The sequence below is a fragment of the Paraburkholderia dilworthii genome (genome assembly GCF_000472525.1).
Lineage (GTDB): Bacteria > Pseudomonadota > Gammaproteobacteria > Burkholderiales > Burkholderiaceae > Paraburkholderia > Paraburkholderia dilworthii.
This window is the reverse complement of sequence record NZ_AWZT01000003.1, coordinates 115344-172797: the sequence shown is the minus strand read 5'-3', so window position 1 is coordinate 172797 and position 57454 is coordinate 115344. Positions and strand designations below refer to the sequence as shown.

The 57454-nt window shown below is 62.9% G+C and carries 53 protein-coding genes (2 of these 53 only partly in view); 26 read left to right on the top strand and 27 right to left on the bottom strand.

The window, feature by feature from the left end:
• On the top strand, positions 1-391 hold the 3' portion of the coding sequence (locus F759_RS0106725) for a response regulator (protein WP_013590077.1). The gene continues 296 nt to the left of window position 1, outside the view; 391 of the gene's 687 nt are visible here — the last part of the coding sequence; the start codon falls outside the window, past its left edge; the stop codon is at positions 389-391.
• A 132-nt stretch (positions 392-523) separates the two neighbouring features.
• Positions 524-2026 carry a sensor histidine kinase gene (locus F759_RS0106715; protein ID WP_027799177.1) on the top strand — a complete coding sequence of 501 codons (1503 nt, stop codon included), beginning with the start codon at positions 524-526 and terminating at the stop codon, positions 2024-2026.
• A 63-nt stretch (positions 2027-2089) separates the two neighbouring features.
• On the opposite strand, the gene F759_RS0106710 is transcribed toward F759_RS0106715, so the two are convergent.
• The 7 genes from F759_RS0106710 to mnmC all read right to left on the bottom strand — a co-directional run bounded on the left by F759_RS0106710 (position 2090) and on the right by mnmC (position 11468).
• On the bottom strand, positions 2090-2629 hold the full coding sequence (locus tag F759_RS0106710; RefSeq protein WP_027799176.1) for an SET domain-containing protein: 540 nt from the start codon (positions 2627-2629) through the stop codon (positions 2090-2092).
• 220 nt (positions 2630-2849) lie between these two features.
• Positions 2850-3962 carry an NADH:flavin oxidoreductase/NADH oxidase gene (locus tag F759_RS0106705; protein ID WP_027799175.1) on the bottom strand — a complete coding sequence of 371 codons (1113 nt, stop codon included), beginning with the start codon at positions 3960-3962 and terminating at the stop codon, positions 2850-2852.
• A 242-nt stretch (positions 3963-4204) separates the two neighbouring features.
• A complete protein-coding gene (locus F759_RS0106700; RefSeq protein WP_027799174.1) occupies positions 4205-4918 on the bottom strand; it encodes a glutamine amidotransferase in 714 nt (237 codons plus the stop codon).
• Positions 4919-5044: 126 nt separating this feature from the next.
• On the bottom strand, positions 5045-5683 hold the full coding sequence (locus F759_RS0106695; protein ID WP_027799173.1) for a MarR family winged helix-turn-helix transcriptional regulator: 639 nt from the start codon (positions 5681-5683) through the stop codon (positions 5045-5047).
• Between the two features lie 537 nt (positions 5684-6220).
• Entirely contained in the window at positions 6221-7336 is a 1116-nt protein-coding gene (locus F759_RS0106690; RefSeq protein WP_027799172.1) for a YbdK family carboxylate-amine ligase, read from the bottom strand.
• A 96-nt stretch (positions 7337-7432) separates the two neighbouring features.
• Positions 7433-8638, bottom strand: a complete 1206-nt coding sequence (locus tag F759_RS0106685) for a cation:proton antiporter (protein ID WP_027799171.1) — start codon at positions 8636-8638, stop codon at positions 7433-7435.
• Positions 8639-9488: 850 nt separating this feature from the next.
• Positions 9489-11468, bottom strand: a complete 1980-nt coding sequence (mnmC, locus tag F759_RS0106675) for a bifunctional tRNA (5-methylaminomethyl-2-thiouridine)(34)-methyltransferase MnmD/FAD-dependent 5-carboxymethylaminomethyl-2-thiouridine(34) oxidoreductase MnmC (RefSeq protein ID WP_027799170.1) — start codon at positions 11466-11468, stop codon at positions 9489-9491.
• 414 nt (positions 11469-11882) lie between these two features.
• Between mnmC and F759_RS0106670 the strand changes: the two genes are divergently transcribed.
• The gene (locus tag F759_RS0106670) at positions 11883-12161 is read left to right on the top strand and encodes an HU family DNA-binding protein (protein WP_006050811.1); all 279 of its coding nucleotides are present in this window, start codon (positions 11883-11885) and stop codon (positions 12159-12161) included.
• A gap of 132 nt (positions 12162-12293) precedes the next feature.
• On the opposite strand, the gene F759_RS0106665 is transcribed toward F759_RS0106670, so the two are convergent.
• Positions 12294-13616, bottom strand: coding sequence for a GTP-binding protein (locus F759_RS0106665; RefSeq protein ID WP_027799169.1), 1323 nt, complete (start codon positions 13614-13616; stop codon positions 12294-12296).
• Between the two features lie 206 nt (positions 13617-13822).
• Complete coding sequence (locus F759_RS0106660; protein ID WP_027799168.1) at positions 13823-14269, bottom strand: lytic transglycosylase domain-containing protein; 447 nt, start codon at positions 14267-14269, stop codon at positions 13823-13825.
• 515 nt (positions 14270-14784) lie between these two features.
• On the opposite strand from F759_RS0106660, the gene gspD reads away from it, so the two are divergent.
• Genes gspD through gspF form a run of 3 tightly spaced genes read left to right on the top strand, consistent with a single transcriptional unit; the run spans position 14785 to position 19917 of the window.
• Positions 14785-17139, top strand: a complete 2355-nt coding sequence (gene gspD / locus F759_RS0106655; protein ID WP_027799167.1) for a type II secretion system secretin GspD — start codon at positions 14785-14787, stop codon at positions 17137-17139.
• Positions 17136-18695, top strand: coding sequence for a type II secretion system ATPase GspE (gene gspE, locus F759_RS0106650; RefSeq protein WP_027799166.1), 1560 nt, complete (start codon positions 17136-17138; stop codon positions 18693-18695). The genes gspD and gspE overlap by 4 nt, the downstream gene beginning before the upstream one ends.
• A gap of 4 nt (positions 18696-18699) precedes the next feature.
• Entirely contained in the window at positions 18700-19917 is a 1218-nt protein-coding gene (gene gspF, locus F759_RS0106645) for a type II secretion system inner membrane protein GspF (RefSeq protein WP_027799165.1), read from the top strand.
• Between the two features lie 147 nt (positions 19918-20064).
• Here the strand turns inward: gspF and F759_RS0106640 are convergent, their stop codons facing one another.
• On the bottom strand, positions 20065-20478 hold the full coding sequence (locus F759_RS0106640; protein WP_027799164.1) for a type II secretion system protein N: 414 nt from the start codon (positions 20476-20478) through the stop codon (positions 20065-20067).
• Between the two features lie 157 nt (positions 20479-20635).
• On the opposite strand from F759_RS0106640, the gene gspG reads away from it, so the two are divergent.
• From gspG to F759_RS0106600, 8 genes are all read left to right on the top strand, one after another.
• Positions 20636-21100 carry a type II secretion system major pseudopilin GspG gene (gene gspG / locus F759_RS0106635; RefSeq protein ID WP_020067385.1) on the top strand — a complete coding sequence of 155 codons (465 nt, stop codon included), beginning with the start codon at positions 20636-20638 and terminating at the stop codon, positions 21098-21100.
• Positions 21091-21684 (top strand): GspH/FimT family pseudopilin, encoded by a 594-nt coding sequence (locus F759_RS0106630; RefSeq protein WP_084534211.1) that lies wholly within the window; start codon positions 21091-21093, stop codon positions 21682-21684. The genes gspG and F759_RS0106630 overlap by 10 nt, the downstream gene beginning before the upstream one ends.
• Before the next feature lies 1 nt (position 21685).
• The gene (gspI, locus tag F759_RS0106625; RefSeq protein WP_027799162.1) at positions 21686-22099 is read left to right on the top strand and encodes a type II secretion system minor pseudopilin GspI; all 414 of its coding nucleotides are present in this window, start codon (positions 21686-21688) and stop codon (positions 22097-22099) included.
• Positions 22077-22754 carry a PulJ/GspJ family protein gene (locus tag F759_RS0106620; RefSeq protein WP_027799161.1) on the top strand — a complete coding sequence of 226 codons (678 nt, stop codon included), beginning with the start codon at positions 22077-22079 and terminating at the stop codon, positions 22752-22754. The genes gspI and F759_RS0106620 overlap by 23 nt, the downstream gene beginning before the upstream one ends.
• 70 nt (positions 22755-22824) lie before the next feature.
• On the top strand, positions 22825-23949 hold the full coding sequence (gene gspK, locus F759_RS0106615) for a type II secretion system minor pseudopilin GspK (protein WP_407668523.1): 1125 nt from the start codon (positions 22825-22827) through the stop codon (positions 23947-23949).
• 28 nt (positions 23950-23977) lie between these two features.
• Positions 23978-25396: a type II secretion system protein GspL gene (gene gspL, locus F759_RS0106610; RefSeq protein WP_027799159.1), complete on the top strand. Its 1419-nt coding sequence runs from the start codon at positions 23978-23980 to the stop codon at positions 25394-25396.
• Positions 25393-25896, top strand: coding sequence for a type II secretion system protein M (locus F759_RS0106605; RefSeq protein ID WP_027799158.1), 504 nt, complete (start codon positions 25393-25395; stop codon positions 25894-25896). The genes gspL and F759_RS0106605 overlap by 4 nt, the downstream gene beginning before the upstream one ends.
• Before the next feature lie 22 nt (positions 25897-25918).
• Positions 25919-26698, top strand: coding sequence for a type II secretion system protein N (locus tag F759_RS0106600; RefSeq protein ID WP_027799157.1), 780 nt, complete (start codon positions 25919-25921; stop codon positions 26696-26698).
• A gap of 129 nt (positions 26699-26827) precedes the next feature.
• Here F759_RS0106600 and F759_RS0106595 read toward each other — a convergent pair whose 3' ends face one another.
• Together F759_RS0106595 and F759_RS0106590 are read right to left on the bottom strand one after the other, a co-directional pair.
• On the bottom strand, positions 26828-28420 hold the full coding sequence (locus F759_RS0106595) for an efflux transporter outer membrane subunit (protein ID WP_027799156.1): 1593 nt from the start codon (positions 28418-28420) through the stop codon (positions 26828-26830).
• 178 nt (positions 28421-28598) lie between these two features.
• Complete coding sequence (locus F759_RS0106590) at positions 28599-28967, bottom strand: hypothetical protein (RefSeq protein WP_027799155.1); 369 nt, start codon at positions 28965-28967, stop codon at positions 28599-28601.
• Between the two features lie 263 nt (positions 28968-29230).
• Here F759_RS0106590 and F759_RS0106585 point away from each other — a divergent pair, with 263 nt between their 5' ends.
• Positions 29231-29773 carry a MarR family winged helix-turn-helix transcriptional regulator gene (locus tag F759_RS0106585; protein WP_027799154.1) on the top strand — a complete coding sequence of 181 codons (543 nt, stop codon included), beginning with the start codon at positions 29231-29233 and terminating at the stop codon, positions 29771-29773.
• Between the two features lie 138 nt (positions 29774-29911).
• Positions 29912-31498, top strand: a complete 1587-nt coding sequence (locus F759_RS0106580; protein ID WP_027799153.1) for a DHA2 family efflux MFS transporter permease subunit — start codon at positions 29912-29914, stop codon at positions 31496-31498.
• Between the two features lie 19 nt (positions 31499-31517).
• On the opposite strand, the gene F759_RS0106575 is transcribed toward F759_RS0106580, so the two are convergent.
• From F759_RS0106575 to ada, 4 genes are all read right to left on the bottom strand, one after another.
• Complete coding sequence (locus tag F759_RS0106575; protein WP_027799152.1) at positions 31518-32033, bottom strand: hypothetical protein; 516 nt, start codon at positions 32031-32033, stop codon at positions 31518-31520.
• A 228-nt stretch (positions 32034-32261) separates the two neighbouring features.
• Positions 32262-33878 carry a glutamate--cysteine ligase gene (gene gshA / locus F759_RS0106570; protein ID WP_027799151.1) on the bottom strand — a complete coding sequence of 539 codons (1617 nt, stop codon included), beginning with the start codon at positions 33876-33878 and terminating at the stop codon, positions 32262-32264.
• A 514-nt stretch (positions 33879-34392) separates the two neighbouring features.
• Positions 34393-35310 (bottom strand): DNA-3-methyladenine glycosylase family protein, encoded by a 918-nt coding sequence (locus F759_RS0106565; RefSeq protein ID WP_027799150.1) that lies wholly within the window; start codon positions 35308-35310, stop codon positions 34393-34395.
• A complete protein-coding gene (gene ada, locus F759_RS0106560) occupies positions 35307-36479 on the bottom strand; it encodes a bifunctional DNA-binding transcriptional regulator/O6-methylguanine-DNA methyltransferase Ada (RefSeq protein ID WP_027799149.1) in 1173 nt (390 codons plus the stop codon). The genes F759_RS0106565 and ada overlap by 4 nt, the downstream gene beginning before the upstream one ends.
• Positions 36480-36873: 394 nt before the next feature.
• Between ada and F759_RS0106555 the strand changes: the two genes are divergently transcribed.
• On the top strand, positions 36874-37299 hold the full coding sequence (locus tag F759_RS0106555; RefSeq protein WP_027799148.1) for a VOC family protein: 426 nt from the start codon (positions 36874-36876) through the stop codon (positions 37297-37299).
• A gap of 53 nt (positions 37300-37352) precedes the next feature.
• Here the strand turns inward: F759_RS0106555 and F759_RS0106550 are convergent, their stop codons facing one another.
• Complete coding sequence (locus F759_RS0106550; RefSeq protein ID WP_027799147.1) at positions 37353-37907, bottom strand: YaeQ family protein; 555 nt, start codon at positions 37905-37907, stop codon at positions 37353-37355.
• A gap of 143 nt (positions 37908-38050) precedes the next feature.
• Complete coding sequence (locus tag F759_RS0106545) at positions 38051-39028, bottom strand: LysR family transcriptional regulator (RefSeq protein ID WP_027799146.1); 978 nt, start codon at positions 39026-39028, stop codon at positions 38051-38053.
• Positions 39029-39175: 147 nt separating this feature from the next.
• Between F759_RS0106545 and F759_RS0106540 the strand changes: the two genes are divergently transcribed.
• The 5 genes from F759_RS0106540 to F759_RS0106520 all read left to right on the top strand — a co-directional run bounded on the left by F759_RS0106540 (position 39176) and on the right by F759_RS0106520 (position 46370).
• On the top strand, positions 39176-40624 hold the full coding sequence (locus F759_RS0106540) for an aldehyde dehydrogenase family protein (protein ID WP_027799145.1): 1449 nt from the start codon (positions 39176-39178) through the stop codon (positions 40622-40624).
• Between the two features lie 180 nt (positions 40625-40804).
• A complete protein-coding gene (locus tag F759_RS0106535) occupies positions 40805-41809 on the top strand; it encodes an arabinose ABC transporter substrate-binding protein (protein WP_027799144.1) in 1005 nt (334 codons plus the stop codon).
• Between the two features lie 102 nt (positions 41810-41911).
• On the top strand, positions 41912-43474 hold the full coding sequence (gene araG / locus F759_RS0106530) for an L-arabinose ABC transporter ATP-binding protein AraG (RefSeq protein ID WP_027799143.1): 1563 nt from the start codon (positions 41912-41914) through the stop codon (positions 43472-43474).
• A gap of 107 nt (positions 43475-43581) precedes the next feature.
• Positions 43582-44586: an L-arabinose ABC transporter permease AraH gene (araH, locus tag F759_RS0106525; RefSeq protein WP_027799142.1), complete on the top strand. Its 1005-nt coding sequence runs from the start codon at positions 43582-43584 to the stop codon at positions 44584-44586.
• 50 nt (positions 44587-44636) lie between these two features.
• A complete protein-coding gene (locus tag F759_RS0106520) occupies positions 44637-46370 on the top strand; it encodes an IlvD/Edd family dehydratase (RefSeq protein WP_027799141.1) in 1734 nt (577 codons plus the stop codon).
• A 279-nt stretch (positions 46371-46649) separates the two neighbouring features.
• Here the strand turns inward: F759_RS0106520 and sap1 are convergent, their stop codons facing one another.
• Positions 46650-46988, bottom strand: coding sequence for a surface attachment protein Sap1 (gene sap1 / locus F759_RS0106515; RefSeq protein ID WP_027799140.1), 339 nt, complete (start codon positions 46986-46988; stop codon positions 46650-46652).
• A 499-nt stretch (positions 46989-47487) separates the two neighbouring features.
• Here sap1 and F759_RS0106510 point away from each other — a divergent pair, with 499 nt between their 5' ends.
• The gene (locus F759_RS0106510) at positions 47488-47667 is read left to right on the top strand and encodes a hypothetical protein (RefSeq protein ID WP_027799139.1); all 180 of its coding nucleotides are present in this window, start codon (positions 47488-47490) and stop codon (positions 47665-47667) included.
• A gap of 60 nt (positions 47668-47727) precedes the next feature.
• Here the strand turns inward: F759_RS0106510 and F759_RS0106505 are convergent, their stop codons facing one another.
• A complete protein-coding gene (locus F759_RS0106505; RefSeq protein ID WP_027799138.1) occupies positions 47728-48153 on the bottom strand; it encodes an HIT family protein in 426 nt (141 codons plus the stop codon).
• Between the two features lie 193 nt (positions 48154-48346).
• On the opposite strand from F759_RS0106505, the gene F759_RS0106500 reads away from it, so the two are divergent.
• Entirely contained in the window at positions 48347-48667 is a 321-nt protein-coding gene (locus tag F759_RS0106500; protein WP_027799137.1) for a hypothetical protein, read from the top strand.
• 97 nt (positions 48668-48764) lie between these two features.
• On the opposite strand, the gene F759_RS43225 is transcribed toward F759_RS0106500, so the two are convergent.
• From F759_RS43225 to mnmE, 3 genes are all read right to left on the bottom strand, one after another.
• Positions 48765-48926 carry a hypothetical protein gene (locus tag F759_RS43225; protein WP_167334009.1) on the bottom strand — a complete coding sequence of 54 codons (162 nt, stop codon included), beginning with the start codon at positions 48924-48926 and terminating at the stop codon, positions 48765-48767.
• A 242-nt stretch (positions 48927-49168) separates the two neighbouring features.
• Positions 49169-50380 (bottom strand): tyrosine-type recombinase/integrase, encoded by a 1212-nt coding sequence (locus tag F759_RS0106490; RefSeq protein ID WP_027799136.1) that lies wholly within the window; start codon positions 50378-50380, stop codon positions 49169-49171.
• Between the two features lie 169 nt (positions 50381-50549).
• Positions 50550-51944: a tRNA uridine-5-carboxymethylaminomethyl(34) synthesis GTPase MnmE gene (gene mnmE / locus F759_RS0106485; RefSeq protein ID WP_027799135.1), complete on the bottom strand. Its 1395-nt coding sequence runs from the start codon at positions 51942-51944 to the stop codon at positions 50550-50552.
• A gap of 371 nt (positions 51945-52315) precedes the next feature.
• On the opposite strand from mnmE, the gene F759_RS0106480 reads away from it, so the two are divergent.
• Positions 52316-52723: a transcriptional regulator gene (locus F759_RS0106480; protein ID WP_027799134.1), complete on the top strand. Its 408-nt coding sequence runs from the start codon at positions 52316-52318 to the stop codon at positions 52721-52723.
• Between the two features lie 151 nt (positions 52724-52874).
• Here the strand turns inward: F759_RS0106480 and yidC are convergent, their stop codons facing one another.
• The 4 genes from yidC to rpmH all read right to left on the bottom strand — a co-directional run bounded on the left by yidC (position 52875) and on the right by rpmH (position 55568).
• Positions 52875-54533: a membrane protein insertase YidC gene (yidC, locus tag F759_RS0106475; RefSeq protein WP_027799133.1), complete on the bottom strand. Its 1659-nt coding sequence runs from the start codon at positions 54531-54533 to the stop codon at positions 52875-52877.
• 30 nt (positions 54534-54563) lie between these two features.
• The gene (gene yidD, locus F759_RS40665; RefSeq protein ID WP_006050604.1) at positions 54564-54794 is read right to left on the bottom strand and encodes a membrane protein insertion efficiency factor YidD; all 231 of its coding nucleotides are present in this window, start codon (positions 54792-54794) and stop codon (positions 54564-54566) included.
• A gap of 112 nt (positions 54795-54906) precedes the next feature.
• Positions 54907-55389, bottom strand: coding sequence for a ribonuclease P protein component (locus F759_RS0106465; RefSeq protein ID WP_027799132.1), 483 nt, complete (start codon positions 55387-55389; stop codon positions 54907-54909).
• Between the two features lie 44 nt (positions 55390-55433).
• Positions 55434-55568 carry a 50S ribosomal protein L34 gene (rpmH, locus tag F759_RS0106460; protein WP_004198824.1) on the bottom strand — a complete coding sequence of 45 codons (135 nt, stop codon included), beginning with the start codon at positions 55566-55568 and terminating at the stop codon, positions 55434-55436.
• Positions 55569-55953: 385 nt separating this feature from the next.
• On the opposite strand from rpmH, the gene dnaA reads away from it, so the two are divergent.
• Positions 55954-57454 carry the 5' portion of a chromosomal replication initiator protein DnaA gene (gene dnaA, locus F759_RS0106455; RefSeq protein ID WP_027799131.1) on the top strand. 119 nt of this gene lie beyond the right edge of the window, so only the first 1501 of its 1620 coding nucleotides appear in the window; the start codon lies at positions 55954-55956; its stop codon lies beyond the right edge, outside the window.

Below are 57454 nucleotides of genomic sequence, written 5' to 3'. Positions count from 1 at the left end.
GCTGAAGCCGTTCGAGCCGACCGAGCTCGAAGCACGTATTCGCGCGGTCATGCGCCGCAGCGGTCCGCACGGCGACATGCCACGCCCGGAAGTGTCGCTGGGCGGTGTGCGTCTGTCGGGCGTCGATCGCCGCATTTTCAACGACGACAAGCCGCTCGAACTGTCGCCGCGCGAATTCGCCGTGCTCGAAATGCTGCTGCTGCGCCACGGCCGCGTGGTCAGCAAGGCGCAACTGCAAGACCATCTGACGCATTTCGGCGGCGATCTCGGCGACACCGCTATCGAGGTCTATGTGCACCGAGTGCGGAAAAAGCTCGAAAACTGCCGTGTCGAAATCGTCACGGTGCGCGGCTTCGGTTATCTGTTGCAGGAAATCCGCCAGGCCGCATAATCGTCGTGAAGGCCGCAGTTCGCTTGCGGCCTGACGGCGCCGGGCCGGCGCCGCGCACCGCGTGCGCGATTCGCCGGCATCCGGCGAAACTTCACGGCGCCTTGCGCCTGCCATTTTCCCGCGCGTTCGATCATGCCCCAGCCGGCCGCCAATAGTCTGCGCCGCACGCTGCTGCGGCGCCTAGCTGCTCCTCTTTCGCTGCTCGCGCTAATGAGCGGCCTCATCGCCTACTGGCTCGCGTGGCAGTACACGCAGCATGTGGTCGATCGCTCGCTCGCCGACCTCGCGACCGCCATCTCCAAGCAGATCCAGATCGCCGGCCCCGAAGCGCCGATTACCGTGCCGCCGCTCGCGCAAGCCATGTTCTCAGATCCGATCGAGCATCTCGTCTATCGGATCAGTAATGGCGAAACAGAAATCGCCGGCGATAAAAGCCTTCCGCTGCAAGGCACGAGCGTTCGGCGTATGCATTACGCGTACGTGTTCGAAACGCAGCACCAGGGCGTGACCGTGCGCGTCGCGCAAGTGCGGGTCGATCAGCCGGTCGGCAACCCGATCGTCGTCGAAGTCGGGCAGCCGGTGCATCACCGTTTTCGTATCGCCGCCGAATTCCTCGTCGCAATCATGATGCCGCTGCTGTTGCTGCTGCTCGCCGGCTGGGTGATCGTGTGGCGAGTGGTGAATCAGCAGCTCAATCCGCTGACCGATCTCGCGGACTCGCTGAACCGGCAAACTCATACGTCGCTCGAACCGGTTGACGAAACCTATGTGCCCGTCGAAATCCGGCCGCTGACCGGTGCCGTGAACGCGCTGCTCGGCCGCCTGAAAACCGCGCTCGACGGTCAACGCAAGTTCATCGCCGATGCCGCGCATCAGTTGCGCACGCCGCTCACCGCCGTCAAGCTGCATGCAGAGCAGGCGGCTACTGCGCGCGATCCGCAGCAGACGCTTGCCGCGGTGCGCGAACTGCGTGCAGCGGCTGATCGCGCGGTGCGTCTGTCGAATCAGTTGCTGTCTCTCGCGCGCGCGGAACCGGCCGAGCAGGCTGCGCGCTTCGTGAATGTGGATATGGCCGCGCTCGCGTTCGATACCGGCGCGGAATGGGTGCCGCGCGCATTGACCTCGCACATCGACCTGGGTTTTCAACGGCTCGACGATCCCGCCAACGACCATCCGTTAATTGCGCGCGGCAATCCGATTCTGCTTCACGAAGTGATCGCGAACCTGCTGGATAACGCGTTGAAGTATGTGCCGCCGTCGCGCTTCGATGGCGGGCGCATCACGGTCACCGTGTCGCAAACCGTGATCGACGACGTACGCATGGCCGAAATCGTGGTGGAAGATAATGGAGCCGGCGTGCCTCACACGCAGCAAGCCGATCTGTTCAAGCGGTTTTTCCGCGGCGACGGCCAGAGCGATAACGGCGTGGATGGCGGCGCCGGACTGGGCCTCGCAATCGTTCACGACATCATGGCGTTGCATCATGGCAGCGTGCACTACGAAGACGCGGCGGAAGGCGGAGCGCGTTTTATCGTGCGTATTCCGCTCGTGCATTCCGCGGTTCAAGCTGAGCCGAATGACGACATGCAGCACCATGAAAAAAAACCGGCGCATTCGGCGCCGGTCGATCTGTAGCAGTGTCTGCATCCAACGGGCTGTCTCGCCGTCATTCGCATGACGAACCCGGCAACTCGCGCGTTACTTCTTTTTGGCTTTCTTCGCGGCCTTCGTCGCCTTGGCCGATTTAGCGGACTTTGCCGGCTTCGCGCTTTTAGCCGCGCTCTTCTCTTTCTCGGGCGGCGCCAGCATCGTGCCGCGGCACTTGCGCGAGCCGCAGCGGCATTCGTATTCCTTCTTGAGCTTCTTGGTCTGACGCGCGTCGATCACGAGGCCGTAATCGTAGAAAATTTCCTCGCCCTCGGCGATGTCGCGCAGCGCGTGGACATACACGTGACCGTCGATCTCTTCGGCTTCACAGTTCGGCGCGCACGAGTGGTTGATCCAGCGCGCGCTGTTGCCGTCCACCTTGCCGTCGATCACCTTGCCGCTGTCGAGCGCGAAGTAGAACGTGTGGTTCGGTTCGTCGGGATTATGCGGATGACGGCGCAACGCTTCTTTCCACGAGATCCGCTCGCCCTTGTATTCGATTAGCCGCTCGCCGGCCGCAATCGGTTCGAGCGCAAACACGCCTTTGCCGTGCACACCTGAACGACGCACGGCGATCCTGCGTGAACTCATTGAATGAATCCTTGTGAAGAACTGGGATGAAGTCCGGCAGCCGTCGGAAAACGCCCGCGTCTGACGCGCTGATTTTTTCTGGCGCTGATAGCAAACGCGGCGCCCTTCGAGCGCCGCGTCGACCTGCGACGCTCATGCGCCACAACCGGCATCCTACACGCTGAAGACGGCTTCGTTCAACCGTCAAAAACGTGCGCTTGCATCGTGCGCATGGGCTGCTTCATCTTTGTCCAAACGAAATCTCGCCGAACAGCGCCTTTTGCTCGCGCGGTTGCGAACGCCAGTACTGCGGAGGCGCCTCAACCGTCGCGCCGAGTTGCGCGGCGGCGTGCCATGGCCAGCGCGGGTTGTAGAGCAGCGCACGAGCCAATGCGATGAGATCGGCATCGCCCTGTTCGATCAGTTGCTCCGCATGAAGCGGATCGGTGATGAGCCCGACGCCGATCGTTGTAAGCCCCGTCGCTTTTTTGACAGCCTTGGCGAACGGAATCTGATAGCCCGGCTCGAGCGGAATTTTCTGCAACGGCGACACGCCCCCAGACGAAACGTCAATCCAGTCGCAACCACGCTTTTTCAACTCGTGCGCGAACGCGATCGTGTCTTCCAGCGACCAGCCGCCTTCGACCCAATCCGTCGCGGACACACGCACGCCAACCGGTTTGTCGGCGGGAAACGACGCGCGTACGACGTCGAAGATTTCGAGCGGAAAGCGCATGCGGTTTTTGAGCGAACCGCCGTAGTCGTCGTCGCGCTGATTGGCCAGCGGAGAAAGAAACTGATGCAACAGGTAGCCATGCGCGGCATGCACTTCCAATGCATCGATACCGAGGCGCGCCGCGCGACGCGCGGACGCCGCGAATGCTTCGCGAATGCGGTTCAGCCCTGGCGTGTCGAGCGCCAACGGCGGCTCTTCGCCCGCCTTGTGCGGCAATGCCGAAGGCGCGTGCGGCAACCAGCCGCCTTGCGATACAGGAATCAGCTGGCCGCCTTCCCACGGCGCCTGGCTCGATGCCTTGCGCCCGGCATGCGAGAGCTGCATCGTCACGTTGATATGCGAATGCTTGCGGATTGCGGCGAGCACCGGCGTGAGCGCGGCCTCTGTGACGTCGTCCCACAAACCGAGATCGGCCGGCGTGATGCGGCCGTCAGGCTCGACGGCCGTCGCTTCGATGCACAACATGCCGGCACCCGATAACGCAAGACTGCCCAGGTGGATCATGTGCCACGCGGTTGCCTCGCCGCGTTCGGCGGAGTACTGGCACATCGGCGACACGACGATCCGATTCGGAAGCGTCACGCTGCGCAGCGTGAGTGGAGAAAATAGCGCGCTCATGGATCAACGCCCAGTAAGAACCCGAGAGCGAACGAGCATAGCACCGTGGGTAGTTTGCTGCAGGCGGGGAGATGTCGATAAGAAGTCGGTGTGCTGGCTGTCGATCGCGCCGCATTCAAGGCGGTCAGACGGACTCGACGCTTAAGGTACCTGTTCGAATTCGCAATGCGATCCTAACGCCAATCCCGCCAACATGCTCGCGCTCAGGGCTTCGCTTCAGGGCTGTACTTCAGGGCTTCACTTCAGAGCTTCGCTTCCACCTGATCCAGCCATTCGCCGAACATGCGGCGGGCGGCAGCCTCAAGAGCCGGACCGAATTGCGCGGTTTCGGCGCGCAACTGGCGTGCGTCGATTCCGCGGCCCACAAGCTCGCCGGCATTGCCGATCAGCCAGGGCTCGAAGCGGTCCGCGCGGATCTCGGGATGGCATTGCAATGCAAGCACATGGCTGCCCCAAGCAAAAGCCTGGTTCTCGCAAGCGCTCGTGGAGGCAAGACGCGTTGCGTTTGCGGGAAGATCGAACGTATCGCCATGCCAATGCAGCATAGATGTATGCCCGCCATCGAGATGACGCACCGGCGACGCACGGCCGGCATCGGTAAGCGTGAGCGGTTCCCAGCCGAGTTCTGTATGACCCGCGGGATAGACTCGTGCACCGAGCGCACGCGCAATCAGTTGCGCGCCGAGACAGATGCCGAGTGTAGGCAGCCCCGCCTCGATGCGTTTTTCGATCATCGAGAGCAGCGGTACGAGGCTGGGATAAAGCGCGTCGTCGGTGGCGCTGATCGGGCCGCCGAGCACCACCATCAACGACGGCGTGACGGGGTTCGGTGCCTCGATGCGCGCAAAGCCGACGTCGAGATAACGGACCGGACGTCCGCGTTCACCGAGCACCAGTTCGAGATTGCCTAAGTCCTCGAAGTGCACATGGCGAATGGCCAGAACTTCCTGATTCATCAGCCTGTCACCTTCAGGTTGACTGCGGACCAGCCGCTACGCGGCGCCCAACGGCTGGCAAGCGGCGAAGGCCGCCTGTCGGGGGTCGGTTTTGCAGTGTAGCGGATTGTCAGGAGAGCGGCGGCCTTATTGGGCGAAGATCTTCCAGGTCTTCTTTTGGGTAGCGACGTCAGCGGTTTCATACACCGCGCAATCCAGACGCAGGTCCGTATCCGCCATGTTCAGGTCGAGCAGCGCGCAATGATGCGGCGTCTTCTTCGGATTCTTGCTCGGCTCGAAATGCGTACAGCTCAGGCACATGCGGTGCGGCGGAATATGACCCTGCGCTTCGAGTTGATGAACCGTCTTAAGCAGCGTGCGATAGAACATCGCTTGCTCGTCGTTGCGCAAGGTGCCGACTGCCTTGGCCAGAAAGTCGGGCCATTGCGCGGCGCGCTTGGCGGCCGTGCGGCCGCGAGCGGTCAGGCGCACGGCGAGCGCGCGGCCGTCGTCCAGCGCGCGGCGCTTTTCGACCAGCCCTTTCGTTTCGAGCGTGCTGACGGCGTCGCTGGTGGTGGCCGCGGTCAATGCCGTTTCACGTGCGATTTCCCCGAGCCGCATCGGGCCCTTGCGCTGCATCAGCAAAACCAGAATCTCGCCCTGGGTGGGCGTGAGACCCGCGCCTTCCGCCCATTCCCAAGCCTGGCTTCGCATGGCCGTGCTCAGTCGCAAGAGGCTGTGGGTGACTCGCCCGGTTGCCTGTTCTCCGTATACGCCTTCGCTCATAATCTTCGATTGGTTTATTTACAGCTTTTGTGCGGTGCCGGCCGATTGCTTGCCGGAAACGCCCGTAGCCTGTGTGGGGTAGCCCCGCCCCAAACAGGACGAGACGGTTTCGACTATCTCAAAAATCCACCGCCTTGCAAGCCAAAGCAGTTAAGACGACATTCTATGCGAGAGCGGCGAATCGTACAGCTAAGTTATCCAACGCAAGCTGTGGATAACCGCGGGACAACCTAGGGAATACATGTGCGCGGATCTTTGATAACCGCCTGCACCCGTTTCCCAGTCCTTAAGTTGTCCTCGTTTACCGCAGCCTGCGCACTGCTCGTCTGCCTACTTATGGTTTACGCAGCGCCTTGACTTTGCAGGGAATTATTCAGTTGTCCACAGTCGGTGGCAATGCTTGTTATCTACTACTACGTATGTATACGTACATATTGGAAAAACCTTAAGGGCCCCGAACTGGAAATTTAATTACGAAAAAAAACCCGCTCGCGGCGGGTTTTCTTGCGGCTGAGCACAAAGCAGGCGCTCCGTTACTCAGGCTCGCCACTTCAGGCACTGTTGCCGGACCGCCTCATGCAGCGACTTTTCCTGTTCGACGACGCCTCTTAGCCACGTCGCATCGTTGTTCTGACCGCGCGCGATGGAGCCGATTTCAGCCAGCGCATGGCCCGAGCCCAATGCGTCGCCGTGCGGTGCGATCAGGTCGAGCGTTTCGAGAATGTCTTCCGAAATGGTCTTCCGTTCGCCGGTCTGAGGATTGATACAAGTTCCTGCCAGACCGAAGCGGCATGCCTCGAAGCGGTTAAACGTGTAGACCAGATAGTCGTCTTCGTGCGGCGTGATCGGCTTGTCCAGCAACAGATGGCGCGCGAGCGTCTGGATGTAGCATGCAATCGCCGCGGCGCGATCCACGGATAGCGGCGTATCCATCACGCGTACTTCGATGGTGCCGAAGCCCGGCTTCGGACGGATGTCCCAGTAAAAATCTTTCATGCTGTTGACGACGCCGGTATGGACCATCTTCGAGAAATATTCCTCGAAGCTGTCCCACGTCAGCACGAACGGCGCGCGGCCCGACAGCGGAAACGCGAACACGGAATTCAGGCGTGCCGAATGAAAACCGGTATCCACGCCCTGCACGAATGGCGACGACGCGGACAACGCAATGAAATGCGGGATGAAGCGCGACATCGAATGCAGCAGAAACAGCGCGCTGTCCGGATCCGGGCAGCCGATGTGCACATGCTGGCCGAATACCGTGAACTGCTTGGCCAGATAGCCATACAACTCGGAAAGATACTGAAAGCGCGGCGTATCGACGATCTGCCGCTCGCTCCATTGCTGGAACGCGTGCGTGCCGCCGCCGCACAGACCGACGTTCAGATGATCGGCGGCGGAAACGAGCGTGTCGCGGATCTTGCGCAGATCGGCAAGCGCCTGTTCATGGTTCGTGCAAATGCCGGTAGACAACTCGATCATGCTCTCGGTAATTTCCGGCGTGATGTTGCCGGGGATCTTCTGATCCTTGACGAGACGCAGCAGATCCGAGCCGGCTTTGGTCAGATCATAGTCATGCGTATTGACGATCTGCATCTCAAGTTCGACACCGAAAGTGAACGGCTTCGAATCGATGAAGGGTTCGAGTGACATGGCGTCCCCTGAGTGATGTCGGGCGGGTAGTTCTCAGATGCCCGGCCGTTTTTTGAAGCGAATAGCTTGAATAACGCGTGACCCGAAGCGCGAAACTTATTCTTCGCGCCGTTCCGACACCAGCGCGAGGCTGCGATAAACGAGCCACGGCCCGAGAATCTGCAGCACGACGATCGAGCACATGACGATCGCCCGAAGTTGCGGATCGAAATTCGGATAAAGGTTGTACGTATCGTCGACCAGCAGGTAGGCCAGTGCGGACATCGGCGACAACGACAAGCCGAGCGCCATGCCCTGCTTCCAGTTCAGACCGCTCGGCTTGGCAAACGCAAGCACACCGACGAGTTTCGCGACGAGACGCGCAACAATCAGGCCCAGCGCCGCGACACCGCCCAGCGCGATGTCTTTCCACTCGAACGAGGTCAGCGTAAGCACGAAGAGAATCACGGTCAACAGCCACCCGGCGGTGCCGAAATGCTGAGGCCACAGTTGCGGCCGCGCTTCGAGATTCTTCACGATGATGCCGGCGGCAAGCAGCGCGAGAATGGTCGACAGCTTGAACAGATGCGCGACCGCAATCGCCAGCAACACGAGGCCGAACAGCGCCACGAACGAATGCTCGTCCTGCATGTTCATCCGGCGATAAAAGAACGTGCAGGTGCGCGCGAGCAGATACGCCAGCACCAGCGAGCCGACCAGCAGATAAAGCGGCTGAAGGATCGTCGCGAAAACGTTGCCGTACGCTTCCTGATGCAACCAGCTCGACACCAGTTTTTCGATCACCACCGCATACATGCTGTTCAGCGCCGTCAAGGTCAACAGACGCTGCGTGACCTGCCCTTCCGCGCGCAGTTCGGTCTTGAGCTGGATCACCATTGCGGGCGATGTCGCCATTGCGATTGCGGCAAGCACCGTTGCCACCATCAGCGGCACGTTGAGGAACAGCAGCACCGGCAAAACGAGCGCGAAAGTCAGCGTTGCTTCGGCGACGCTCGACATCACCAGCCACGGATTACGTCGAATCCAGCGCAGATCGAGCCGGCTACCCAGTTCGAACAGCAGCAGGCCCAGCGCCACGTCGAGCAACGGTCGCGCGGCCCTGGCCGAGTCGGCGTCGATCACCCCCGATCCAGCCGCGCCGGCAATCAGACCGATGACCGCATAGCCCGAAATACGCGGCAAACGCCACGCGCGATAGCAAAGCTCACCGCACAGCCCGGCGGCAAGCAAGGCGAGGCCAGCCCAAAAAATGGCGTCGGGTGCGAGCGGCCAGGCTGGAAAAAATGAAAACGCCGAATTCATCGTTATGGGTTCTCCTTTGCAGCAACGGCAGATGACACGAAGCAGCGCCCGGCGAGCGGGCGGGCGCACAAGGCGCTCACTGTCGAAATCGATTCGCGTGATCCGCGTTGCGAGTTTTCAACGATCGGATGATTCGAATGCGCCGCAGCCGCTGGGAGCGCGGCGCATTCAGGGGTGCGGCCGTAGCAACGCGCACGGCACGGTGAAGAACGCCGTCGACGTTGAATCAGATTCTGATTGAACGGCACCGTTCCGTTGCAGCGGGCACCGCTGGAGCAGGCACCACGCGGAAAAGAACGGCGATTGTGCCATAGCTTTTTCAGCTTCAACCGAAAAGACGCGAACATGCAGGTAAAACGGTAAAAACGTACTTTATCTTGCGGGGACGTGGAAAAAGCGACCGTTTATCGGCTCAACCGTGGGCTCATTGCCGGCTTGTTGTTAGCGCTCGCCGATGGAGTTTGCGCTGTCCTCATGTGTTTTTCAGGACAGTGACCCGACTCGTTAGCACGGCACCTTCCGGCGTGCCGGATGTCGGCGGTAGCGCGTGATCCAGCTCAGGCCTTGCTGTTTACGTGTTTACTGTATGTATACGTAGTAACAGTTAACAAGCTGCCTCGAATTCTGTGGATAACCGTTGTTTACCGAAGCGAATCAGCGCGTTGCAGACTTCATAACAGGAAGCACAGTGTGTGCGATCGTGGCTCGTATACGAGGGTAACTTTTAGCGAATTTCGACGGCGGCCGAGTTACCCCGTTTACGTCCACAACGGTTCCACACGAGTTACGCCAGTAAACAACGCGGTTATCCACAATTTGCGGTGGATAACTGAGCCGCGCGCGCGGACGGTTAACCAGGGAGGCTTCCTTGCCTCAACGCACGGAGCAGAAAGCGCGCAGGGTCGACGCCTTCTGCCAGGTCGCGTTCCAGCGGCCACGGCTCGCCCTCGATCTGCGAGGCGATCAGTTCCGCGCCGAGCGCCGCCCACACCAGACCGCGCGAGCCATAAGCGAACGCGCTGAACAAGCCTTCGTTGCGCGGCAGATCGAGCGGCCATGCACCGCGCAAGCGCTCCGCGTCGCGCGCGGCGAGCGCTTCGTCGGCGACGTTGCCGATCATCGGCATGCGGTCGCTCGTCACGCAGCGGAACGCGACGCGGCCGGCGAGCGCTGCTGGATCCGCGTGAGCGGCAAAGCGGGCAAACGCAGGCAGCATCTGCGCGACGCGCTCGATGTTTTCCAGATGACCGGCAGGCCGAGGCGCCGTGCCGGTGTCGTCGAGTTCATAAGTCGCACCCGTTAGCGTGACGCCGTTGGGCAGCGGTATTGCATAACCTTCGCCGATCACCGGTAAGCCGAGAGACGGCGCGAAGCCTGGCGGCAGCAAAGTGAGCTGGCCGCGGATGCTGCGAGTCGGCGCGTGCTGCAGGCCCGCGAGGCGCGCCGCATCGTGAGCGCTGGCGACGATCACGACCGGCGCGCGCACGAGCGCCTCGCCCGCCGTATCGAACACGGTCCACTGACTGGCCGAACGCTCGATGCGCCGCACGTCCACGCCAAAGCGCCGTTCGAGCAGATCGCCCGCCGCGGCGCACTGCGCGGCACAAAGCGATGCCGGATCGATCCAGCCGCCGTGCGGAAAGAGCCAGCCGCCGCGCGCGAGCGGCGAACCGGCGAGCTTTTGCGCATCCGCGGCGGAAACGGGTGTGACGAACTCCGGTGGGTAGCCCAACGCCATGATCGCTTCGCTCATCGAGCGGGCTTCGTCGTCGTTGTCGGCGATCTGCAGCAGGCCCGGCGCGCCGCGCGAGGGCGCGTGGCCAAGCCGTTCCAGTTCGGCCCAACGCTTGAGCGCGTAGAGAAAGCCAGCGCGCGTCACGCGCGAGGCGACACTGTCGTCGCGTGAAATCATGGGATGGAACACGCCCGCCGGATTGCCCGACGCGTCTTGCGCAAGCGAGGCATGCCGCTCCAGCGACGTCACGCGCCAGCCGCGAGCCGCGAGCCGCTCGATCATCGCGCATCCAGCGAGCCCGGCGCCGATCACCACAGCATGCCGTTCGTCCGACGAAAACGGTCCGAGCGGTGCGGGCGGCTCGTGACGGCGCACGCGCCAGCGCGGCGCGAAGTGGCCCACCAGCATCGCGCGCTTCCAGCCGAATCCCTCGACCTTGCGATACTCGAAGCCGCACTGGGTCAGCGCGCGCTTGATGTCGCCGGCGCTGCTGTACGTCGCGAAGGTCGCACCTTCGCCCGCGAGCCGCGCGAGCGACTTGAAGATTGCGGGCGTCCACAGTTCGGGGTTTTTTGCCGGCGCGAAGCCGTCCAGATAGAACGCGTCGGCGCGCAGCCGCAGGTCCGGCAAGCTCTGTTGCGCGTCGCCGAAAACCAGCGTGAGCACCACGCGCCCGTCCTCGAATTCCAGCCGATGCGTGCCGGGCACGAGCATCGGCCATTCGTTCGCGAGCGTTTGCGCGAGTGCTCTTATCGCCGGATCGGTGATGGCCGCGGCGTAGGCCCGGCGCAGGTCGGCGAGCGCGAACGGATGTTTTTCGGTCGAGACGAAATGAAGCCGCTCGCAACGCGACGGATCTGCACGCCAGGCGGCCCAGGTCATCAGAAAGTTGATGCCCATGCCGAAGCCGGTTTCCAGCACCGTGAAAATGCGCCGCCGCTGCCAGCGGCCGGGCAGCGCGTTGCCGCGCAGAAACACATGGTCGGCCTGCTCCAGGCCGCCGACGGCGCTGTGATAGATGTCGTCGTAGAGAGGCGAAAAAGGCGTGCCGTTGTCTCGGAACGAGAGGACGGCTGGGATCAGCGGATCGGTCATGCGCGACGGAAAGAGACGTCCCGAAAAGCGGGTCGAACGTTACCGCCCGCGCGCGCGGCTCGCCGGGCGGCGAAAAAGACGCGCTGAGCGTTGGCAAAAACCAACGTCAAAGCCCCGTCCACACTGGGTTTCAGGCTCGGCGGCGTAGCCGGATAAGCAAAATGTTCCGTTTCCTTGCTGTATCTATTCCAAAACCGCGTAATTCTTCGAAAGCCTTGTCCTGATTGGGTTTGCGCTGCGCTATCATAGCAAGCGCCGCGAAGGGAGCGGCAGCACGGCCGACGGACACTCGCTGTCCGGCGCTTTCGATCCGGAGGGGCTCCGGAGCCGCAGCTGCTCGACGGCGCGGCGCGCGCACGTATAATCGGCGCGTTCGCGCTGTTCGTGTCAACCTAAACTCAGAAAGGAACCTTAATGAACAAACAGGAACTGATCGACGCCGTCGCAGGACAGACGGGCGCCAGCAAGGCTCAAACCGGTGAAACGCTGGACACGTTGCTTGAAGTGATCAAGAAGTCTGTGTCGAAGGGTGACGCGGTCCAGTTGATCGGCTTCGGCAGCTTTGGTTCGGGCAAGCGCGCAGCGCGTACGGGTCGTAACCCGAAGACGGGCGAAACCATCAAGATTCCGGCCGCAAAGACCGTCAAGTTCACGGCTGGCAAGGCGTTCAAAGACGCAGTCAACAAGCGCTAAGCAGATTACTGCCAGGCAGTTGACACCCGCCAACGGCGGGTTTTTTTTCGTCCGCGAAAGTTGGGCGAGCGCGCTGCGTTGGCGTGCCGCCACCGGCGTCGCCGCTACCACTGCGGCAAACGACGCCTCCGCTCAGTCATGGCGATGCGTGATCTCACCGTCACCGTGACTATGGCCGTGGCCGTGATGATCGTGGTCATGATGATCATGATCGTCTTCGTCGAAATCCCACGCGGGGAAAGGATCGGCAAACTGCTGCCAGCTTTGCGGTCCCAGCGCGTATTCGGCGTCGGTGAGAAGGCACGCGTCGAATTTCGCGGACCAGAACGCCGAGTCGATGCCTACGCCAATCAACACGAGCTCCTGACGACGGTCGCCGATGCTCGGATCGTCCGGCGCGCCGTACCAGTCGGCGGCAATCTCAGCGGCCAGTTCGTCGTCCGCGTCGGGCCATTCGCTGCGATCCTGGGCCGCCCACCACATGCCCGCCGGACCGTGCCGGCACGCGCCGCCCGCCTGCGACAGCGAACCGGCAATGTCATTACGCGTCGCGAGCCAGAAAAAGCCTTTGCCGCGCAACACGCCCTTCCATTCCTCATGCAGCAGCGCCCACAGGCGTTCCGGATGGAACGGGCGGCGCGCGCGATAAACGAAATTGCCGATGCCGAACTCGTCCGCTTCGCTGTGATGGCTATGGCCGTGCTCATCGTCATGCTGATGATTCAGCGACGCAAGCCAGCCCGGCGCGCTCGACGCCTCGTCGAAATCGAAGCGGCCGGTGTTCAACACCTGCTCGAGCGGCACGGCGCCAAAGCGGCCCACCACCTGCACCGCCCGCGGGTTGATCCGCGCGAGGATGCGTTGCAGGCGAGTCAGTTCGTCAGCGCTGACGAGATCGGCCTTGTTCACCACCAGCACGTCGCAGAACTCGACCTGCTCGATCAGCAACTCGACCAGCGTGCGGTCGTCTTCTTCGGTGGCGGCGATGCCCCGTTCGGCGAGCGCATCCGCCGAGCTGTAATCGCGCAGGAAGTTGAACGCGTCGACCACCGTCACCATCGTGTCGAGCCGCGCGACCTCGGAAAGCGACGCGCCGTCATCGTCGACGAACGTGAAAGTCTCGGCGATCGGCATGGGCTCGGCCACGCCGGTCGACTCAATCAGAATTGCATCGAAGCGATTTTCGGCGGCAAGGCGCTTGATCTCGACCAGCAGATCGTCGCGCAGCGTGCAGCAAATGCAGCCGTTCGACAATTCGACTAGCTGCTCCTCGACATGCGAGAGTGCGGCGGCGTCCCGCACGAGCGTCGCGTCGATGTTGACGGCGGCCAGATCGTTGACGATCACGGCGACCCGCAAGCCGGCGCGATTCGCGAGGATGTGGTTCAGGAGCGTGGTCTTGCCGGCGCCCAGAAAACCGGAGAGCACGGTGACGGGCAATGGCGGCTGGTTCATCGCTGTACGGAAAAGCTGGAGGATTGGAGGGCGTGCCAGGCGAAGCGTTGCTCGCGAGCGTAAAGATAGCGACTGTCAACGCTTGAGCGCCGGCGGCAGCACGAAGCCGCATTGTGCATCAAATCCTGAACCGGCAAGCGGACGGCGGCCGTTAGTGGACCGCGAGGTAGCCCGGCGGACTAGACCGCGGGCCAATCGACGGCTGCTCAGCGCGTAGCCGGCATCAAGTTCCATTTGCGCAGAATCGCGGCGATCTGTTGCGCGTACTTGTCGCGCAGCGCGGGCGTCTCCGAGTGATACGCACCGATCGCCTGCCACGTATTGCCATACTTGTTCATTTGCCGGCGCAGGTGCCACGCGGCGATATAGACGTTCTTGCACGGCTCCATCAGCGTGCCTTGCGAGATGCCGTATTGAGCGAGCGTGGGCAGATGGATCGAGTTGATCTGCATGACGCCGTAGTCGGTAGAACCGTTGGCGTTCTTGTGCTGCGCGTCTGGCCGGTTATGCGACTCCTGCCACGCGATCGCGCGCAGGATCAGCGGATTGACCTTCTGATATTTTGCTGCTTCGTCAAAGCAATCGGCGCGCGCCGACCCGGCTAAGGCCAACAAGGTCATTCCTGCCAGGGCGGTAACAAAGGGTCGTTTCATCGGTCAAGCAGACTAGGCAAACCGCAAGGGTAAGGCTTCGTAATGCATTGCATCGGCCATTGTTCAGACGCGCGAAGCCGGCAAGCGCACGGTGGCCGGGGGTTGACGCGACCTCGGGGAAAACCCGCGCCCGCAACAGCGAACCGGCGGCTCGAACGGCTCGTATGATACCGGCAGGCCGATACCCGTCAAGTTGGCTAACCGACATAAGAGCGCGAAAGACGAAGTTTTCGCCCGGCTTTCTGCCCGTATCGCCTGCCTTTCAATGCCCCGACGATGCGACCGGATCGTAGAGGAAACTCACGGAGCCTTTCCATTTGTGACAAATCCGACATGAAAAACTGTTACTGTTCACTTTTTTCGGACATTGGATGGCCAGCATTTTAGGGCGGGATTCGCCCATCTGGCCGGCCAGCAGACCGACCGACCGGCGCTCTGCTCCCATGTCCGCGCTGCATGACCGCCGGCGGCTGACGTTGCCGGCATCGACATTACATTCCATGAGAAGAAATCGTATGGCTTTGCGTCGCGTCGCAACGGCGTTGCTGGTGGCTGGACTGATCACCGCACAGACGGCACAGGCGCAGGTGACACTCAACTTCGTCAACGCCGATATCGACCAGGTGGCCAAGGCGATAGGCGCTGCGACCGGCAAGACGATCATCGTCGACCCGCGCGTCAAAGGTCAGTTGAATCTCGTGTCGGAAAACGCAGTGCCCGAGGATCAGGCGCTGAAGACGTTGCAATCCGCGCTGCGCATGCAGGGCTTTGCGCTGGTGCAGGATCACGGCGTGCTGAAAGTCGTGCCCGAAGCCGACGCCAAATTGCAAGGCGTGCCGACCTACGTCGGCAACGCGCCGACTGCGCGAGGCGACCAGGTCGTCACGCAGGTATTCGTGCTGAAGAACGAGTCCGCCAACAACCTGTTGCCGGTGCTGCGCCCGCTGATTTCGCCGAACAATACGGTGGCGGCTTATCCGGCCAACAACACGATTGTGGTGACCGACTACGCGGACAACGTGCGGCGCATCGCGCAGATCATCGCAGGTGTCGACACGGCGGCAGGTCAGTCGGTGTCGGTCGTGCAACTGAAGAACGCGAACGCGCTCGACATTGCCACGCAACTGAACAAGATGCTCGACCCGGGCGCGATCGGCAGCACCGACGCCACGCTAAAAGTGTCGATCACCGCCGACCCGCGCACCAACTCGCTCCTGATCCGTGCGTCGAACGGCGCGCGCCTTGCCGCCGCGAAAACGCTCGCACGCGAACTCGACGCGCCGACCAGCATGCCGGGCAACATGCACGTCGTGCCGTTGCGCAACGCGGAGGCGACCAAGCTCGCGAAGACCTTGCGCGGCATGCTCGGCAAAGGTGGCGAAAACGGTTCGTCGGCAGGGTCGAATGAAGCGAATTCCTTCAACCAGAACGGCGGTGGGGCGCTCGGTGGCAACAATTCGACGGGCGCTTCCGGAACGCCGCCGCTGCCCTCGGGCGGACTCAACGCCAGTTCCATGTCGTCGCCAATGGGCGGCGCCGGCGCGGGCGGCTATGGGTCGAACAACGGCGCTTCTTCGGGCGGCCTGCTTGGCGGCGAGAAGGACAAGAACGACGAGAATCAGCCGGGCGGCATGATCCAGGCGGACGCGGCGACCAACTCGCTGATCATCACCGCCTCGGAACCCGTGTACCGCAATCTACGCACGGTGATCGACCAGTTGGACGCGCGCCGCGCGCAGGTCTATATCGAGGCGCTGATCGTCGAACTGAATTCGAACACGAGCGGCAATCTCGGCATTCAGTGGCAGGTCGCGAACAATTCGCTTTTCGCCGGCACCAACCTCGCAACGGGTTCGAGCAACAGCATCATCAACCTGACGGCGCAGGCCGCGGCGGCCGGAGCCACAGGCGGTCTCGCCACGGCGCTCGGTTCCGGTGTCCAGCAGGGTTTGAACATCGGCTGGATTCACAACGTTTTTGGCGTGCAAGGACTGGGCGCATTGTTGCAGGCACTTTCGCAGACGGCCGACGCGAACGTGCTGTCCACGCCTAACCTGATCACGCTCGACAACGAAGAAGCGAAGATCGTCGTCGGTACGAACATTCCTATCCAGACGGGTTCGTATTCAAACTTGACGAGCGGCAATGCAAGCTCGGCCTTCAACACCTACGACCGCGTCGATGTGGGCCTGACGCTGCACGTCAAACCGCAGATCACGGACGGCGGCATTCTCAAGCTGCAGCTTTACACGGAAGACTCGGCGATCGTGAACGGCACGACGAACGCAACGACCAACCCGGCCGGCCCGCAGTTCACCAAGCGCTCGATCCAGTCGACCGTGCTCGCCGACAACGGCGAAATCATCGTGCTCGGCGGCCTCATGCAGGACAATTACCAGGTCAGCAACAGCAAGGTACCGCTCCTCGGCGACATTCCGTGGATCGGCCAGTTGTTCCGTTCCGAGCAGAAGAACCGCAACAAGACGAACCTGATGGTGTTCCTGCGCCCGGTGATCATCAACGATCGCGGTACCGCGCAGGCTGTCACGTCCAATCGTTACGACTATATTCAAGGTGTGCAGGGCGCGTACCGTCAGGACAATAACCTGATGAAGGACAAGGACGATCCGGTGGTTCCGCCGATGCCCGTCGGCCCGAGCCAGGGCGGTTCGCCGTTGAATCTGTTCGACCTCGACCAGATGCGCCGTCAGCAGATGCAGCCGCCGCAGGCTCAGCCGCGCTCATCCGCGCCGCAGCCGAATACGGTCACGCCCTCCACGATGCCCGCCGCGCCCGCGGTGAATGGCGCCGTGCAGAGCAACCCGGTGCCGGTCGCGCCGTCCACCGCATCGCCAGGAGTTCAGCCGTGAATACGCCGTCCATGCCGCCGTCAGCTTCAACGTCGCCGGCATCGTCGCGGGCCGCCGGAGTTGCATCGGCGGCAATGACAGAGCATGCCGACCATGCCGAGCGCGCGGCGCCGTCCGCGATCGCCGCCCGGCTCGTGCCGTACGGGTTTGCACGCAGTGGCCAGATCCTGGTCGCGCATCAGCACGCCGACAGCCTCGAAGTCTGGATCAGCGAGCGCACGAGCGAAGCCGCGCTCGCGGAAATCACACGCAACTTCGGCGCGGTGTCGGTGGTGCGTTTGCCCGCCGACGAGCTCGCCCAGGCCATAAACCAGGCGTATGCGCGCCACGATGGCAGCGCGGCGCAAGTGGTCGGCGAAGTGGAAGGCGAAGTCGATCTGTCGCGTCTGATGCAGGACATTCCCGAAGTAGAAGACCTGCTGGAATCGGAAGACGACGCGCCGATCATCCGCATGATCAACGCGCTGCTCACGCAGGCGGCGCGCGAACAGGCATCGGACATTCACATCGAGCCGTTCGAGAATGCGTCGGTGGTGCGCTTTCGCGTCGACGGTACGCTACGCGATGTCGTGCGTCCGAAGAAAGCGCTGCACGGCGCGCTGATCTCGCGGATCAAGATCATGGCGCAACTCGATATTGCCGAAAAGCGTTTGCCGCAAGACGGCCGTATCACGCTGCGCGTGGGCGGCCGTCCGGTCGACGTGCGCGTGTCGACACTGCCGACCGGCCACGGCGAGCGCGCCGTTTTGCGTTTGCTGGAAAAGGACGCAACCCGCCTGAATCTCGAAGCGCTCGGCATGGGTTCGGACACGCTCGTCAAGTTCGACAAGCTGATCGGCAGGCCGCACGGCATCGTGCTGGTGACGGGCCCGACCGGCTCGGGCAAGACGACCACGCTGTACGCGTCGATGTCGCGGCTCGAAACCGCGACCACCAACATCATGACGGTGGAAGACCCGATCGAATACGACCTGTCCGGCATTGGCCAGACGCAGGTCAACGAGCGGATCGGCATGAGCTTCGCGCGCGCGCTGCGTTCGATTCTGCGGCAGGATCCGGACATCATCATGATTGGTGAAATCCGCGATCTGGAAACCGCGCAGATCGCGGTGCAGGCTTCGCTCACCGGCCACCTCGTACTCGCCACGCTGCACACCAACGACGCCGCGTCCGCCGTCACGCGTCTGACCGATATGGGCGTCGAGCCGTATCTGCTTGCGTCGTCGCTGCTGGGCGTGCTGGCGCAGCGGCTCGTGCGGCGCTTGTGTCCGGTATGCCGCGAACAGCGCGTCGAAGAAGACGGCCGCGTGCATTGGCATCCCGTCGGCTGCGACAAGTGCGGTCAGTCCGGTTATGCAGGGCGGCGCGGTGTGTACGAACTGCTGTTGATCGACGATGAAATCCGCACGCTGATTCACCGCAATGCGTCCGACGCCGAAATCCTCACCGCCGGCCGTGCGCAAGGCATGCTCACGCTGCGCGAGGACGCGGAGCGCTGGCTGGCTTCCGGACTGACGTCGCTTGAAGAAGTGATCCGCGTGACAGGCGGAGCATAAGCGCATGCCGGCATTTCGTTTTGAAGCGATCGACGCGGCGGGCAAGGCGCAAAAGGGCGTGCTCGATGCCGACAGCGCGCGCGGCGCCCGTACGAATCTGCGCTCGCAGGGACTCACGCCGCTCGTCGTGGAACCGGCGGCCACGCGCACGCGTGGCGAGCGCAATCAGCGTCTGTCGCTCGGGCGGCGTCTGTCGCAGCGCGAGCAGGCCATTCTCACGCGTCAACTGGCGAGCCTGCTGATTGCCGGCTTGCCGCTCGACGAAGCGCTCTCCGTGCTCACCGAACAATCGGAGCGCGACTACATTCGCGAGCTGATGGCGGCGATTCGCGCCGAAGTGCTCGGCGGCCACTCGCTCGCCAATGCGTTGACGCAGCATCCGAAAGACTTTCCCGAGATTTATCGCGCGCTGGTGGCGGCCGGCGAACATACCGGCAAACTCGGGCTCGTGCTGTCGCGGCTTGCCGACTACATCGAGCAACGCAATGCGCTCAAGCAGAAGATCGTGCTCGCGTTCACGTACCCGACCATCGTCACGATCATCGCGTTCGGCATCGTTACCTTTCTGTTGAGCTATGTGGTGCCGCAGGTCGTCAACGTATTCGCGAGCACGAAGCAACAACTGCCCGTCCTCACGATCATGATGATGGCGCTGTCCGGTTTCGTGCGGAACTGGTGGTGGGCCGTGCTGATCGTGGTGGCCGTGCTCTTCTATCTGGTGCGTTCGACGCTAAGACAAGCCGGCCCGCGCCTCGCGTTCGACCGGTGGCTGCTCACCGCCCCGCTGCTCGGCAAACTGGTGCGCGGCTACAACACCGTGCGTTTCGCGAGCACGCTCGGCATTCTGACGGCGGCGGGCGTGCCGATTCTGCGCGCGCTGCAAGCCGCGGCCGAAACGCTCAGCAACACGGCGATGCGCGGCAACATCGACGATGCAATCGTGCGCGTGCGCGAAGGCACGTCGCTCTCACGCGCGCTTGGCAATACGAAGACCTTCCCACCCGTGCTGGTTCACCTGATCCGCTCCGGCGAAGCGACCGGCGACGTGACGACCATGCTGGACCGCGCGGCCGACGGCGAAGCGCGCGAGCTGGAGCGCCGCACGATGTTCCTGACGAGTCTGCTTGAGCCGCTGCTGATTCTGGCGATGGGCGGCGTGGTGCTGGTGATCGTGCTGGCAGTGATGCTGCCGATCATCGAGTTGAACAATCTGGTGCAGTGAGGGCTGTGCCGCGGCACGCATGCGCGCGGTGGCAAAAAGCGACGGGCTTAAGCGAGGGAGCCGGTGCGGTGGCGCATCGAGATCGCGCGGTGGCCACGCCGTAAGCCGACGCGAAGCAGCATGCGCGTCGCTAGACCCTGCCTGGTTTCAGCGAACGTAGATCGTGGGACCCGCTGCGTTGGCCGGCAGAAATACTTCGGAATGCGCGCCATTGCGGTCGATAACGATCGAGCGGGCGCGGACTTCGGAGAGTTTGGCACCTTGCATCAGCGTGCTGCCGAGCGACACCGCACGCGGCGGTTCGCCGCCGACGCTGACGATAGCCGCGGCGCCTTCACGCAAAGCGAGGATGCCGAATAGATGCACATCCTGGTTCGCGCCGCGCGTGAGCTGGCCGCCGAACAGTGTGGCGGCCTGGTCGGTCGAGAGCTGCGCGTGGGCTGCGGCTGCCGGCAACGGCGCACCGGACATCGTGGTAAGCGTGATGATCCAGTAGGTTAGCGTCGCGCAGAACACGGCGAACAGCGCAAGCGACAGAAGGCGGATTTGGATGGCGTTCATGCGCATCATTGTACGGACTATTGTGAAAATTGCGTTGGGTTGAAACCCCTCGATTACATGACATTAAAATGACCGGCCGGGCGTGTTCAATGGCACCAAAAGTGCTGGACGCGAATTCCGCCCAGTCGAAAATTCACCTGAAATGAGGTAGCAAGCTATGCAACTGTCGACCACTCGCCGCACAGCAATCGCGGGTCCGCGCAGCCGTCGTCAACGCGGCTTCACGCTGATCGAAATCATGGTCGTGATCGCGATTCTCGGCATCCTGGCCGCGTTGATCGTGCCCAAAATCATGAGCCGTCCCGACGAAGCGCGGCGCGTTGCCGCGAAGCAGGACATCGGCACTGTGATGCAGGCGCTCAAGCTTTATCGTCTGGACAACGGCCGTTATCCGACTCAGGAGCAAGGTCTGCGCGCGTTGATCGAAAAGCCGGCCACCGATCCCGTGCCGAACAACTGGAAGGACGGCGGCTATCTCGAACGTCTGCCGAACGATCCTTGGGGCAACGGCTATCAGTATCTGAATCCGGGCGTGCACGGCGAGATCGATGTGTTCAGCTACGGCGCGGACGGCAAGGCGGGCGGCGAAGGCAATGACGCCGATGTGGGCTCGTGGCAATAGGCGACAGCGAAACGCGTGTGATGATCGACCCGCCGCTGCGCGCGGGCGGCATTGCTACGCGCGCACGTCGCCGCGGCAGTTGGAGCGCATCATCGAGCACAACGAGCGTAACGAGCGCAAGCGCCGGCCGTCGACACGCGGCCGGTTTCACGCTGCTGGAAATGATGGTGGTGCTGGTGATAGCAGGCCTGCTGGTGTCGTTGACCGCATTGACGATGACGCGCAATCCGCGCACCGACCTGAACGAAGAAGCGCAGCGTCTCGCGCTGCTGTTCGAATCGGCCGGCGACGAAGCACAGGTGCGCGCACGTCCCATCGCGTGGCAACCATTGGACGGCGGCTTTCGTTTCGACATGCGCACCGAAGACGGCTGGCGTCCGCTGCGAGACGATCTACTGAAGCCTCGCCAGTGGGAAGGCGGCGTGACCGGCGTGACCATCGACTATCCCGGTTCGAGTTCGCAAGCGAGCCGCGTGGTATTCGGCACCGAAGCGATCGACGTGCCGGTGCGCATCACGCTTTTTTCCGCTGCGGGCCGCGCGACAATTGTCGGCACGGGCAATGGCCGCTACGAGGTCCACTGACATGCGTCGTTGCAGCAGCACGGCGGCGCGCAAGGCCGTCAACCGCCAGCGCGGTTTTACGATGATCGAGGTGCTGGTCGCGCTGGCGATCATTGCCGTGGCGTTGGCCGCATCGTTGCGCGCTGTCGGCAGTCTCGCGAGCGGCGAGGCCGATCTTCACCGGCGCTTGCTGGCCGGGTGGAGCGCGGACAACACGCTCGCGCAATTGCGTCTCACGCATGCATGGCCCAATGTGGGCTCGACGAGCTTCGATTGTTCTCAAGGCAATTTGCAGTTGATCTGTACCGAGCATGTGACGTCAACGCCGAACCCGGTGTTTCGTCGCGTGGAAGTCATGGTGACGATGCCTGGGCGTTCCGGCAATCTCGCTCAGATGGTCACGGTGGTCGCGAATGAAAACAACAGGTCGCTCTGAGCGCCGCCGCCGCGTCGGCGCGCGTGGCTTCACGCTGATCGAGCTGCTGGTCGCGATTGCGATCATGGCGGTGATCGCAGTGCTGTCGTGGCGCGGACTCGACCAGATCATTCGCGGCCGTCAGACCATCACGAATGCAATGGAAGACGAGCGCGTCTTCGCGCAGTTATTCGATCAGATGCGTATCGACGCGCGTCAGGCCGCCTCGGACGACGAATCCGGCCAGGCCGCGGTGTCGCTCGCGGGCGGCGCGGTGCAAATCGTGCGGCAATTGGCCGTGCCCGGCTCCGCGCCGCGGTTGCAGGTGGTGCGTTATCGCGTCTCCGGAGGGCGCGTGGTTCGCTATGCGTCGCCGCCGCTTGCGAGCGTCGGCGATTTGCGCTCGGCGCTGCGCGGCGGCGAAGGCGAAGGATGGACCGGGTTGCCGTTGATGGGCGGCGTCGGTGCGATTTCCGCGCGCCTCTACGTGCCGAGAGTCGGCTGGACCACGCAGATGAAAGACGTGCAGAGCGCGATCACGGAGGCGGACAATAACCTGAAGGTGCCGCAGCTCGGCAACGCGCCGCTGCCGCGCTCGGTGACCGGACTCGAAGTGAGCGTGGGCGCGAAGTCGCTCGCGCGGCCCATCACGCGTGTTTTCCTGATCGGAGAATGACATGAGGTTCTCCAAGGTTCATGCACGACGTTCGATTGTTTGTTCGGCCTCGATCCACGGCACGCGTGGCTTGGCACAACGTCGAGCGGCGCTGGTGGAACAGCGCGGACAGCAGCGCGGGCAACAAGATGGGCAACAGCGCGGCGCGGCCATCATCAGCGCGTTGCTGGTGGTGGCGCTGTCGGCGATTCTCGTCTCCGGCATGTTATGGCGCCAGCAGGTCCAGGTTCGCCGCATCGAGAATCAGCGCCTGCTCGCGCAGGCGCAATGGGTCTCGCGCGGCGCGCTGGACTGGACGCGTCTGATTCTTCGCTCGGAAGGCGATACTTCGGCGGGCATCACGTATCTCGGCGGAGTGTGGGGCGTGCCGATCGCAAAGACGCGGCTCTCCGACTTTCTCGGCCAGATCGGCGAGGTGCGCGCGCAGCAAGGCGCGGCCACCTACCTGTCCGGATCGATCGAAGACGCTCAGGCCAGGTTCAATCTGCGCAACCTGGTCGCGAGCCCCGCGCCCGGCGTCATGCAATTGGACATGGAGCAGATCGGCGCGTACCAGCGTCTGCTCGTGTCGCTCGGCGTGAACAGCCAGCTCGCAAAAAACACCGCCGTTCAGGTGCGGGCCAGCCTCGCGCAGTCGGCAACGCGTTTTCAGACCGTCACGTCGACGTCCGGCACGACATCGACCACGCCGCCCATCCAGGGCGGCGCAATGGGCGGCGGCTTCACCGACAAACCCGGTATCGAAGATAGCGAGGACAGCGCCGCGCACGCACCCTTGCAAATGACCAGCGTCGACTCGCTGCTCGACATTCCCGGCTACACGCCGGAGATGGTGGCGCGCCTGCGGCCTTTCGTGACCGTGCTGCCGACGGTGTCGGCGGTCAACATGAACACGGCCTCCGCCGAGGTCATCGCGGCGGTGGTGCCGGGCATGAGTTTGTCGTCCGCGCAGGCGTTCGTCGCGCGCCGGCAGACGGTGTTTTTCCATAACGTCGCCGACGTGCAGCTTGCGTTGCGCGGCGCGGGGGTGCAGTCGGTTTCGATCGATCCGAACGAGCTCGACGTCAACACGAACTACTTTTTCATTCACGGCCGCGTGCAGCACGAGCGCGCCGAAGTGGATCGCACGACGCTCGTGTATCGCGACGCTTTGACTCACACTACACGTGTCGTGCGGGTGCAAGACCAACTATGAATAACGCCTTTCCCAGAGAGAGTGGCCTTTGAGCACGCTGATCGTCTTATTGCCGCCGCGTGATCCGGCGGTGCCGTCGCAGGAATGGCAACTGCCGGACCTGCCGTTCGTGCTGCTCGACAAGTCGGGACGCACGCAGCGCGCCGGGCGCTCGGCGCTTGCGTTGCTGCCGCGCGCGACGTCGACCGTGCTGATGGTCGCCGCGCGCGACCTGCTGATGATGCCCGCCACGCTGCCGCCGCTACGCGGTCCGAAGCTGCGCCAGGCGTTACCGAATATCGTCGAGGATCAACTGATCCAGGACCCGCAAACCTGCCATATCGCCGTCGATTCGCAACCGGCCGCGGGCGGGCGCCAGGTGCTCGCGATCATCGACCGCGGATGGTTCCGCTTCATCTACGAGGCTTTTTCCGCAGCCGGTCACCGCAGTTTGCGCGCAGTGCCGGTCACGCGTTGTCTGCCGGAGGCAACGCTGCCCGCAGTGCTGGCGGAAGTCGCCGAAACCGTGAGTGCGGCGGAGCCGGCACTGGCGGGCGCCGGCTCATCGGTACGGGACGCCGCGCCGGTGGCGAGCGCAGCCAATACTTCGACCGACGCCGCGCCGGAAGCCGTGCCGATGGTCGCGGCGGTGCTCGGCGCCGTGGTTCAGACCGCGCCAGCGATGCTGCTGGAAGGCGCCGTCCAAAGCGGCATGCCGCGCGTCGAACTGGCGATTGCGCGCGGTGCGCAAGGAGAAGGCCTCGCGGTGCCCGCCAACGCGGTGAACGCGACGCTTGCCGCGCTCGCCGGCGCGACGCCGGTTTCGCTGTATATGCTGACCGAGGTGCCGGGCAGCGAGCCAAGTCTCGGCGCAAACAGTCCGGCGCGGCTCGCCGCGCATGTGCACGGCGCAAGTCCGCTGCCCTTCGAGCAGCTTGCGCGCCGCGCGCTCACGTGTCGCTTCGATCTCTGCCAGTTCGAATTCGCGTCGCAGCCGTGGCGGCTCGACCGCGCGACGCTGCGCCGCCTACGCCTGCCGGTGCTGCTGGCAGTCGGCGCGCTGCTCGTCGCGATCATTGGTGCGAACGTGCAGTGGCTGATGCTTTCGCGCCAGCGCGACGCGATCGGCGCGCAGATGACCGAGCTTCTGCTGAACACCTTCCCGAAGACGACGGTCGTGCTCGATGCACCCGATCAGATGTCGCGTCAGTTGCAGCAGCTGCGCGTGGCCGCGGGTGAGCTTTCGCCCGGCGATTTCCTGGCGCTTGCCGATGGCCTCGCGAGATCGCTCCCGCCCGTGCCCGTCAATGGCATCGCCGCGCTCGACTATCACGACCGGCGTCTCGACGTCACCTTCAAACCCGAAGTGAAGCTCGATCCCGATTTCGCCACGCGCCTCGCGCGTAACGGACTCAGCGGCGCGATCGACAGCAATACCGGCAAGTGGACCATCAGGAACGGACAATGAAAGCTGAACTCGCTCAAACCTGGGCAGGCTTCTGGGACCAGCGAACCGACCGCGAAAAGGCGTTGCTGACGTGGGGCGGCGGTGTGCTCGCGGTGGTGATCGCGTGGTCGGTGCTGTGGGCGCCGGCACAGGAGGGGCGCGCGCGTCTGCGTGAATCGCTGCCGACCTTGCAGCGGCAACTCGCGCAGATGACCGCGCAGGCTAACGAAGCGCGCCAGCTTTCGGCGGCGGCTCAGGGCGTCGCGCCGACCGGCGGTGCGCTGAAGGACGCGCTCCTGGCGTCGCTCAGCGATCACGGGCTTGCGGCGACGCAGGTGCAGGTAATCGGCAATGCGGTGCAGGTGCAGATGAAGAACGCGTCGTTTCCCGCGTGGACGGCTTGGGTCGACGATGTGCGCCGCCAGTTCAAGGTGCAGGTCTCCGAAGCGCACGTGACCGCGCTAAAAGCAGACGGCCAGGTGGATCTGACTGCGTCGTTGCAGCCATCCACGGCGAAATGACCGTGCTGTCACGGGGTCTCGCATGACTTACTGGATGCGGCGCCTGCGCGCCGCCCTGCCCTGGCTGCTGATCGCAGTGTTCTCCAGCGCGGCGGTGATGCTTGCGTTGTTGCCGGCGGCGTGGATCACGCCGCAGTTTGCCCGTCAGAGCGGCGGGCACGTGAACCTGGTCGACCCGGCCGGCTCGCTCTGGCACGGCTCGGCTACGCTGATGCTCGCTGCGGGCTCCGACATGAGCGCCGCGACGCTGCTGCCGGGGCGGATCGAATGGCACACGGCATTCTGGCCGCTTTTCACTGGCCGTGTGCGCATGACCATGCGGCATAGCGAGGCGATGCCGGACCCGATCACCATCGATGCGACCTTGCGCAGCGCCAACGTCACGCCCGGCACGATAGCCGTGCCGGCTTCGCTGCTGAGCGGCCTCGGTGCGCCTTTCAACACGCTCGATCTGCAGGGCGACGTGCGGCTCTCGTGGTCCGACTGGCGCAGCTTCAACCGCGAGGCGTTCGGCCAACTGACGATCGCGCTGAGCGACGTGAGTTCGCGTGTTTCGCCGGTGAAGCCGCTCGGCTCGTACCAACTCGTGTTTCAGGCGGAGGGCGTGTCGTCCACGCTCGAATTGCGCACTATCAAGGGCCCGCTGATGCTGAACGGCCGCGGCGCCGTGTCGCCGGCTTCGACCTCGTTTCGCGGAACCGCTACATCCGCCCCCGAGGCCCGCGACAATCTCGCCGGACTGTTGAATTTGCTTGGAAGGCCGAGTGGACCGGACACGGTTACGTTGTCGTTCGTGCATTGACCTGGGCGTAGCGCTGGCCGAGCGCGGTCAGTTCTTGCAAAGAGGCATCTAAAAAGAGGCATGACCGGTTCCTGGTCATGCCTCTTTCGCATTTCGGCCCCGGGCGGCGCATGCGTCGCCCGGCGCGCTTTATTTGCTTTGCGTTTGCGGCTTCGTCGACACCTGCATTTGCTTTTGCGCGCTCGCGTTCTGCGCAACCGGCGCGGCCGATGACGCCGGCAATGGCGCTGGCGCGGCCATATCGCCGGTTTCGCGGTTCATTTGCGTGACGTCCCAGCCGCCGCCCAGCGCCTTCACCAGACCCACCGACGACACCATCCGCTGACCCGCGATGGTCTGTAGCTTCTGCTCGGCGATGAAGGCCGTGGTCTGCGCGGTGAGCACGTTGACATAGCCCACGGTGCCCGCCTTGTATTCGTTGGTCACGATGGCAAGCGCCTGGCGCGCCGATTCCACCGCCTGCTGCTGCACCACGATCTCCTGTTCAAGGATGCGCTGCGACGCGAGGTTGTCTTCGACGTCCTGGAACGCGGTCAGCACCGTTTGACGATAGGTGGCGACGCTCTGGTCATACGCGGCGCGAGCGGCTTCTGTCTGCGCACGGCGCAGCCCGGCGTCGAACAGGGTCGCCGCGAGTTGCGGGCCGACCGTCCAGAAGCGGGACGGCGCTGTCAGCAATTGGGAGAACACCGAGCTTTCGAAGCCGCCGCTCGCCGACAACGTCAGCGACGGGAAGAACGCGGCGATGGCAATGCCGATCTGCTCGTTGGCCGCCGCAGCCTTGCGCTCCGCCGATGCGATATCGGGTCGCCGTTCGAGCAGCGCGGACGGCATTTGCGCGGGCACGGCGGGCGGCGTCGCGGTGAGCGGCATCGGCGGAATGGAAAACGTGGAGGCCGGTTCACCCACGAGGACCGCGATTGCATGCTCGTCCTGCGCGCGCTGAACGCCGTTGTCGATCGCCGATGCCTGCGCCGATTGCAACTGCGTTTGCGCCTGGATGACGTCCGAGCGCGCGGCCACGCCAGCGGCGTACTGGTTCTGCGTGAGTTGCAGCGAGCGCTGATAGGCGGCGACGGTTTCGTCGAGCAGCTTCTGATTCGAATCGAGCGCACGCAGCGCGAAATAGGTCTGGGCGAGCGTGGCCTGCGCGGACAGACGCGCGTTCGCCAAGTCGGCTGCGGCGCCCTGCTGGCCGGCCTTCTGCGCATTGACCGAGCGCCCCACGGAGCCCCACAGATCGGGCTCCCAACTGGCGTCGAGTTGCAGGTTGTAGCTGTTGTACACGCCGGAGCGGCTTGTTCTGCTCGTCGACGTCGCATTCGACGAAATACCGCTGCCGGAGCGCGTGCCGCCCGCCGACAGGCCAACGGTCGGAAAATACGCAGCCCGCGCCTCGCCGACCAGCGCGCGGGCCTGCCGATAGGCGGCAGCGTATTGGGCGACGGTCTGATTGGCGGCGTCCAGCTTCTCTTCGAGGGTATTGAGCTGCGGGTCCTGATAAATGGTCCACCACGCGCCGCGGTCGTGTTGATCCGCCGGCTGCGCGACTTTCCAGCCGGGCGCGGCTTCCTTATACGAGGCGGGAATCTCGGCGGCTGGACGTTTGTAGTCTGGACCGACGGCGCAGGCCGCGACGAGGCCCGCGACGGACACCGCGACTGCGAGAGTCAAAGCGCGAGGCGCAAATGTCCGCGCGGACGAGATTCGGTCAGACTGCATGCATTGATTTCCTTCTGGACGCCGCGACGCCGCCGATGGCGGTGTCGGCCGGTATGGTTTGCCGGCATGTTAGCGTAAGAGCCCGCTGGCCGCGGGAAACAGAAAGGTTAATGCGGTGAGCGATGAAGGTGTGTTACCGACAGTGTCGCGAAGGTTACGCGCTGTTACCGGCGAGGCATCAGCCCCGCGAGTCGACCCGCGATTCCGTCGATGTCGTCTTGCGCGCGAGCTTGCCGGCGGCTGCCCGGCAAGGCGCGTCGCCGCTCGCCTGGCAGGCGCTCGCCGCATTGTGCACGCTGCCGGTTGCCGAGCCCGGCAGTTGCGCGGGCGTCGCCGCAATTTCGACAGATGCGCTTTTCAAGCCCTTACGCGCCCGCCGATGCTCGATCCACGCCAATACCGCGACACCTACCGATCCGCCGGGCAATACGAACAGCACGGCAAACAACGCGAGTTTCCACCAGCGATGCGGGCCCTGGAAGCTGTGCAAGGCTGAATCGGTCAATGAGCGGCTTAGGCCGCCGAGGGTATTTTTGAGGTACAGCATGGGAGGAACATCCTTGGGGTCACGCCTGGGTTTGGGGCGGACAAAAAAGCGGTCAGAACATAGTCTCGGGTGGCGCGGATCGCGTAACTCGTTGCTTCGTATAATATTGACTATGCAAGTAAATTTCAAGATACTGTGCGCGATGCACAAGCGCGCTGTTGTTTTTCGGCGGCTCGCGCGGTGACAACCTACGAGAATTGGAATCCACTTCTCTGCTCAGGCAGCTAAACTTTCGCCCTGCGTGCTATGTCTCCACACCCAAGATGACCGACGGTCCTTACAAAGCGGATGAAATCCGGCTCGATTCGAGTCTCGGCTATTACCTGTCGAAGGCCCGCAATGTGCTCGTCGAGCGCACCGATCGGGCGGTTAAGCCGCTCGGGCTGACGGCCCAGCAGATCGGCGTGATCCTGATGCTGGCCGCCGGCCGGGCGAACACGCCGTTCGAGTTGTCGCGCGTGATGTCGTACGACAGCGGTTCCATGACGCGTCTTCTGGATCGCCTTGAAAAGAAAGGCTTCATCTCACGCACGCGTAGCGACGCCGACCGTCGGATGGTGAAGCTGGAATTGACGCCGCAGGGCCAGGAAGCGGCGCGGCAGTTACCGGGCATCGGCGCCGCGGTGCTGAATGAACAATTGCGCGGCTTTTCCGCCGCTGACCTCGCGACGCTCATCGATCTGCTGGGCCGTTTCATCGCCAACGGCATTGATCCGGGTTCGAGCGCCGGTTGCGGTCTCTGTTCGCCGGGCGAGTTGTCCGACGAAACGCTTCAAGATTCATCACCGGAAGACGGCGAGCAGTAACCTGAAGGCGCCTTTTCTGGGCGTCGCTGGCAGCAGATCTCTGTCTGGGCAGAGTGTGATGGGGCATGTATGCATGCCATCCGCACGACGCGTTAAACGTGGCACGACAACCTTTCTGGGCTGAAGGAGAAAAAACATATGGACGCTACGGCTTCCGAGGCTGCCGAACCGGCAGCTCGACCGGCCACTCCGCCCGCCGCGGAACCGGCGCCGCTCAAGGGCGGCGCGCTTGCGCTGCTTACTGTCGGGCTCGCACTCGGCACCTTCATGGAGGTGCTCGACACGTCGATTGCCAACGTCGCCGTGCCGACGATCTCCGGCAGTCTCGGCGTCGCGACGAGCCAGGGCACCTGGGTGATCTCTTCGTATTCCGTGGCGTCGGCGATCGCGGTGCCGCTGACGGGCTGGCTCGCGCGGCGCGTCGGCGAAGTGCGGCTCTTCACGCTGTCCGTCCTGCTCTTCACGATCGCGTCCGCGCTGTGCGGTTTCGCGCAGAACTTCGAGTCGCTGATCTTTTTTCGCCTCGTTCAGGGGCTGGTGTCCGGTCCGATGGTGCCGCTCTCGCAGACTATCCTGATGCGCTCATATCCACCGGAGAAGCGTGGCCTCGCGCTGGGCCTGTGGGCGATGACCGTCATTTGCGCGCCAATCTTCGGGCCTGTGATGGGCGGCTACATCACGGATAACTACACGTGGCCGTGGATCTTCTACATCAACGTGCCGATCGGTCTTTTCTCCGCGGGCTGCGCATTTGTGCTGCTGCGCGGACGCGAAACAAAAACGACGCAACAGCGTATCGACGCCGTCGGCCTCACGCTGCTCGTGATCGGCGTGGCGTGCCTGCAGATGGTGCTCGACCTCGGCAAGGATCGCGACTGGTTCAACTCGACGTTTATCGTGACGCTTGCGGTGATCGCGGTGGTGTCGATTGCGTTCATGCTGGTGTGGGAGATGACCGAGAAAGAGCCTGTCGTCGATCTTTCGCTGTTCAAGGATCGTAACTTCGCGCTGGGCGTGCTGATCATCTCGTTCGGCTTCATGGCCTTCTTCGGCTCGGTGGTGATTTTTCCACTATGGCTGCAAACCGTGATGGGCTACACCGCCGGGCTCGCCGGTCTCGCCACGGCGCCGGTCGGCTTGCTCGCGCTCTTTCTCTCGCCGATGATCGGCAAGAACATGCATCGGCTGAACCTGCGTGTGGTCGCAAGTTTCGCGTTTATCGTGTTCGCATTCGTGTCGTTCTGGAACTCCACGTTTACGCTCGATGTGCCGTTCAATCACGTGATCTGGCCGCGTATCGTGCAAGGCATCGGCGTGGCCTGCTTCTTCGTGCCGATGACGACGATCACGCTATCGAGCGTGCCCGATGAACGGCTCGCAAGCGCCTCGGGCTTGTCGAACTTTTTCCGCACGTTGTCGGGCGCGATCGGCACAGCGATCAGTACGACCTATTGGGAGAACGACACGATCCGCCATCACGCGATGCTGGTCGATAACGTGAACGTCTACACCGCGAACACGAACGCCTATACCAATGCGCTCGCAGGTGTCGGCCTTTCCGGCGACAGCATCACTGCGCAACTCAACCAGGTGGTGACCGCGCAGGCTTATATGCTCGCCACCAACGACTTCTTCCGCATTTCGTGCGCGGCATTCGTCGTGCTTGCCGTGCTCGTCTGGATCACGAAGCCGCGCAAAGGTGTCGGTCCTTCGATGGGGCACTGAGCGACGCGCAACGCTTCGCTCACTGACTGACCGCTTCGCCATTCGTAGGCGCGACTGACTGCCCTTGCAGCGCGTCCGGATGCATGGCGGTGGACGCTGGCTGCGGCGGCTTCACATCGGGTTTCTGTGCGCCCGCAGCTGTGCCTCGCACGTATTGCTTGAAGTCGGCGCCCGCTTCCCAAGGGTTCGGCTTGCAGCCAAGCGATCCATCGCAATGCGCGGCGAAGCCGATCGTCGCGGTGCCGTCGGGATTTGCCGTGCGGGTGATCTGATACGCGAGCGCACGCTTGCCGCCATCGGGGCCGGCAGTTTGTATCAGCGTGTCGGTCGCGGATTCGACTTTGTACTTCGAGTTGTTCGTGACCCACGTTTGCGCGCGCTGCCACCAGAGGTCGCATTCGGATTTGTTCGAACACGTCAGGGGCCTGGTCGCGATCTGCATGACATCGGGATCGACTTGTCCTTGCGTCGAACATGCTGTCGCGGCAACGGCTGCCGTGGCAACGCATAGTGCGGCCAACAGACTTTTCTTCATCGCGTTGATCCTCCCTTTTCGCAAGCGTGTCGTATTAGTTTGGACCGTAACGTGGGGAGGGTGTTTCGTTTACATCAGAGAAACGTGGAAGCCGTGGAGAATTTGCCGATGAGGCCGATGTCTGGCGGCTTCTTTTGCGTAGCCGTTACCTGCGTATGCTTCGCGCAATAAAAAAGCGGTCACTTGAGCCGCTCTCCTAGGTTCCCGCCCGCGCGCGAACCGCTGCGCTCACACGCTGAAGCGGTTCAACGTGTACGCCCGATAAGCGGCAACGAACGCATCGAAGGAGCCTATCTCCTCCCGCTCGAGCTTCGCCTGTTCCTCGAGCGACTGCGCGGCCAGTTCTGCGAACTCCCGGGCCTGTCCTGCCTCGAGCGGACGCGCGCGGAAATACGCGGCATGCGCTTCGCTTTGTTCCAGACCGAATTCGAGAAAACTCTGCTGCTTGTCGAGCATCGTCTGCAAGACGCGCGCTGACGGCGTGAGCGACGCGTCGGCCAGCTTCGCGCGCTGAACCGCGACCGAGCGCGCGTGCGCGTCGCCGCCGTGCAATGCGTCGAGCGCGGCCGCTGCCGCTTCGATTTTGACGAATAGTTCTTCGGCCCATTCGATCATCGCAAGCGGACGGCCGTCGCGAATCAGTTCCAGGCCGGGCTTGCGCCCTTCCGTCGTCACGCGCGCGAAGTTCTGGTTGGCCTCCGCGTAGGGATGCGGCGGCAACGGCGCGCTGTCGTCGAGCGCGCACACCAGCAGATAGGCGTCGAGAAAACGCGACGTTTCCAGCGAAATACCAACTGGCTCGAACGGATCGATGTCCATACAGCGCACTTCGACGTACTGCACACCGCGCGCGGCCAGCGCATGCAGGGGACGCTCGCCGGGATACGTGACGCGCTTCGGACGGATGGTCGAGTAAAACTCGTTTTCGATTTGCAGCACGTTCGTGTTGATCTGCACCCACTCGCCGTCGCGCTGCGTACCGATTGCCTCATACGCGGGATACGGCTGGCTGACGGCCTTCGCGAGCGCGTCGAGATAGCCCGGCAGCGTGTCGTAGTCCGCATGCAGCGCGGCTTGCGCGGTCGTGTTCGAGTAGCCGAGATCGCTCATGCGCAGGCTCGTTGCGTACGGACGGTACAACGTGTCGGCGTCGAACGTTTCGAGCGTATGTTTGCGCCCGCGCAAGAAGCGGCGATCGAGCGCCGGCGACGCGCCGAACAGATACATCAGCAGCCAGTTCGTGCGGCGAAAATTGCGGATCAGCGCGAGATAACGGTCGGACTGGAAATCGACGGCGCTCGCGGTGGATTGCTGGTCCGCATGCAACAGCCGCCACACCTCCTCGCTCAGCGAATAGTTGTAGTGGATGCCGGCAATGCACTGCATCGTGCGGCCATAACGCAGCGCAAGACCGATGCGGTACACGTACTTCAGCTTGCCTATGTTGGACGTGCCGTAGTTCGCTATCGGAATGCCGTCGTCGGTGTCGGGCAAGAGGCCGGGCATCGAGTTGTTCCACAGAATCTCGTCGCCGAGTTCCGCGTACACAAAGCGATGCAGCCTGTCGAGCTTATCGAGCGTCAGCGCGACGTCGTGCTCGGCCGGCGTGATCAGTTCGAGCAGCGCCTCCGAATAGTCGGTGGTCAGCGAAGGATGCGTAAGCGCCGAACCGAGCGCGCGCGGATGCGGCGTCAACGCGAGTTGGCCGTCGCGCGTCACGCGCAGACTTTCTCTTTCGATGCCGCGCAGGCCGTGTAGCAGCGCATCCCGTTGCGGGCCAGAAGTCAGCACGGACAGGCGGTGCGAGAACGCGTCGGTCGTGCGGGATTGTGTGGTGTTTGGCATTGATGCGAGTCGGGCGTTGTCGGCCGCCATGTGCCGCTTTGCTGCTCGCTGGCAGCATGGTGCGGTCGACAACGTTCGGCGGAATTTTCAGTAGCGGGCACTTTAACATCTCGCCACGGCGCCTGCTTGAGCCCGCCCCGGCGGGCTGTTGAAGCGCGCCGGGGCATCTGTTTTGACGACGGATCCGCGAAGTTAGCCGTGAAGACTCGGAGTTATTGCGGGCGTTGCCGCGGTAGGTTTTTTGCCGGCATCGGTGGGTTGGGGGATGCGGCGCATGTGGCGCATGCGGCTGATGCGGCGCAAGGCGCTCGAGAGACTTAAGGGGCCCGAGCGGCTCAAACGGCTCAAACGGCTCAAACGGCTCAAACGGCTCAAACGGCTCAAACGGCTCAAACGGCTCAAACGGCTCAAACGGGCCCGAACGACCCGCTGCCGAAACGGCTCAAACGGCCGAAGCGAGGCAAACGGCCTAACCAGCCCGTGCCGCCCACTCCGCAAGCCAATCCGCGCAAACCTAGCCGCCGCGCGCGGCGCCTGCGCGGTCCGCTATTTCGTTCCACAGATGCATCGCCGCATAAGCGCGCCACGGCCGCCATGCGTCGGTGCGCGTGCGCTGCTGTGTCGGTCGCACGAGCGACGGATCGCGCGCGCAGATCGACTGCATTAACACGAGGTCCCACGCGGGCCAAGCATCGGCGTCGCGCCATGCGCGCATCGCGACATACTCGACCGTCCACGGTCCGATGCCCGGCAATGCGAGCAACGCGGTGCGCAGACTGTTTGCGTCGGCGCCTGCACTATCGAGCGGCACGTCGCCGCTCGCGACGGCGCGCGCAAAACCCTGCAGCGCTGCGACGCGTTTGCCCGGCATGCCGATCTGAGCGAGGTCCACGGTCGCCAGCGCTTGCGGCGTGGGGAAACGCCACGCGGTGTTTTCATGCGGATGCCCTTCGATACGCTCGCCCGCTCGCTTCACCAATCGTCCGACGATCGTGGTCGCGCCTTTCACGCTGATCTGCTGCCCGACGATCGCGCGAACCACCAGTTCGAAACCCGACCACGCGCCCGGCACGCGCAAGCCCGGCGCTGCCTCGATGAGCGGCGCGAGCCAAGGGTCGGCGGCGAGGGCGGCGCCGATCTTTTTCGGATCGGCGTGCAGGTCGAACATTCGCGCCATCGGTGCCGCGAGTGCGTCGGCGTGACGGCTCACCGGGCCTTCGATGCTCGCAACAAGACAGCGCTTGCGCGGATGCTGGCGCACGCTGAGTGTGCCGCTGTCGCCGGCCCATTCGATTGCGCGGCGATACGCGCCGTCTTCCACGGCCTCGACGCCCGGCGTCGCGCGTCCGCCGAAAAAGCGTAAGAGGCGCGGCCAGTCGAATGGCGATTTGTACGGCAGCTCCAGAGTTGCAATGTCGTCAAGCGTGCTCACGCGGCGTGATCCAGTTTAGTGGCCAGGGTCTCAGTAGAAGCGGTCGCCGGACGGCTGGTTTCGTCGGCGCAAACGTGGTGCGCGTGCTGCGCCTCGTTGTCGAGAAGCGCGGCCTTGCGCGGCAAGCCCCAACGATACCCGGCAAGCGCCCCGCCCTTTTGCACGACGCGATGACACGGAATAGCCAGTGCGACAGGGTTGGTCGCGCAGGCGCTCGCCACCGCGCGCACGGCACGCGGCGCGCCGACCGCTTCCGCGATCTCCGTGTAGCTGCGTGTCTGGCCGTACGGAATGCGCCGCAGCGCGTCCCAGACACGCTGCCGGAAAGCAGTCGCCGCAATATCCAGCGGCAAGTCGAAGCTCTGACGCGTGCCGCGCAGATACGCGTCGATCTGCGCGATAAACGGTGCCAGCCGCTCGGGATCGTCCAGCAAATCCGCGTTGGCAAACTCGCCGCGCAGTTCGTCGACGAGGAAAGCGGCGTCGTCGCCGAAACCTAGCTTGCAGATGCCCTTGTCGGTCGCGGCCACCAGCACGAAGCCGAGCGATGTCGGTGCGCTGGCGTAGCGGACCGTCAGTCCTGCGCCCTTGCGGCGATATTCCGACGGCGCCATGCCCAATTCCGCCGATGCGCTGTCGTACATCCGCGAAGGCGAGTTGAAGCCGGCGTTGAGCGTGGCGCGCGTCACGTCCGCGCCGCTTTTGAGCGCGTCGCGCAACGCAGCGCCGCGCTGCGCGGCCTGGTACTGACGCGGCGACACACCCACCACGCGCTTGAACAGTCGCTGAAGATGAAACGGGCTCACGTGCACGGCGTCGCTCAATTGCGCGAGCGTGAGACGCTGTTGCGGATCGGCGTCGAGCGCTGCGCACGCCCGGTTCACGATTTCGAGCTCGCGCGGCAAGCCGCCCGGCTGACAGCGCTTGCAATCGCGAAAGCCCGCGGCGCGCGCGGCGCCGGGATCGGCGAAAAAGGCAACATTCTGGCGACGCGGCTGGCGCGAAGCGCACGACGGCCGGCAGAAGACGCCTGTCGTCTTCACGCCGTAGAAGAAAGCGCCGTCGGCGAGCGGATCTCGGCGAGTGACGGCTTCCCAGCGCTCGTCGTCGGAATTCCAGCTGGTGTCTGCGGCTGCGTCGGGGTCAGCCGGATGCATGATGCGGTTCATGATGGTCCCGGATAGGTACTGTCGATGCTCACCAATGTAGGCCGCATGCCCACACGGTACGCTCCGGTTCTTGCTGTGTCATTGCGGTTCCTCGTAGGCGGGCGGTCCGTGGAAGCCCGCCAGGCACTCGTTTCACGTCAAAGTGCGACAAATTCGCGCGGTATCGGGTTTTCCCTTAAAAAGTTATTGCGTCGCACCAAGCCCATGTGTATATTAGTACCTGTCTCCTCCATGTCTCCTCCTGATATGGATTCAGCCCGCTCCACATAGAGCGGGCTTTTTTTCGTCTCTACGTTCCGTAACTGGCCCTTTGACGCGCGTTCTCCGATGCGCCGCTTTCTCATAAACTAACGGTTCATCCGCTGCATGACCCGGCCAGAGGAGGCGTTCAATAATGAAGATTCATATTCGCGAGATCGACCACGTGGTGATTCGGGCGTCGAACGTCGAAGTCATGGCTCGCTTCTATTGCGAGGTGCTGGGTTGCACATTGGAGAAGGAGCAGCGCGAACTCGGTCTCACGCAGTTGCGCGCGGGGCGCTCGCTGATCGACCTGCTTCAGGTCGGCGCGAAGCTCGATCGCGCGGAAAACGGCACGGCCGGCGCGGGGCGAAACATGGACCACGTGTGTTTGCGCGTGGAACCGTTCGACGCCGAAGCGCTTAAGGCGCATCTGGGTCAACACGGCGCGCGGCTTGGCGAACAGGCGCTGCGCTACGGCGCGGATGGCTACGGGCCGTCGCTGTATCTGTTCGACCCGGAAGGCAACATGATCGAACTGAAAGGGCCGCCGGAAGCGGCGCGGGTGACGTCGCTCTAAAGATGAGCCGTCGGCGCACCGGCCGCCGATACCTCAGGCGTTGCTGGGCGCCTTCAAGCGTTGCCCGGCGTCTTCAACGCCGTCCACTCGATTTTCACCGCGTCGGCATCGGCGCTGCCGAGCCACGCTTCGCCGTCTTCCACCGTGCATTGCAGCCGCATCGTGCGCTGCGCGAGCGATCCGAGTTCGGTCGCGATGTTTTCACCGAGCGACCAGACCGTCACATTGCGCATGCGCTCAACCTTGTTGCGCACGCCCTGCCACCAGATATCCGAAGCACGGCCGCCGTACGCGATCACGATAACGTCGTTCGCGCGGCCGCTCGCCTTGGCGATGCGCCGCTCGTCGGGCTGGCCGACTTCGATCCACGTTTCGATGGCGCCGGTCAGGTCCTTCTGCCACAGATCCGGCTCGTCGACATCCGACAATCCCTTGCAGAATTCGAGCCGTTCCTGCGCGAACAGCGCGAATGCGGCGACGCGGACCATCATCCGCTCATCCGTTTCCGACGGATGACGGGCGATGGTCAGCGAATGGTCGGCGTAGTAGTGCCGATCCATGTTGGCGATCTGTAACTCCGCCTTGTAAATAGTCGATTTGAGAGCCATGCCGTTGCTAAACCAGACGCTCGCCCCAGCGGAGCGAACGGAAAATGAATCGTCGACGGCGCGTTGCCGTTTTCCGTGTTTGTTGTACATGTTGCGTCCCTCCCGCGCCGTTATCCGGCTGCCTCATGAACGGGAAAGAGCATTTATCGAGCCACAGCCTGCTCGGCGGGAACGCCATAGACCTCGCCGGCCGCCTCGCGCAACGCGTCCAGCACCACTGAGGCCGCAGGAGAAAGCAGGTGCGACTGGCGCGTGATGATACCGAATGTATCCATCCTGCACGGCAAATCGATCGGCAGGCGCTTCAGGACGCCGTACTGTTGGTATTGACGTGCCACTTCGTCGGGTAAAACCGCCAACATGTCGCTTTGGAGCAGCAAACTGGAAATCGCCAGAAAGTTGTTGGTGTTCACCACGTTTTGCGGCGGATTCAGGCCGATCTGCGAAAACATCAGGTCGAAACGATGCCGCAAAACGCTGCCTGGCGGATGCAACACCCAGCTCGCATTGACAATACCGCGCAGCGTCAAGCCGGTTTCGTTTTCCAGAGGATGGCCGGGTCGCGCCACCACACAGAGCGGTTCGTCGGCGAGCGGTTCGTAGCGGACTTCTGTCTTGAACTGGTTCTGCCGCTCCAGAACGCGGCCGATCATGATGTCGAGCTCACCCTCGGCAAGCCGCGGCAGCATCACGTCTGAGGTTTCGACTTCAGCCCAGATCTGCAACTGCGGATAGCGCTCCTTCACGCTCGCAATGGCGCGCGGGACCATCGTGGCAGCCGCCGCCGCGATCACGCCGATACGCACCTGTCCGGCGAGACCCGCGCGCAGTGCCGAGATTTCGTCGTGTGCATGGCTGAGGTTCGACAGCACCATGCGCGCGTGACGGATCATCACCTCGCCGTACAGCGTCGCATGCATACCGTGCGGCGTGCGATCGAAGAGGCTCACGCCCAGCATGTCTTCGAGTTCTTTCAGCAGGCGCGAAGCCGCCGGCTGCGTCATGCCGAGCACGTCGGCGGCGCGCCGCACGTTGCCCTCTTCTTCCATCGCCGCGAGCAGCAGCAACTGCCGCGTCTTTAGCCGCGCACGCACGAACCAGTTCGAGTAGCTACGCGTCATCGCCTGTCTCCATACTTCGTTTTCTCGAATGGCCTCAATCATGCCATATCGAAATTGTTATCGGGATAGCTCAAAAAGGGATTGGAAAGTTATTGCGCCCGCTCATACCATTCGTGGACTTTCCAGCCTTGTGGCGCCTTTCCGTCGATGAACCGCGATCCGCTCGTCCCGCTCGTTGCCAGCCCGCTGCGCCATTACATCAATGGCGGATGGGAGACGGGCGCGACCACGGGCGTTTCGCTCAATCCGTCGGACCTGGACGAACCCGTCGGCGAATATGTTCGCGCCGACGTCCGGCAAACCGATAGCGCGATCGAAGCAGCGAGCGCCGCCTTCCGCGAATGGGCGCTGAGTTCGGCGCAGCGCCGCGCGGACGCGCTCGACGCGATCGGCAGCGAAATGATTGCGCGCCGCGACGAACTGGGGCGGCTGCTCGCACGCGAAGTCGGCAAGACCTTACCCGAGGCATTGGCCGAAGCCACGCGCGCAGGCCAGACATTCAAGCTGCTCGCCGCCGACGCGCAGCGCGCGTACGCGGAACCGCTTGCGTCGGCGCGCGCCGGCGTCGAAATCGACATGACACGCGAACCGCTCGGCGTGGTCGGCATCATCGCGCCGTGGAGTGCGCCGCTCGCGATCGCCGCGGCGAAGATCGGCGCTGCGCTCGCGCATGGCAATTGCGTCGTCTATAAGCCAGCTGAATCGACACCTGCCTGCGCGGCGGCGCTCGCGTCTATCGTGAGCCGCGCCGGTTTGCCCGCGGGCGTATTCAATCTCGTGATGGGCAGCGGCCGGCAGGTCGGCGCGCGGATCGTCGCGCATCCGCTCATCGCGGCGATCAGCTTCAGCGGTTCGGCGGAAACCGGCACGCGCGTGCTGCAAACCGCCGCCGCTCGCCAGGCGCGCGTGCAACTGGAGATGGGCGGCAAGAATCCGTTCGTCGTGCTGGCCGACGCCGATCTCGACAGCGCAGTCGATGCCGCATTGACCGGCGCATACGGCTCGACGGGCCAACGCAGTACGGCGGCAGCGCGGCTGATCGTCGAACACGCGATGTTCGAGCCGTTCGTCGACGCGTTGCAGGCGAAGCTTGCCAAGCTCACCGTCGATCATGCGCTGAAGCACGGCACGGACATGGGCCCGGTGGCGAACGCCGCACAACTCGAACGCGATCTCGACTACGTGCAAATCGGCAAGCAGGAAGGCGCGCACTTGCTGCACGGCGGCCGGCGGCTAGAACGCGCGACGCGTGGCTACTTTTTCGAGCCCGCGCTGTTCGTCGGCGAGGCTGAGCATCGTATTGCGCGTGAAGAAATCTTCGGTCCGCTTGCGGTGGTACTGCGCGCTGACGATTACGACCACGCGCTGCATCTCGCGAACGACACCGCTTACGGTCTGTGCGCCGGCATCTGCACGCGCTCGCTCAGCCGCGCGCGGCATTTTCGCCGTCACGTGCATAGCGGCCTCGTCACGATCAATCTGCCGACCACGGCAGTCGAGCATCACGCGCCTGGCGGCGGGCGCAAAGCGTCCGCTTACGGCTCGACCGATGCAGCCTTCTGGACGGCCGTGAAAACGGCTTACATGGCGGGTTGATCGCGATGACGCACCCGCACCTTGCCTTAGGCGCCCGCCTGCCCGTGATTATCGCTGCAGTTACCGCCGCAGTTACCACCACGATTACCAACCCAGATTTACGCCCCGGCTGACGCCGCCGCGTATCGCCTCGCTGCACACAAACGAAATCAATGCAGCTTTCAACCTTAGGAGACAGACATGACCAGCAAGCTTCGCCGTTTGACGCTAACCGCGATCGCCGCAGCCGCAATCGCGGCGCCCTTCGCCGCCCAACTTTCCGCGCACGCGGACCAGCCGCTCAAAGTCGGCTTCCTCGTGAAGATGCCGGAACAGGCGTGGTTCATCAACGAACAGAAAGCCGCCACTGCGCTCGGTCAGAAGGACGGTTTTTCGGTGGTGAACATCGGCACGCCGGACGGCGAAAAAGTGCTGTCCGCAATCGACAACCTCGGCGCGCAAGGCGCAAAGGGCTTCGTGATCTGCGCGCCCGACGTGCGTCTCGGACCGGCGATTCAGGCGCGTGCAAAGCGCTACAACATGAAGTTCGTCACCGTCGACGATCAGCTGGTCGACTCCAGCGGCAAGCCGCTCGCTAACGTGCCGCACCTCGGCATGTCCGCATTCAAGATCGGCAATCAGGTCGGTCAGGCCATCTCCGAAGAAATGAAGCGCCGCGGCTGGAAGCCCGAGGAAGTCGGCGCGCTGCGTATCACGAACTACGAACTGCCGACCGCCAAGTTGCGCACCGACGGCGCGACAGAGTCGCTGCTCGCCGGCGGTTTCAAGAAGGAAAACATTTTCGACGCCCCGCAAAAAACGACCGATGACGAAGGCGGCTTCAACGCGTCGTCGCCGGTATTGGCGAAGCATCCGAACATCAAGAAGTGGGTGATCTTCGCGCTGAACGAAGAAAGCGTGCTGGGCGGCGTGCGTGCCACCGAGCAGTTGCATATTCCGGCGTCGGACGTGATCGGCGTCGGCATCAACGGTGCGGGTGAGGCATTTGCCGAGTTCCAGAAGAAGGAGCCGACAGGCTTTTACGGCACGATCGCCGTGAGCTCGACGATGCACGGCAAGGAGAGCACCGAGAATCTCGTGGAGTGGATCAAGGACGGCAAGCAGCCGCCCGCCGATACGCAGACCACCGGCAAGCTGATGGTGCGCAGCAACTGGCAGGACGTGCGTAAAGAACTCGGCATTTAAGCCACGTTCGAGTTTGCACGCGGCGGGCCGCGCTTTTCGCATCGGGCATTTGCTCGACGCGCGAGCGGCCCGCACAGGTTGTCCACCATTGAGGTTTTTTCGATGACGTCCTCACACACTGCGTCTTCCATCGGCGACGCTGCCGTGTCGGCGCAAGCGCCCTCGCTTGCGCCCGCTTCCACCGAGCCGTATTTGCAACTCGATGGCATCACCGTGCGCTTTCCGGGCGTGCTCGCGCTCGACCAGGTGTCGCTCGAAGTGCGGCGCGGCGAAGTGCACGGCTTGATGGGCGAAAACGGCGCCGGCAAATCGACGCTGCTCAAGGTGCTGTCCGGCGTCAATCAGCCGGCCGCAGGCACGTTGTCGCTCGATGGCGTCGAGCAGCAGTTCACCACGACTAAGGCGGCGATTGCGGCGGGCGTCGCGATCATCTATCAGGAATTGCATCTGGTGCCGGAGCTGACGGTCGCCGAAAACCTGATGCTCGGCGCGCTGCCGAATCGTTTCGGTGTGCTGGATGAAAAGGCGCTCGTCGCGCGCGCAGTGCGTGAGCTCGAACGGCTCGGCGAAAAGATCGATCCGTCGCAGCAGGTGAAGAATCTGTCGATCGGTCAGCGTCAGATGATCGAGATCGGCAAGGCGCTGATGCGCGACGCCCGCGTGATTGCGTTCGATGAACCGACCAGTTCGTTGTCGTCGCGCGAGACCACGCAACTTTTCCGTATTATTCGCGCGTTGCGGGCCGAAGGCCGCGCGATTATCTACGTCACGCATCGGATGGATGAAGTCTACGAGCTATGCGATCGCGTCACCGTGTTTCGCGACGGCCGCCGCATCGATACGTTCGATGCGGGCGAAGGACTCGACCGCGATCGTCTGATCAGCTGCATGGTTGGCCGTTCGATCGCCGACGTATACGGCTATCGCGCGCGCGAACTCGGCGACGTGCAACTGGATGTAAAAGGATTGATGGGCCCGGGGCTGCGTGAGCCCGCGTCTTTCTCGGCACGCAAAGGCGAGATCGTCGGCTTCTTCGGACTCGTCGGCGCTGGGCGCTCCGAATTGATGAAGCTGATCTACGGCGCGGTCAAACCCACGGCCGGCGAGATCACGCTCAAAGGCAAGCACGTGCGCTTCGCTACGCCCCGCGACGCGGTGCGCGCGGGCGTCGCGCTGTGTCCCGAAGATCGCAAGCAGGAAGGCATCGTTTCGATCGCTTCGGTTTCGGACAACCTCAACATCAGTTGCCGACGGCACTTCAGCCGCTTCAATGTGCTCAACGGCCGCAAGGAAGCGCAGACCGCGAAGGAGTTCATCGGCAAGCTTGCGATCAAGACGCGCAATGGCGAGACGCCGATCGGCACGCTCTCGGGCGGCAATCAGCAGAAGGTGATCCTGTCGCGCTGGCTAGCGGAAGACATCGACGTGTTCCTGATGGACGAGCCCACGCGCGGCATCGACGTCGGCGCGCGCAGCGAAATTTACGGGCTGCTGTATGGGCTGGCGGACGCCGGACGCACGGTGATCGTGGTGTCGAGCGATCTCGCGGAAGTGATCGGCGTGACGGATCGCGTGATCGTGATGAAGGAAGGCCGCGTGGTCGGCGATCTGCCGAAAGCGCAGGCCACACCCGATGCGCTCATCAAGCTCGCGCTGCCCCGCTAGAACACATGCTCGCCACGGTCGCCGGACGAACGAAGGCGCCTTGAACCGAACGCAACTGAATCGCGCCGTTGAACTGAACTACGCGGCATTGAAACGGAACACACATCATGAATACACCCTCAACCGACTCATCCACGCCAGCCGTCGCATCCGCGGGCTTCAGCGCGCGCGCCGCGCGGACCTGGGATCTGATCAACAAGTCCGGCATCGTGATGGTGTTCGTCATCCTGTTCGCAGTGCTGTCGTTCACCGTGCCCGACTTCCTGAGTTCACGAAACATTCAGGGCTTGCTGCTCTCCGTTACGCTGATCGGCTCGATCTCCGTGACCATGATGTTCGTGCTGGCGCTCGGCGAAGTCGATCTGTCGGTCGCGTCGATCGTGGCGTTCGCGGGTGTCGTGGCCTCCACATTGATCACCGCGACGCATAGTGTGCTGCTCGGCGTCGCGGCCGGCGTGCTCGCGGGCGGCGCGGTCGGCCTCGTGAACGGCGTGCTGGTCGCGCGCTACAAGATCAACTCGCTGATCGTCACGCTCGCGATGATGGAAGTGGTGCGCGGCCTGGCCTTCATCACGTCGAGCGGCGACGCGGTGATGATCTCGGAAGAGAGCTTCTTCGATCTGGGCGGCGGCTCTTTCCTCGGCATTTCCTATCCGATCTGGAGCAACATTGTCGGCTTCGTGCTGTTCGGTTTTCTGCTGAAGAAAACCGTCTTCGGCAAAAACGTGCTGGCTGTCGGCGGCAATAGCGAGGCGGCGCTGCTCGCGGGCTTGCCTGTTACGCGCATCAAGATCACCGTGTTCGTGTTGCAAGGGCTCGTGACCGGCTTTGCGGGCGTGATGCTTGCGTCGCGTATGAGTCTCGGCGATCCGAAAACTTCGGTCGGCCTGGAACTCGGCGTGATTTCGGCGTGCGTGCTCGGCGGCGTGTCGTTGACGGGCGGCGTCGCGACGATTTCCGGTGTGCTGGTCGGCGTATTGATCATGGGCTCCGTGCAGGACGCGATGAGTCTGATGAATGTGCCGACTTTCTATCAATACCTGATTCGCGGCGGGATTCTGCTGCTCGCGGTGCTGTTCGACCAGTTCCGCCGCAGCAAGCGCGTGCACTAAGCCTGCATTGATACGCGCCCTGCCCTACATGTTTGCCAACAGGAGATTTCATGGCTGATTCGAACCAGACTAAAAAGCCGCTACGCAGCCAGGCGTGGTTCGGCCTCAAGGACCGCGACGGTTTCCTACATCGCTCGTGGATGAAAAACCAGGGCATTCCGCATGACGAATTCGACGGACGCCCGGTGATCGGCATCTGCAATACATGGTCGGAGCTCACGCCCTGCAACGCGCATTTCCGCGAGCTCGCGGAATACGTGAAAAAAGGCGTGCACGAAGCGGGCGGCTTGCCGCTCGAGTTTCCGGTGATGTCGCTTGGCGAAACGAATCTGCGGCCCACGGCGATGCTGTTTCGCAACCTCGCTTCGATGGACGTCGAGGAATCGATTCGCGGCAATCCGATGGATGGCGTGATTCTGCTCGTCGGCTGCGACAAGACCACGCCGGCGCTGCTGATGGGCGCGGCGTCGTGCAATCTGCCGTCGCTCGCAGTGTCGGGCGGACCGATGCTCAACGGCCGGTTCCGCGGCAAGCATATCGGCTCGGGCACCGGTGTCTGGCAGATGTCCGAGGAAGTGCGCGCCGGTTCGATGACGCAGGAAGAATTCACCGAAGCCGAGTCGTGCATGAACCGCTCGCGCGGCCATTGCATGACGATGGGCACGGCGTCGACGATGGCTTCGATGGTCGAATCGCTCGGCATGGGCTTGCCGCACAACGCGGCGATTCCCGCAGTCGACGCGCGCCGTCAGGTGCTAGCGCATCTGGCCGGCCGGCGCATCGTCGACATGGTCCGCGAAGATCTGACGATGGACAAAATTCTCACGCGCCAGGCCTTCGAAAACGCGATCCGTACGAACGCGGCGATTGGCGGCTCGACCAACGCGGTCGTGCATCTGATCGCGCTCGCAAAGCGCATTGGCGTGGAGCTTTCGCTTGAGGACTGGGAGCTCGGCTCAAACGTGCCGTGTCTCGTGAATCTGCAACCGTCAGGCGAATACCTGATGGAAGACTTTTACTACGCAGGCGGTTTGCCGGCGGTGCTGAAGCAGATGGGTGAGCAAGGGTTGCTGCATCGCGACGCCCTTACTGTGAACGGCAAGACGATTTGGGAAAACGTGCGCAACGCGCCGAATCACGATGAGAAAGTCATCACCACGTTCGCCGAGCCGTTCAAGCCGAAGGCGGGCATTGCGGTGCTCAAGGGCAATCTCGCGCCGAATGGGGCGGTGATCAAGCCGTCGGCGGCCACCGCGGAACTGCTGAAGCACCGCGGCCGCGCAGTCGTGTTCGAGAACATCGAGGAACTGCACGCGAAGATCGACGACGAATCGCTCGACATCGACGAAAACTGCATCATGGTGCTCAAGGGCGCGGGTCCGAAAGGCTATCCGGGCTTTGCCGAAGTGGGCAATATGCCGTTGCCGAAGAAGGTGCTGCAAAAAGGCATTACGGACATGGTGCGGATTTCCGATGGACGCATGAGCGGCACGGCATACGGCGCGGTGGTGCTGCACGTGTCGCCGGAAGCGGCTGCGGGCGGTCCGCTCGCGCTCGTGCAGACCGGCGACATGATCGAACTGGACGTCGAAGCGCGGCGCCTGCACCTTGAGGTGACCGACGACGAACTCGCGCGCCGACGCGCCGCATGGCAGGCCCCCGAATCGCCGAAGCGCGGTTACTACAAGCTCTACGTCGAGCACGTGCTGCAAGCGGATCAGGGCGCGGATCTCGACTTCCTGGTCGGATCGAGCGGCGCGCCGGTGCCGCGCGATTCTCACTGAGCGGAGCGAGTCGCACCTAAGGAGCCAACGGTTGTTCCCTGCGCTTTGCGAGAAGGCGTACTGCCGATGCGGATCGATATACCGCATCGGCTTTTTTTCGCGGGTCGCGCAACATGCCGCTGCCGCGCGCAAATAAAAATCGGTTGGACATTCGAAAATGTCCAACCGATTTCCTTAATTGCAAGCTCAGCGTCTCCGGCATTTAAAGCCAGAGAACTCGCATAAGCGCATCCCGTTCCGGCGCTTTACCGGAACGTCTGCGTACCGGCGTTCTATAAGTTACTGCTTGATGAATCGATCGTTCGCCCATAGGCCCTGCGTGTCGCTGTTGCTGGCATTCACAAACTCGAAGTCGTGACCGACGACACGCACGACGCGGAAGCTCGAATTCTCCGGCGTCGAAACGCATTGATATCCGGAGAAGAATTCCTGCATCTTTTGCTGTTCACCGGCTTGCGCGTGCTGATTGACGGCGTCGAGTTTGTCTTTCGACAGACAGCCATACGCGTTGGCTTTGAACTGAATGGTTTGCTGCGGCTTGATCACGACGTCTTGCGCCTGAACGCTTGCGGCAGCCAGACTTGCAATGGCGAAAACAAGGGCGAGTCGAGTTTTCATATGTTCCTCCGGTGCGGGCCGAATGTTCAGGTTAGCTATGTATTTAACTCCATCGTCTAGCCCGCACCTTGCACTTTAGGAGAACGCGAAAGAACCACAAGCACATCTTGTGTGCGGTCGCAACAGCGGCGAATTGTCGCACCTCGCGCGGCATTTGCGACAAGGTTCGGTGACGCTCGAAACCGGTGAGATTAGCGGGGATAACTAAAGGGCCGTGTTCTTGATTCGCTTAACCACTAAAGCTTTGCGGACCTTATTAGCGTTAACGCGATAATCGATTTAAGCGGATTTCTACAACATGAAAGCCGTTTGGTGCGGCGCACACAAAGTCGTTTCGTCGACTGAATAAAATCGGCGAAATAACGGTGTAAATGCAGAAGATAAACGATGCCAGGTCCGACGGTGCGTCATACGCTGGAATTGCGAACCGATGGCCGGCAGTGCGGGTACGTGTGGTGCTCTACAATAAAAACCAATGCTCGTGTGAACGGAGGCCACCGTGATCGAGAACCTGATACTGGGCGTTTTTCTCGTCCTCCCGCTGTTGATTGTCGCGTTTCTTTTCTCCGACGAATTGTGGCAGGAGCACAGGCATCTGCACGACATGCGCCCCATGCACGCGAAGTCTCGGCGCCTTGACTGGCGCCATCCGCTGCGTCGTTCGCGGCATCGGCTGTAACGCGGCGCTCGTGCGGTTGCATTAATGCCCGCGCGCGCCGTCTTCGGGCGCGTGTCGCGGCTAATCCGCTCGCCAATGCGCGCGAATGCGTTTGGCCAGCGCTTCGAGCGTGTCCGTATCCGCCACGTCGCGAGCGTGCATGCGCAATGGCTGACCTTCCCAGCGCGGAATCACGTGAAAGTGCACATGCGGCACAGTCTGGCCGGCTGCCGCGCCATTGAACTGGCCGATGAAGACGCCGTCCGGACGCAACGTCGCCCGCACGGCAATGGCGAGCTTTTGCGTCATGCGTATGCAGGCCACCGTCGCCGCGTCCGACAAATCGAAGATTTCAGCGACAGCTTCTTTAGGCACGACGAGCAGATGGCCGTCCGCTTGCGGCATGAGATCCATGAAGGCGAGGGCTGCATCGTTTTCCGCCACTTTGATGCACGGTAATTCGCCTCGCAGAATCCTCGCGAAGGGGTTGCTGTCGTCGTAGCTCATTGCGTTCTATCTCCTGATTGCGCGCCTTGTCATGACAGTCTATCGGAGCGCAGAACGCGTCGGGTCGTCGCAACGTTCATCCGCCGCCGCGACGGCGATCGTTACACAGGTAATCTGTCGTTACCACTTGCAGCATCTATTTCCCCGCGCGTGGTCGACAATCCGTTCCATGCCTCAACGGCTGGAGCGAAAAATGAAAAAGTTAGCGGTGGCTTTGGTGATGGTGGGCAGTTTGAGCGTCACGGGACAAGCGTCGGCTCATGGCAATGGCGGCGACGTGGTGGGCGCGCTGATCGGCGGCGCCGTGCTGGGCGCGGTGGTGACCTCGGTATTGAATCCGGCGCCAGTGGTTGCATACCAGCAGCCCGTCTACGCGCAGCCGGTGTATCAGCCGGCGCCGGTCTACGCGGGGCCGCCGCCGGGGTACTGCTACGACCAGTATCAGCGCGCATATGTGGCATGCGGAGCGCCGCCGCAGCAATACGAGTACGCCGACCCCGCGCCGAGGTGGTAAGTCGCGGGCGCGCGCCTGCAAAGGCGCACTAGAGACAGAAAGGCCGTCGCTGACCGCGACGGCCTTTTCATTTTGGGCGCGGTGGTCGCGCTGCCGCTCAGTGCCTGTGATGAAGCCACTCGGCGTAATGCGTATCGAGCCAGCGCTCGAGCTTTTGCGGTCCCGCCTTGTAGTGGTAATGGGACACCGCCCATATTGCCGCGCCGACCAGCAGCATCACCGTCGGCCCGAGCAGGTAAGCGATCAACGATTCGGACATGGCAGCCTCCTTCAAAGGTTGCATCGTTGCTTCAGTGTAGGCGATTGGTTGAAGTAAAAAAGTGCCGCGTGAAGGTCTGATTTCGCTTGGCGCGCTTCGCTGAAAGGCGCCGTTTCATAACCTGCTCGATATGGGCTCTTATGCTTGTTCCGTCGGCACTTGCAGTGGCGGCGTGTGATGTTGTGTACCAACTCGCAGCGTCGTGAATACTTCGCCGCGCGGCCCGGTTTGCTTTGGCGACGTCAGGCCGCGCCGCCGGCTCTCTTGCGTGCTGCATCAAGCTGGGCGTAGACGAAGTCCGCCCAACGCTGCGCGATTCGACGCTGTTCGGCAACGTCGCCTGCGGACTTGTCTTGCGATGCGTTCTGTCGCGTTTGCGCTGAAGTTTTGTCCCGTTCCGCATGCTCGGTCATCTCGCGCAGATGCGCCGCAGCGGTTCGCCGAAAATCGTGCAGAACGAAATGCTCGACGTCGAGGCCGAGCGCTTTCACGGCCTGGTTGAGCGTGCTCTTTGCAATTGGCCGGTCGTGGCCTCTGACGCTCGGAAAGACAAACGTCCTGCCGGCTCTCCTGAGATGTAGCTCGCGCAGCATCGTCACCGCTTGTTGCGGCAGATGCACCAGTTGGTCCGCGTCCTTCGTCAGACGCGCGGCCGGGATGCGCCACAACGCGTTGCCGAGATCGAATTCATCCCACGTCGATTCCACGAGGTCGGATTTGCGCACCATTGTCAGCACCAGCAGATGCAGCGCGAACTTGAGCGGCCGACGGATGCCCGATGCTTCGATCGAATACAGCATCGCGCCGATCTCCTCGCCGGACAGCACGCGAGTACGGCTTTCGAAGGTGGCGATCGAGCGCGCCGGCACCACTTCTGCCGGATTGCCTGTCGCGAGCTGCCGAGCGATCAGATATTCGTATAGGCGCTTGATCACATTGCGCGTGTGCAGCGCCATTTTCGGGGAGCCGCGGCTTTTTATGCTGTCGCAGATAGCGACGACATGCTCGGCCGTCACGGCCTTGACCGGCATGCCGCCGATTGCGGGCAGCACGTCCTTGTCGAGCGCACGCCGGGTGGTGCGGCGATACTCGTCCGACTTGCCGGCCATTTCCGTCGACATATAGAGTTCGGCGGCTTCGCGCAGAACGTCTGCCTTCGCTTCGGCACCCCGATCTCGCCGCGCGGTGGCGACCGGCGAAATGCCTTGCGCGACGAGCTCCGCGTACTTCTGCGCCTTGGCTCGGGCGACACGCAGCGAAATCATCCGGTAATCGCCAATGGTGGCGAGCGGCTGGCGCTTGCCGTTCAGCGAATAGCGGAAGCGCCATACCTTGGTGCCGGTGGTCATCACCTCGATCACGAGGCCGTTACCGTCCGCGACGCTGTAGCGGGTCACGCGCGGTTCGAGCGCGCGAATCTGGGATTCAGTGAGTGGGACGGCTAGGCGCGGCATGTTCGGCTGCTAATACGGAAAAAGCGAGTTTAAACGGTTTCCCTTTGTGTACCAAGCAGTGGTCGCGGTATTGGTCTACAGCTAGGTGAGTTTCGCGACGGATGTAAATGGCGAGTTCGCTCCAGGACGGCTTGCAGCGTGGTCCTGCCGCAAACCGCCAAACGCCTGACTACTTGCCGATACAAAACCGGCTGAAAATCACTCCGAGCAGATCGTCGGAGCTGAATTCGCCAGTGATCGAGTTGAGCTGGTCCTGCGCGAGCCGTAGTTCCTCGGCGAAAAGATCCAGCGCCTGCGAGTTCTGGTCGGCATGTGCGGCGGCCGTCGCCAGATGTTCCTGCGCTGCGCGCAACGCAATCAGATGCCGCTCTCGCGCGAGGTATACGCTCTCGGCGCCTGCCTGCCAGCCGGCGATGCGCAGCAGTTCGTCGCGTAGCAGGCTGACGCCGTCGCCCTGTTTGGCCGATAGCCGGACTTCGCTGACATCGAGATCGGCGTCGAGCGCGCGGGTCTCGGGCGGCAAGCCCACCAGGTCGGTCTTGTTGAGCACGCGCACGACAGGCACGCCGACTGGAAAACGGCCGGCGATCACTTCGTCTTCGGCTGTCATGCCGGTGCGTGCATCCAGCAGATGCAGCACGACGTCCGCGCGTTCGATCTCGCTCCACGTGCGCGCAATGCCGATCTTCTCGACTTCGTCTTCTGTGTCGCGCAAGCCGGCCGTGTCGATTATGTGCAGCGGAATGCCCTCGATCTGGATTGTCTGCGCGACCTTGTCGCGCGTCGTCCCGGCAATCGGCGTGACGATGGCGAGTTCGGCGCCGGCAAGTGCATTCAGCAGCGACGATTTGCCGACGTTCGGTTGCCCGGCCAGCACCACCGACAGGCCCTCGCGCAACAACGCGCCTTGCCGCGCTTCGGCCAGCACGTGCGCGAGGCGCTCGCGAATCCGCGTGAGCTTGCCGCGGGCGTCGGCGGCCTCGAGAAAGTCGATTTCTTCTTCGGGGAAGTCGAGCGTCGCTTCGACCAGCATGCGCAGCGTGATCACTTCTTCGACCAACGCGTGAATGTCGCGCGAGAACGCGCCGTCGAGCGAACGGCCCGCTGAGCGGGCCGCGGCCTCGGTGCTCGCCTCGATCAGATCGGCCACCGCTTCTGCCTGCGCGAGATCCAGCTTATCGTTGAGAAACGCGCGGCGGGTGAATTCGCCGGGCTCGGCGAGCCGCAGACCGAATCCGCGCCCCGCGTCGATGCAACGTTGCAGTACCAGTTGCAACACGACTGGACCGCCGTGACCTTGCAACTCGAGTACGTGCTCGCCGGTGTACGAATGCGGCGCGGGGAAATAAAGGGCGATGCCGCGATCGAGCGCGTTGCCACTGTCGTCGATGAAAGGCACGTAACTCGCGTGACGAGGCGCGAGCACCTGGCCGGTGAGCGCTTGCATCAGCGGTTGCGCCGCGGCCTCGGCCGCGCGTCCAAACGAGATTCGCACTACGCCGATGCCTCCTCGCCCGGGCGCGGTGGCAATGGCGACGATCGGATCGGAATCGGTGGTCAGCATGAGCGGGGCGACGAAATCGGGAGAAGAGGGCTGGCGGCGCGGGCATCTGCGGGGGCGCCGCGCATTGTAACGCGGGCCATACGCCCCGCAGGTCGGCGACGCGCCCGGCGATCGTCGCACGCTTTTTATAGCGCGATTAAGATTGAACCCAACCAAGCTAGGATTGTTACTGCGTCACCAGGACAAATCCAGACTAAACGGGAGAGACGCATCGCGCAAATTCAAGCCAGCTAACGAAAAGGCGCAAAAATTGACATTCCTGCTGAATCGCCGACGCGTTGAGGTATACGAGCTAAAATCATCTCAAATAAGATAAACATGAGCCTGATCAGTTGTCAACTGGGAGGACGCTGAATTGCACAATCTGGCCCATGCCAACCCCGAAAGAAAAAGCCGCCTTCGCCAAGAGGCTGAAGGAAACCTTGGAGCCGCTGAAGATTCGCGGTGGGACCAAACTTGCCGAACAGTTCAACCTCCGCTATCGGGGTGACCGTCCGGTTACACCGCAAACCGCGCACAAGTGGCTCACGGGTACGACGATTCCGAAGCCCGACAAATTGCGTACGCTGGCCGAGTGGTTGAACGTGAAGGAGCATTGGCTCCACTATGGACCTTCGCCCGGCGCGGTCGCCAGACCCGTAGTGCGCGGCGATAAGTATCCGCCGTCGCAGGAAACGATCGAACTGGCCTCGAAGATCGAGTCGTTGACGCCGAAAGATCGCTTTCTCGTCGAGGAAATGATTGTGCGCTTCTACGGTGAGGATGCCGAAGAAGAATAGCGGGCGTTTCGCTTCTAGTAGCAGCTGCTATAAAAAAGCCGCCCGGTTCGTTCGAACCGGGCGGCTTTGTTTTTGCGGATGACTTGTCGCGCCAGCAGCGCTGGCGGCATGCGGCGCATAAAAGTCCGCAGCGCCCCGCTTCAGACGGCCGTTACGCCGGCTTCGCCTTCGACTGACCCATCATGCGCGTGATGTAGTACTGCTGCGCGATCGACAGCACGTTGTTCACCACGTAATAGAGCACCAGACCAGCCGGGAAGAAGAAGAACATGACCGAGAACGCGATCGGCATGAACATCATCATCTTGGCTTGAACCGGATCAGGCGGCGTCGGATTGAGCTTCGTCTGCAGGAACATCGAAACAGCCATCAGCACCGGCAGGATGAAGAACGGGTCCTGCTGCGACAGATCGTGAATCCACAGAATCCACGGCGCGCCGCGCATTTCCACCGACGACAGCAGCACCCAATACAGCGAGATGAATACCGGAATCTGGATGACGACCGGCAGACAGCCGCCGAACGGATTCACCTTCTCGGTCTTGTACAACTCCATCAGCGCGGCGTTCATCTTCTGCGGATCGCCCTTGAAGCGTTCGCGCAGCGCCTGCATACGCGGCGTGATCGCCTTCATGCGCGCCATCGACTTGTAGCTCGCGGCCGACAGCGGGAAGAACACCGCCTTGATCAGCAGCGTGAGCAGCACGATCGCCCAGCCCCAATTGCCGACATAGCTGTGGATCTTTTCGAGCAGCCAGAAAAGCGGCTTGGCGATGATCGTTACCCAGCCATAATCCTTCACCAGTTCCAGACCCGGCGCGATGCCTTCGAGCATGCGCTCTTCTTCCGGGCCGGCGAAAAGACGCGCGGATACGTCGACCGTTTGGCCCGGCGCGATGGCCGCAACCGGCTGCTTGACGCCGATGCGATACAGCGTCGGATCGATCTTCTCGACGTAGATGTCGCGCTTCGCGCCCTGCTGCGGAATCCACGCCGACGCGAAGTAGTGCTGCACCATCGCGATCCAGCCGTTGTCGGCCTGCTTCGCGAAATCTTCCTTGTTCTTGTCGATGTCGCCGAACGTCATCTTCTGGAAGTGATGCTGGTCGGTATAGACAGCCGGCCCGATGAACGTGTGCGAGAAGCGCGGCGTTTCCACCGGCTGATCGTCACGCACCAGTTCCATATAAACCGACGGGCTCACCGGCGCAGTGCCGACGTTCTGGATCTTCGTATCGACGCCGATCACATAGCTGCCGCGCGTGAACGTGTAGGTCTTGATGACCTTCAGCCCACCCTTGACCGGCGACTCGAAGCTGAGTTGGAACGACTTGGCGTCGCCCGTCAGATCGTGCGGCTGGTTGGGCAGCGGCGTGTAGATGTCGTTGTGGTTCGGGAAATCGCCACCGAGCAAACCCGTGCGCGCCAGATACGTGTGATTGGCGGTGCGGTCGAACAGCGTGATGACCAGATCGGGCTGCTTGCCGTCGCCTTGCTTGACGAGCGACAGCTTCGACAGCGTGCCGCCGCGGGTGTCGATCTCGCCGTTATAGACGTCGGTGCTGAACTTGACGAGTTGCGATTGCGTGGCCGCCGGCGTGTTGGCCGGCGCTGCTGCATTGGTGGCCGGCAAATCGGCGGGCTGGGTTCCCGGCGTCGTGGTTCCCGGTGCGGCGCTGCCGACGGTCTTGGTCGGCGTGGCGCTGGGGAAGAACATCGACGGGCGTCCGTGGTCGCGTTGCCAGTTGTCGAACAGCATGACCGCTGACATGAAGAAGATGACCCATAGGACGGTGCGTTTGATATCCATGCGTTGTCTCAGTGTCGATGGAACGGCGCGTCAGCGCTTTTCAGAAGTGGGAGGCGGGACGAGATCGATGCCGCCCGCGGAAAACGGGTGGCAGCGGCAAATACGCCTGGCGGCGAGATAAGTCCCGCGCGCGGCGCCATGATACTGGATTGCTTCGCGCGCGTAATCAGAGCAGGAAGGGTAAAAACGGCACCGGTTGCCGAGCATTGGGCTCACGGCAAGCTTGTAAAAGCGCAATAAAGCGATGAGTACCGTTTGCATGGCTCGTGCGGCAGGACGGCGCCGCGCAACGTGGAGTACCGGACGATGCCCGCTGGCCAAGGCTACCGAAGCTGCGGCAGCGTGAGCGAAAAAGCGGGCGGTCACTTGAGCGTCATTCCGTGCCGGGCGCGTCCGCGGGCGGCGCCTGACGACGGGCAATCTCGCGCGCTGCCTTGTCGAGCAACGCCTCGATTTCACTGCGGCACAGCGCCTTTAACGGCGACGACGACGCACTCGGCAAAGCCTTCCTGTCAAAGCGCGTATGCAGGCGCAGCAGCACATCCCAACCGCCAAATTCCGCGCGACGCAGCCGAAACGCTTCACGCGCGATTCGACGGACCAGATTACGCGTAGCCGCGCGCGGCGCATACTTCTTGCCGATCACGAGGCCGAGGCGTGCGTCATTGCCGGTAGGCCGGCCGTACACCACGAAATGGGCGGTGCGGCGCCACGGGCGCAAACGAAAAACGGATGAAAATTCATCCGTTTTCAGTAGCCTTGCGGCTTTGGGGAAGGCGGCTCGCGCTCGCAACGCTGCGGAGCTCTGCTGCGGCGCCTCTGCCGGTTCCACTTCGCCACCACTGTCGCCTGGCACAGATAGGCCTGGCACGGACACAGCGCGCAATCCGCTCGCCTGCCTTAGATGGCGAGGCGCTTGCGGCCCTTCGCGCGACGTGCGTTGATGACCTTGCGGCCGCCAGCGGTCTTCATGCGAACGCGAAAGCCGTGGGTGCGCTTGCGACGGGTAACGGAAGGTTGGTAAGTACGTTTCATGTTGCTCTCACTTGATCGAAAAATAACCGCGCGATCATCGCTGAAAGCGCAATGGCCGGAGGTTTACTGAATTGGTTTTCGCGGAACCCGCTATTTAAACCGGTTTTGCGTTGACCGTCAATAGTTTAGCCGGTGCCGCCCAAGCGCGCGGTGCGCTTGTGAACATGATCCGTCCCTGTGGATAACTCCCTTTCGCCTCCCGTTTGGCGTTAGAATCTCGCCTTACTTCCCAAAAATGATGCACGCCGCTCCGGCTCGCTTGTCCCGCAAACCCTTTGTGGCACAGGCGCCTGGGGCTGTTACGCCTGGCTGTTCCGGGCCTTGTTGCGTGCGCGCGACGGGGGCAGCGGCGAACCCTCGTGCACACCATAACGACAGCAACTCGATGAACGAATTCTGGCAACACTGTTCCGCATTGCTGGAGCGTGAGCTCACGCCCCAGCAGTACGTGACGTGGATCAAACCGTTGGCCCCGGTCGCCTTCGACGCCGCTGCGAACACGCTCAGCATCGCTGCGCCGAACCGCTTCAAGCTCGACTGGGTCAAGAGCCAGTTCTCCGGCCGCATCGCGGATATGGCCCGCGATTTCTGGCAAGCCCCGGTCGACGTGCAGTTCGTACTTGATCCGAAAGCCGGCATGCGCGCTCCCGCGGCAGCGGCACCGGCTCCCGCGCGTCCGGTTTCCGCGCCACATTCGATGGGCGGTAGCGCCGGCAATGGCGCTGCCGTGGACGCAGCCGTCGGCGCGGTGCAAGCGGCGCAGGCCGCGCGCGCGAACGGCGCCAATAGCGCGATGGCGAACCTCAACGCGAACGCGCGCGCGGCAGCTGAGCACAACGCCAACGCGCGCGCCGCGGCGGAAGACGCCGCCGATCTGGACCTGCCGAGCCTCGACGCAAACGAAGCCGCGGCGGCGCGCCGCACATGGCGCCCGGGCCAGAGCGCCGGCTCGAACGGTAACGGCGACAACGACTCGATGTACGAGCGCTCGAAGCTTAATCCGGTCCTGACTTTCGACAACTTCGTGACCGGTAAGGCCAATCAGCTGGCGCGCGCCGCGGCGATTCAGGTCGCGGACAATCCCGGCATCTCGTACAACCCGCTATTTCTGTATGGCGGCGTTGGTTTGGGCAAGACTCACCTGATCCACGCAATCGGCAACCAGCTTCTGATGGACAAGGCCGGCGCGCGGATTCGCTACATCCACGCGGAACAGTACGTGTCCGACGTCGTGAAGGCGTACCAGCGCAAGGCGTTCGACGACTTCAAGCGCTACTACCACTCGCTCGATTTGCTGCTGATCGATGATATTCAGTTCTTTTCCGGCAAGTCGCGCACGCAGGAGGAGTTCTTCTACGCGTTCGAGGCGCTGGTCGCGAACAAGGCGCAGGTGATCATCACCAGCGACACGTATCCGAAGGAAATTTCGGGTATCGACGACCGTTTGATTTCGCGCTTCGACTCCGGGCTGACGGTGGCGATCGAGCCGCCCGAGCTCGAAATGCGCGTCGCGATCCTGATGCGCAAGGCGCAATCGGAATTCGTGAGCCTGAACGAAGACGTCGCGTTTTTCGTCGCCAAGCATTTGCGTTCGAACGTGCGCGAACTCGAAGGCGCGCTGCGCAAAATTCTCGCGTACTCGAAGTTCCACGGCCGCGAAATCACCATCGAATTGACGAAAGAAGCGCTGAAAGATCTGTTGACGGTGCAGAACCGGCAGATTTCGGTGGAAAACATTCAGAAGACCGTGGCTGACTTTTACAGCATCAAGGTCGCGGACATGTATTCGAAGAAGCGGCCGGCGAACATTGCGCGGCCGCGGCAGATTGCGATGTATCTGGCGAAGGAGCTTACGCAGAAGAGCTTGCCGGAAATTGGCGAGCTGT

Coding starts and splice junctions, on each gene's coding strand:
- F759_RS0106715 (WP_027799177.1), top strand. CDS start 524: ATGCCCCAGCCGGCCGCCAATAGTCTGCGCCGCACGCTGCTGCGGCGC.
- F759_RS0106710 (WP_027799176.1), bottom strand. CDS start 2,629: ATGAGTTCACGCAGGATCGCCGTGCGTCGTTCAGGTGTGCACGGCAAA.
- F759_RS0106705 (WP_027799175.1), bottom strand. CDS start 3,962: ATGAGCGCGCTATTTTCTCCACTCACGCTGCGCAGCGTGACGCTTCCG.
- F759_RS0106700 (WP_027799174.1), bottom strand. CDS start 4,918: ATGAATCAGGAAGTTCTGGCCATTCGCCATGTGCACTTCGAGGACTTA.
- F759_RS0106695 (WP_027799173.1), bottom strand. CDS start 5,683: ATGAGCGAAGGCGTATACGGAGAACAGGCAACCGGGCGAGTCACCCAC.
- F759_RS0106690 (WP_027799172.1), bottom strand. CDS start 7,336: ATGTCACTCGAACCCTTCATCGATTCGAAGCCGTTCACTTTCGGTGTC.
- F759_RS0106685 (WP_027799171.1), bottom strand. CDS start 8,638: ATGAATTCGGCGTTTTCATTTTTTCCAGCCTGGCCGCTCGCACCCGAC.
- mnmC (WP_027799170.1), bottom strand. CDS start 11,468: ATGACCGATCCGCTGATCCCAGCCGTCCTCTCGTTCCGAGACAACGGC.
- F759_RS0106670 (WP_006050811.1), top strand. CDS start 11,883: ATGAACAAACAGGAACTGATCGACGCCGTCGCAGGACAGACGGGCGCC.
- F759_RS0106665 (WP_027799169.1), bottom strand. CDS start 13,616: ATGAACCAGCCGCCATTGCCCGTCACCGTGCTCTCCGGTTTTCTGGGC.
- F759_RS0106660 (WP_027799168.1), bottom strand. CDS start 14,269: ATGAAACGACCCTTTGTTACCGCCCTGGCAGGAATGACCTTGTTGGCC.
- gspD (WP_027799167.1), top strand. CDS start 14,785: ATGGCTTTGCGTCGCGTCGCAACGGCGTTGCTGGTGGCTGGACTGATC.
- gspF (WP_027799165.1), top strand. CDS start 18,700: ATGCCGGCATTTCGTTTTGAAGCGATCGACGCGGCGGGCAAGGCGCAA.
- F759_RS0106640 (WP_027799164.1), bottom strand. CDS start 20,478: ATGAACGCCATCCAAATCCGCCTTCTGTCGCTTGCGCTGTTCGCCGTG.
- gspG (WP_020067385.1), top strand. CDS start 20,636: ATGCAACTGTCGACCACTCGCCGCACAGCAATCGCGGGTCCGCGCAGC.
- gspI (WP_027799162.1), top strand. CDS start 21,686: ATGCGTCGTTGCAGCAGCACGGCGGCGCGCAAGGCCGTCAACCGCCAG.
- F759_RS0106620 (WP_027799161.1), top strand. CDS start 22,077: ATGAAAACAACAGGTCGCTCTGAGCGCCGCCGCCGCGTCGGCGCGCGT.
- F759_RS0106605 (WP_027799158.1), top strand. CDS start 25,393: ATGAAAGCTGAACTCGCTCAAACCTGGGCAGGCTTCTGGGACCAGCGA.
- F759_RS0106600 (WP_027799157.1), top strand. CDS start 25,919: ATGACTTACTGGATGCGGCGCCTGCGCGCCGCCCTGCCCTGGCTGCTG.
- F759_RS0106595 (WP_027799156.1), bottom strand. CDS start 28,420: ATGCAGTCTGACCGAATCTCGTCCGCGCGGACATTTGCGCCTCGCGCT.
- F759_RS0106590 (WP_027799155.1), bottom strand. CDS start 28,967: ATGCTGTACCTCAAAAATACCCTCGGCGGCCTAAGCCGCTCATTGACC.
- F759_RS0106585 (WP_027799154.1), top strand. CDS start 29,231: ATGACCGACGGTCCTTACAAAGCGGATGAAATCCGGCTCGATTCGAGT.
- F759_RS0106580 (WP_027799153.1), top strand. CDS start 29,912: ATGGACGCTACGGCTTCCGAGGCTGCCGAACCGGCAGCTCGACCGGCC.
- F759_RS0106575 (WP_027799152.1), bottom strand. CDS start 32,033: ATGAAGAAAAGTCTGTTGGCCGCACTATGCGTTGCCACGGCAGCCGTT.
- gshA (WP_027799151.1), bottom strand. CDS start 33,878: ATGCCAAACACCACACAATCCCGCACGACCGACGCGTTCTCGCACCGC.
- ada (WP_027799149.1), bottom strand. CDS start 36,479: ATGAACCGCATCATGCATCCGGCTGACCCCGACGCAGCCGCAGACACC.
- F759_RS0106555 (WP_027799148.1), top strand. CDS start 36,874: ATGAAGATTCATATTCGCGAGATCGACCACGTGGTGATTCGGGCGTCG.
- F759_RS0106550 (WP_027799147.1), bottom strand. CDS start 37,907: ATGGCTCTCAAATCGACTATTTACAAGGCGGAGTTACAGATCGCCAAC.
- F759_RS0106545 (WP_027799146.1), bottom strand. CDS start 39,028: ATGACGCGTAGCTACTCGAACTGGTTCGTGCGTGCGCGGCTAAAGACG.
- F759_RS0106540 (WP_027799145.1), top strand. CDS start 39,176: ATGAACCGCGATCCGCTCGTCCCGCTCGTTGCCAGCCCGCTGCGCCAT.
- F759_RS0106535 (WP_027799144.1), top strand. CDS start 40,805: ATGACCAGCAAGCTTCGCCGTTTGACGCTAACCGCGATCGCCGCAGCC.
- araG (WP_027799143.1), top strand. CDS start 41,912: ATGACGTCCTCACACACTGCGTCTTCCATCGGCGACGCTGCCGTGTCG.
- araH (WP_027799142.1), top strand. CDS start 43,582: ATGAATACACCCTCAACCGACTCATCCACGCCAGCCGTCGCATCCGCG.
- F759_RS0106520 (WP_027799141.1), top strand. CDS start 44,637: ATGGCTGATTCGAACCAGACTAAAAAGCCGCTACGCAGCCAGGCGTGG.
- sap1 (WP_027799140.1), bottom strand. CDS start 46,988: ATGAAAACTCGACTCGCCCTTGTTTTCGCCATTGCAAGTCTGGCTGCC.
- F759_RS0106505 (WP_027799138.1), bottom strand. CDS start 48,153: ATGAGCTACGACGACAGCAACCCCTTCGCGAGGATTCTGCGAGGCGAA.
- F759_RS0106500 (WP_027799137.1), top strand. CDS start 48,347: ATGAAAAAGTTAGCGGTGGCTTTGGTGATGGTGGGCAGTTTGAGCGTC.
- F759_RS43225 (WP_167334009.1), bottom strand. CDS start 48,926: ATGTCCGAATCGTTGATCGCTTACCTGCTCGGGCCGACGGTGATGCTG.
- F759_RS0106490 (WP_027799136.1), bottom strand. CDS start 50,380: ATGCCGCGCCTAGCCGTCCCACTCACTGAATCCCAGATTCGCGCGCTC.
- mnmE (WP_027799135.1), bottom strand. CDS start 51,944: ATGCTGACCACCGATTCCGATCCGATCGTCGCCATTGCCACCGCGCCC.
- F759_RS0106480 (WP_027799134.1), top strand. CDS start 52,316: ATGCCAACCCCGAAAGAAAAAGCCGCCTTCGCCAAGAGGCTGAAGGAA.
- yidC (WP_027799133.1), bottom strand. CDS start 54,533: ATGGATATCAAACGCACCGTCCTATGGGTCATCTTCTTCATGTCAGCG.
- yidD (WP_006050604.1), bottom strand. CDS start 54,794: ATGCAAACGGTACTCATCGCTTTATTGCGCTTTTACAAGCTTGCCGTG.
- rpmH (WP_004198824.1), bottom strand. CDS start 55,568: ATGAAACGTACTTACCAACCTTCCGTTACCCGTCGCAAGCGCACCCAC.